Origin of the sequence: Mesorhizobium sp. M0340 (assembly GCF_040321535.1) — a bacterium.
Classification (GTDB): domain Bacteria; phylum Pseudomonadota; class Alphaproteobacteria; order Rhizobiales; family Rhizobiaceae; genus Mesorhizobium.
On the sequence record NZ_JAMYRR010000030.1, the window covers coordinates 1 to 54,125 of the forward strand.

Consider the following 54,125-nt stretch of genomic DNA (forward strand, 5'->3'; position numbering starts at 1 on the left):
CCGCCGCCGAAACCCCAAACATGGGGGCGGAGCTCACAAAGACGAGCGAAATCCCTGCGATCCCGCCCCATCCAAACATCCCCGGTTACTGCGCAACAGGCCCTTGAGGGGGAGATGTCGCCGAAGGCGACAGAGGGGGTCGGAACGTCCAGACACGACCCTTATCGCAGACGGAGGAGACTGGCGCCTCACGTATCGCAGACAGAGGAGGCTGGCGTCTCACGCTCGGCGACCCCCTCTGGCCTGCCGGCCATCTCCTCCTCAAGGGGGGAGATTAGCAGCTTCACCCAAACATTTGGAATGTCGTCACGATTGCTGCACTATATCAGTGCATAAGCGACGCTATGGGCCAGGGAGAATTGGGCGCTTGAAGGAAGTCAGGATACAGAAGCCGGAGCGGCAGCAGCGCCTGTTTGGCCTGTCGACGCCGCTCAGGGCCGCTGTCATTCCGCCGCTGTCGGCGGCGCGCTGGCTCCTGGTGCTGATCGTTGCCGCTGGCGTTTACTTTTTCCACGGCTTCCTGTTTCCGGTCCTTGCCGCCCTGGTGATCGCCTTCGCCAGCTGGCCGCTCTACCGACGGCTGCTCGCCGGCGTCGGCGGCAACCGCACGATCGCGGCGACGCTTGCGATCTTGTTCATCCTAACCTTTCTGGTGGTGCCGATCGCGCTTGCCGGCACCTACGCCATCAATGAGGTGCGCGAATGGGTCAACTGGTCGATCGAGACCAACCGCTACGGTGCGCCGACGCCGCACTGGATTGCCACCATGCCGGTGGTGGGCGAATGGCTCAATGAACAATGGACGGTCAACGTTGGCCACCCTGGCGGTATCGGCGAACTGATCCAGCTGATCAGCGGCGCCAATATCGGCAGCATCTACCGCGGCGTGCTTGCCGCGGGCGGCAGCGCCTTCGGCCTTTTGCTGACGCTGCTGTTCATGATGATCGCGCTGTTCTTCGCCTATCGTGACGGCGAGCATTTCGCCGGACAGGTCGATCGCCTCGGCGAACGCATCCTGCCGGCCAGATGGGAACGGATCTCACGCGTGGTGCCGGCGACGATCTCCTCGACGGTGACCGGCATGACCGTTATCGCCATCGGCGAAGGGCTGGTGCTGGGTATCGCTTACTGGTTGGCCGGCGTGCCGTCGCCGGTGACGCTCGGCGCGCTGACCGGCATCATGGCGCTGATCCCCGGCGGCGCGCCCCTGTCCTTCACGCTGGTCTCGATCTATCTCGCTGCCAGCGGCTCGCCGATGGCCGGGCTGGCACTGTTCATCTGGGGCGCGGTCGAACTCTTCATCGTCGACAAGACATTGCGCCCGAAGCTGGTCGGCGGGCCGATAAAGCTGCCCTTCCTGCCAACCTTTTTCGGCCTGATCGGCGGCGTCAAGACGATGGGTTTTCTCGGACTGTTCATAGGCCCGGTGCTGATGGCCCTGCTGGTCGCAATCTGGCGCGAATGGCTGCGCGAAGTGGAACTGACCGATGAACTCGCTGCCGCCGAACCGGCGGAGCACGATGACGCGCCGCCGCAGATCGAAATTGTTGCCGAGCGCGCGGCCGCGAAAAAGAATCAGGCCGGGTGACTGACGGCGAACGTGGCGCGGCGTTTGCGCCCCTCGTGCAACTGCCAGAGCGAATGGCCGATCAAAGTCATGATTAGGATCGCGCCGCCGATCAGGCTGTTGCGCGACGGCGCTTCGGCGAAGATCATCCACACCCAGACCGGTGCCAGCACGGTTTCAAGCAGGTAGAACATCGCCACCTCCGGCCCGGAGATGTATTTCGGGCCGTTGGCGAGGCAGAAGAACGAGATCGGCATGATGACGGCACCGTTGAAAACGATCCACCATGGCGCGTTGACGTGAAAACCCACCTTGGAAACCATCAGGGCGGCGACGGCCAGCGGCAGGACCACTCCGATCAGCGCCGTGAAACCCATATCCTTGCCGCTTGCGCGCGAGATAGTAATGGCCGCTGCGATCATGAAAGCCGAGCATAGCGCCATCAGGTCGCCGAAGAGATGTCCGGTTCCAACGGAATCGCCGACAATGATCGTCACGCCGACGATCATCAGTGCCAGCGCTGCAAGCGTCAGGGGCCGTGGCCTCTCCTTCAGGAACAGCCATGACAAAAGGGCCGCGAACATGGTTGTGAAGGCCAGGATGAAAACGAGGTTGGCGGTCGAGGTGTTGTAGACGCCGGTGATGAAGGCGATCGAGCCGAGCCCGTAGAGGGCGGCAACGATGAGCCCTGACCAGCCCGGGATAAGCTGCGGCGCCTTTGCGCTCAGCGAGCGCCAGACGGCCCAGATGATGAGCGTGGCGACCAAGGTCGTACCGGTGCGCAACAGCAGGATCGTCCATGCCTCGCCATCGGCGAGCCGGATCAGCGGAATGTCGACCGTCAGCGTCAGCCCGCCGATGGCGGTGATCAGAAGGCCTCTCTGGTGGTCGTTGTGGGAAGACATGCGGCAATTCTCGCGTAGGCTTGGAGGCGCAAAATTGACCCGGCCGGTTTTCCAGCCGATCGGCCGGAAGCCCAGCGGCATCCTCCTCGAAACAATTAAGAGTGAATACCGAAAGCGAAGATCAGCGCGAAACCGCTTCGTGATTGTAGCGTTCCCAACCTTTCGGGCCGAGATGCTCCTGCGGCTGGAAGCGCATCTTATAATTCATCTTGCGCGAGCCGTTGACCCAGTAACCCAGGTAGACATGGGGCAGGCCCATCGCCCTGGCGCGGGCGATGTGGTCGAGGATCATGAAGGTGCCGAGCGAGCGGTCCTCGAAGTCCGGGTTGAAGTAGGAATAGACCATCGACAGGCCATCGGCCATCTTGTCGGTGAGCGCTACGGCGATCAGCTCGCCCTGGCCCTTGCCGGTGATGAAGCTGTCGGGTCCGCGGCGACGGTATTCGATGACCTTGGTGTCGACATGGGTATCCTCGACCATCATGGCGTAGTCGAGTACGGTCATGTCGGACATGCCGCCACGGCGGTGGCGGGCGTCGAGATAGCTGCGGAACAGCGAATATTGCTCGGTGGAGGGCTCGGCGTCGTGCATGGCGCCGACCAGATCCGAATTATGCTGTATGACGCGTTTCATGTTTCGGCTGGCGGTGAATTCCTGCGCCAGGATGCGCACCGACACACAGGCGCGGCAGGTCTCGCAAGCCGGCCTGTAAGCGATGTTCTGCGACCGCCTGAATCCACCCTGCGTCAACAGATCGTTCATCTCCGGGGCCTTGTCGCCGACCAGGTGTGTGAACACCTTGCGCTCGAACTGGCCCTCGAGATAGGGACATGGCGAGGGCGCGGTCAGAAAGAACTGCGGCGACTGGGTCGGGTGCTGCGTCATCGAGCCTTGGAAACACTCCTGCGAATCGCTCTACCTTTGGCGCGGACGCCGAAAAATTCAACAGGATTGTGAAAGCCTGGTTGATTGGACGTCTTCACATTTGTGCGCAAAGGCTGCGCCCGCGCTCAGCGGCCGCTGCGGCTGACGACGGTGCCGAGCAGCAGGTCGTGCAGCGTGCGCTTGCGATCGGAAAACAGGCTCACCAGCAGGACTAGCGGCGAAAGGATGACATTGCCGGCCCAAAACAGCACCGAATGCACGACGGCGGTCAGCCCGTCGATGGGGCCGCCGTCGAGTCGGTCGAGCCGGATGCCCATTATCTTCATGCCGGTGGTGGCCTGGTCTTTACTGCCGAGCGTGTTCCAGATGTAGAGGATGGCGACGGCCGGCACGAGAATGGAAAACAGCATCCAGCCAAGGCCGAGCGTCAACAGCCCGAACAGGAACACCAGGATCGCGAATGGAATGGTGAGCAGCGCCACGATGAAATAATCGATGACGAAGGCGAGAATGCGCCGCGTGCGCACGCCCTCATAGGCGCTGATATCTTCGAGCCTGTTGGTGATGATTTCGCCGTCGAGAACGCGAGCGTTCATGTCATTTCCTCGTAATCGAACCCGGGTTAATGCACGGGGGCGCTTGTTGATGAAATGGTGAAGGTTCGCGGCGGAATCAAGATCGAGCCGTCCACCATGTAGATGGTGACGGAGCACTTGGCGCCGTCTGTGACTTGTTGAATTTGTGGCGCGGATAGCGTTAGCTTGCTGCGGCGCAACAAAAAGCGCCAAGCCGAGGGGACGGGGCGACATGGACTATGACATGCTGGTCATCGGCAGCGGCCCATCCGGGCGCCGCGCCGCGGTGCAGTCGGCCAAGCTCGGCAAGTCGGTGCTGGTGGTCGACAGAGGCCGGCGCCTCGGCGGCGTGTCGGTGCATACCGGCACCATCCCGTCGAAGACGTTGCGCGAGACGGTGCTCAACCTCTCAGGCTGGCGCGAGCGCGGCTTTTACGGTCGCGGCTACCGGGTCAAGCAGGACATTTCGGTCGGCGATCTGGTCGAGCGCCTGCATAAGACGCTCGACCATGAGGTCGAGGTACTGCAGCACCAGTTCATGCGCAACACGGTCAAGAGCGCACGTGCCGCGGCAAAATTCCTCGGCCCCAACAAGGTCAGCCTGACCACCGACACCGGCGACTACAGCGAGGTTGGCTTCGCCCATGCGCTGATCGCGGTCGGCACCCGGCCGCACCGGCCGCGCGACGTGCCGTTCGACAAGACACGCATCTTCGACAGCGACGAGATGCTGGAGCTCGACCGCCTGCCACGCACGCTGACGGTGATCGGCGCCGGCGTCATCGGCGTCGAATATGCAACGATCTTTTCGGCGCTCGACGTGCCGGTGACGCTGGTCGAGCCGCGCAATACCATGTTGGATTTCGTCGACCGCGAGATCGTCGACGACTTCATCCATCAGATGCGCGACCGCGGCATGACAATCCGATTGGGCAGTGCCGTCAAGGAGATCGCCTCGAAACCCGACTATGCTGAGGTGAAGCTGGCCGACGGCCGCACCATACGTTCCGAGATCGTGCTTTATGCCGCGGGACGCACCGGCAATGTCGGCAATTTAGGGCTCGGCGCCGTCGGCATCGAGGCTGATTCGCGAGGCCGCATCAGGGTCGATCCGCAGACCTTCCAGACAAGCGCGCCCAACATCTATGCCGCCGGCGACGTCATTGGTTTTCCGAGCCTGGCCTCGACTTCGATGGAGCAGGGCAGGGTGGCCGCCTGCCATGCCTTCGGCGTGCCCTTGCCGCCGCCGCCTGAAACCTTTCCCTATGGCATATATGCCGTGCCGGAAATCTCCACAGTCGGCCAGTCCGAGGAGCAGGTGCGCGAGGGTGGTGCAGCCTATGAGGTCGGCGTGGCGCGGTTTCGCGAGACCTCGCGCGGCCACATCATGGGGGTCAATACCGGCTTCCTGAAGCTTCTGTTTTCGATCGAAACACGCCGACTGCTCGGCGCCCATATTGTCGGCGAGGGCGCGACCGAACTCATCCACATTGGCCAGGCGGTGATCAATCTCGGCGGCACCGTCGACTTCTTCGCCAACAACACCTTCAACTATCCGACGCTGGCCGAAGCCTACAAGATCGCCGGGCTGGACGCCTGGAACCGCATGGGGCGAGGCTAGCTTCGAGGCTTATCGATCTGACGCTGCAACGGCGACTGCAGGATCCGCCAGCCATCGCCTGACGATCTCGGCGTCCGGATTGCCGATTTCATGGCCGGAGGCGACGGTGTGGGCCTCGACTTTGGCGCCATGCCGGCTGAGCAGTCCGACCAGCGCGAGTGCGAAGGGCCGGTAAGTCAGGTCGTCGGCGCCGGATAAGATTACCACCCGTGCGTTGCTGAGATCCGCCGGCGGCACCTCGTCCAGAACCGGCATCGGGCGCAGCAAAGCCGCTTGGACGATGAGCCGCGGATGCAGCAGCATCACGCTTGAAACCAGGTTGGCGCCGTTGGAGTAGCCGATAAAGGAGGCTCGGGCGAGATCGAGGTCGTGGCGTTTCGCGGCCTTGGGGATGAAGTCAGCGAAAGCGTCCGCCTCTTTGCGGATGCTGTCCTGCTCGAATCGTATCGGCGAAATCCGCCTGAACCAGCGGAAACCGTCTTCCTGGGCGATCCGGCCACGCACCGCCACCAAGGTGGCGTGCGGCGAGACTTGGCGCCCCAGCGGCACCAGAGTCGTCTCGTCGACACCCGATCCATGCAGCAGAAAGAGGCACTCTCCGGTTGGTGCTGCGGGCCTGTAAACGCGGTAGAAAAATGGCAGGTCACGCCGCAAAAAGTCATCTTCCGGAGGTTTTTCGGACATAGTTGCATCCTTTTGTTTTCACGATGTTTTCGTTCATTTGCCGGCTTCAAAACGAAATATTTTCAAGCTCCGCCAAAGTTGATTGAACCGGGCGCATTTCAGTCCGTTTCTTCGCCGATATAATCCCCGCGGGAGGGATTCGAAGCAGTGTGCGCCGGGTGGTCGCCCGGGTGGTCGCATACCGCGCATGAACAACCAGCTTTAAGGCCTTTTATCGATGACCATGCCAGTTTCGCCGGAACGCGATACGCGTATTGACGTGTTCCGGGCACTCGCCCTCCTGACCATATTCATCGACCACGTGCCGGGCACAGTTTTCGAAACCCTGACCTACAAGAATTTCGGGTTTTCGGATGCGGCCGAGGCCTTCGTGCTGATCTCCGGCATGTCCGTCGCTCTTGCCTACGGCACCAAATTCCAGCCGGGAAACCGGCTGGTCGCAACGCTGAAAATGTGGCGCCGCGCCGGCGTGCTCTATGTCACCCACATCGTCACGACGATGGTGGTCATGGCCATCTTCTGCGCAGCGGCGGTGTTTGCGAAACGGCCGGACCTTCTGACGCTGATCAACATCGAGCCGCTCGTCAGGAACCCGCCGCAAGTCCTGGTCGGTATCGTCACGCTCGGCCATCAGCTCGGTTACAACAACATACTACCGGTCTATGCGGCGCTGCTGTTGATGGCGCCGGCCTTCCTGCTGTTCATCAGCTACAGGCCACTGGCGGCGCTTGCCGTGTCCGCAGCTCTTTGGCTGGTTGCCGGAATCTACCAGATCGCGCCGCCGAACTACCCGGAGCCCGGGTTCTGGTTCCTCAATCCGCTGTCATGGCAATTGCTGTTCAATATCGGCATGGCCAGCGTGTTGCATGTGCGGCGCGGCGGCACCATCCCGGTCAATCGGTGGCTGGTCGGCGCGGCGGCCGCCTATGTGCTGACGGCGCTCGTCTGGGTGCATAGCCCGCTGTGGGGGCATGTGTCATGGCTCGACCTGCCGGTGGTGCTGACCGGTTTCGACAAGACGTTCCTGTCGTTGCCGCGGCTGCTGCACATCCTGGCGATGAGCTATCTGGTCGTCGCCTTGCCTTTCGTCTCGAACCTGTTCCGCACCGGCCGCGACAATCCGCTCGCCATATTGGGCAAACGCTCGCTGCCGGTTTTCATTGCCGGCACGGTGATTGCCATGGCGGCGCAGGTGATGAAGCTGATCAACCCGGGCGGCATTGCCTATGACAGTCTGCTGCTCGCCGCCGGCATCGCCATGCAGTTCGCGCTCGCCTTTTATCTGGAGTGGCTGTCCGCAATCGGCTGGTCCGGCAAAGGCAAGCCGGTCCGCAACGAGGCGCTGCCTGTTCGTCCATCCTTTGGCATCGGTCCCATGGCGGCAAATAGATAAGATTTGGTGCCGATCTGCCCCAGTCAGCCTGTACTTGGCGGCGGTCCGGACGATGCCCTGACGACAAGTTCGACGTCGAGCGTTTCTCGCCGCACCGTGCCGTCGAAGTCGAGGATTCTTCGCGCTGCCCGGCGGCCGATCTCGGCGATCGGCTGGGCGATGGTGGTGAGCGGAGGCTCGCAAGTTGCGGCTTCAGGCACGCCGTCGAAGCCGACGACGGAAACATCGCGGGGAACCGCGATGCCCCGTGCGGTGAGCCATTCCAATGCCACCATCGCGATCCGGTCCGACATCGCCAGGACGGCGGTCGGCGGCTCCGCCGAGGCGAAGATGGTTTCAAGGCCAGCCCTTGTGCTCGCCTTGTCGTTTTCGGTCTCGTAGACCGGCACCTTGGCGGTGTCGACACCAAACCGGGAAAGCTCTTCGAAATAGCCGATGAGGCGGTCACGGGTCCCGGTATAGGACGCCGTCCGGACCTGCTCGGGCGAGACAAGACCGGTGCTGTCGTCGGCGAAGGCCAGCGACAACACGGCGAAGCGGCGATGTCCAAGTTCCGCCAGATGGCGCGCCGCGAGCCGGCCGCCGGCAACATTGTCGATACTGATCGCGGAGACCGTGTCGTCCTGCGAGCCGAGCTCGAGCGCGACGAAGGGGAGCTTTCGTTCGCGCGTCAGCTCAACGAGACGCGGACCGCCCTCGATGCAGAACAGGATGAAGCCGTCCACGAGAGCGCTCTGGATATTCCAGGCAAGTTTTTCCTCGTTGCCAGCCGACACGAGGGCTATCCCCGCGCCGGTGGCGTCGCAAGCTTCCGAGATGCCGGCCATCATCACGCGGGCAAACGGGTCGTCGAAGAAGTAAGACAGCGGCTCGGTTGTGGCGACGCCGATCGCATTGACCTTGCCGGCGCGCAGCAGGCGGCCCTTGGGATCCGGGCCGGCGTAGCCCAGGGCGTCGGCCGCCGCCTTGACCCGCTCGCGGACTTCCTCGCGCACGATTTCGGGACGGCTGAAGACATTGGAGGCAGTGCCGTGCGATACGCCCGCGGCTTTGGCGATGTCCGCCAGCCGGATGGGTCTCCTGCCGCTTTCGGTGAGTGATGCCATTGTTTGTCTCCAGGACTCCTGTCCAGCAGTATCGCAATTAACTAACATCTTCCTTGGATCGATTCAAATTTTTGCTTGACATTTGTGGTGTGACGCGTATTATTGAATCGATCCAAGACCAGTTTTTGTCCGCAGATTGGATCGATACAAGAGGAGAGCGCCATGCACCCCGTCAATTATCTGTTCGAGGACATTTACCGGAACGACTGGAGCATCCGCTCGGGCGCGGAGGCCCGTAAGGGGCGCGACAGGACCGGTCCGTGGATTCGCGACCTGCGTTTCCTCGTAGGGCGCAAGCGGAGCTGATCGGCGGCCTGTTTTTGTGCCCGCGGATTGGATCGATTCAAAAAGCTAGAGGACATTAAGCCATGCATCCGATCAAGCATCTGTTCGAAGACATCTATCGCAATTATTGGGGCATCTCGCCGGCCACCGAACGGCTGGAGCGACGGCGTATAGTCAAGACGCCCAAGCGCGACGGCCAAGTTCGGCCCGAACGTCCGCGAGACTGAGCTGGCAAGACGGAGCTCGTGGATCGAGCGCGGCTGGCGAAGAGCAGCGGCCGCCATTGGTTGCCGCATCAATGGCGGCGCGGGTGTACCAGCGCCGAGGCGGCCATCACGAGCCAGCCGCCGATGAGCAACGTGCCGCCGATCGGCGCCGACATCGGGAACAGCCGCGAGCCAAGGAAGTCGCGGGCCAAAAGATCTCCCGAGAAAAGCAGAAGCCCGACGAGAAGGATGAGGCTTCCGGTTCGCAGGATTCTATTACCACCGAGCAGCCCGACGGTAAGAAAGACCGGCGCATGCATGAGCAGGAAGGATGCGGCCGTACCGACGAAAGCGCCGCCGAGATGTGCCGCCGCCGCCGAAAGAGCCACGCCTGTTCCGCCGCATAGGCCGCCGGCAAAAATCAGAATGCGACTGCCCGCCGTCTGTTCAGCCATGCTCATTTCCACGCCTCCGCGATTCCTGGCGACCGCCTGAGATAGTGCGGCGAACCGTGTCAGGATTCGCCGGCTTCCGCCAGCATGGCGCGTTCGCGGCGCGACTGGACTAGCCGGTTATAAGCCGCTCCGCCCGCCATCAGCACGGATGTGCCGAGAAACACCGAGCGCATACCGAAATGGCCGCCGACGAAGCCGCCGAGCAACGGTCCGGCAACCTGCCCGACATATTGCGCCGAGATCGACAAGCCCAGCACATTGCCGCCGACGCCGTCGGGCACATTGTGGCGGATGACGCTCGTGATGCAGGGCAAAAGACCGCCAAGCGCCAGGCCCATCAGGAAGCGAAGGCCGACGAGTTGCCAGCCCTGCGTAACGAAGGCCTGCGGGATCAGGAGCAGCGCCGAGACGGCGAGTGCGGCAACGATTACGTTCCAGTGGCCGATACGGTCGGCGAGCTTGCCGAGCCGCGACGCCGACAGGATGGCGCCGAGCGCCGCCGCGGACATGACGATGCCGGAGACCAGCGTGACCTGGCTCTGATCTTCGATGAGCTGTTGGACATAGACGGTGATGATCGGCTCGATCGACATGGTGGCAAAACTCAACAGCATTCCGGTCGCCAGCATGGCGACGACGGGGCGCTTGTCGGGAATCTGCGACCAGCCGCCTCTCGCTTTTTCTTGTGACGCCGCCTTGACGGCAACCGGGCGAGGGGCCTCCTTGATCAGCAAGGTGGTTGCCAGAAACGCCAGGAAAATGACGCCGCCTGCGAGCAGGAAGGTGGCGCGGATTCCAATCAGCGGCGGCAGCGCGCCGCCGAGCAGCGGACCGACCAGAGCACCGGCGGTTATGCCGGCCGACAGCACGCCCAGCGCCCAGCCGGAGCGATCCTTCGGCGTCTGCATGGCAACCAGGATGGTCGAGCCCGAAGAATAGCCGCCGGCAAAGCCGATCAGCAGGCGCAGGAGCACCAATTGCCAGACGGTCTGCACCATGCCGGTCAGCGACATGCACAGCGCCATGCCGAAACTTGCACGCACCAGCATCAGTTTGCGGCCGTAGCGGTCGCCTAGCCGCCCCCACAAGGGCGCAACCAGCGCGGCAGCAAGGAAGGTGGCGCCGTAGGCAATGCCCGACCACTGGACGATCGCCGCGTGACCCTCTGCGCCTAACTGCTCGACGTAAAGCGGCAGGAAGGGCAACAGCAGCGTCATCGCTACAAGCGTGCTGAACGAGCCGGCAAAACACACGGCGAGATTGCGACGCCAGTGGACGTTATGCGTGCCTTGCGTGGCGAGGGTGGCGTCTTGCGGCATGTCCTGTCCTGTCCGGCCAGTTTGCATGAAAACTTGCTGCGGATCCCATTCTGGGATACCAAATTGGTATCCGTCATGGACGCAAGGCTGGTCGCTGTCAATGCGGCCCCTGCAAAGTGATCGGCAACAAATGGTCGGTGAACAGAGAGCCAATGAACCGGCTCCAACAAACGGAACGCCAATGTCGCAGATGCAAAACGTCGAAAGGCAGCTTCGCGAGATGATCCTCGGGCTCGAGATCGGTCCGGGCGAGCGGCTGACGGAGCGCTGGGTCGAAAGCCGTTTCGGAGCCTCGCGCACGCCGGTCAGGGCGGCATTGCTGCGGCTCGAGACCGAAGGACTGATTTGCCGCGACGGCCGCGGCTGGACGGTCTCGCCCATCAATCTTGCTGAGCTGGAGCAGATCGCGGTCTACCGCGAGGCGGTCGAGGTCGCGGCGCTCAGGCTGACTTGCACCTTGCAGGACAGGAGTGCCGTCGAAATCATTGAGGGGATGCTCGATTCTTGCGACGACAAGACGCCGCGCGAGGAATGGCATCGCGTCGGCATGGATTTTCATATCGAGTTGGCGCGTCTGTCCGGCAACGAGTTCCTGTTCAGAGCGGTTCGCGACGCGATGACACGCCTGTCGCGCGCCCGCTGGCTCGAGGTTCGCGACGAGGCAGCACTTGGCCGTGCCTGGGCCGAACACCATGCCATTCTGTCGGCGGTGCGGGCCGGCGATGCCGATAGCGCCGCCCGCCTGCTTTCAGCCCACATCATTGGCAGCCGCGACCGGCTGGTGACCTCGCTGCGCAACGACCGGCGTGGCCTCCGCGCCAGGGGATTTGCCGTCGTCGCTTGAGTGAGGATCGGCTGCCATTGATCACGAAAAGGGCAGATGAGCGAAGAATGCTACTTTCGGTCTCGCTTCGCAAATGCCGATGGCGTAAGAGCGGCGATGGAAAACAACCGATTTGACACACCCGTGACCGTCAAGGGCGCGGCGGGAAGCAATCAGCTCTTGCGTACGGCCCGCGAGGCTTCCGACTACCTCCTCAACAATTGGCCCGGCAAGCGCAGTCCCAAGCACCGCGAAGCGCTGCAGGCCTGTCATGATGCGCTGGCCGGCGACAAGCCGGCCATGAACGCAAGACGGGCCTTCATTGCCGCCGCTCGTGAAGTGAACGTCTTCGTCAGCGACAAGGCGCCCGCCTGAGGCATAGCGGGATTTGACCGAGGCCCGGACCGCCTGACAGGCCCGGCGTCATCACTTGGTCGTTTCGGTTTTGGTTTGGGACTCGCTCTCGCCCTCGGGCTTCGATCGCTCCTTGGCTGCGACCTTGGCAGCCTGCTTTTCCGCCTTCTTGGCAGCCTTCTGCCGGTCGCGTTCCTTGCGCTCCTGACCATAGTTCGGTGCTCGTGCCATATTGTTTCCTTTCGTTGTGGTTGGCCTTTGCCTAGGAGCATTGGACCGCAAACACAACACCGCAAGGCACGATCGGCCCCATATCTCGGCGCAGTCCGGGAGCCTGGCTTCAGGCTGTTTTCAGGCGCCGTCGCGGTCGAGGACGAGATCGGCCGGCCCGAACCGGTCCTTTGCCGTGAATTGCTGGTGCCAGTAGGGATAGAGCACGGGCGGCCTGCTGACTGCATCGAGGCGTGTGCGCTCCTCATCGCCAAGCACAAGGCTTGCAGCGGCGATATTGTCTTTGAAATGCGCTTCGGTTCGTCCGCCGATCACCAGCGAGCTGACGGCGGGCCGACCGAGCAGCCAGGCAAGCGCAACCTGCGCCGCCGACACACCGTGGTTGTTGCCGATGTCGATCAGCGCGTCGACGATCCGCCACAGCCGGTCCTCGTCGCGGATCGGCGGTTCCGACCATCCGCTGAGCTGGCGGGCGGTCGGCTGGTCACGGTGGTATTTGCCGGACAGCAACCCGCCGGCAAGCGGGCTCCAGACCAGCACGCCGAGCCCTTGGTCGACCGAGATCGGCAACAATTCATACTCGGCCTCGCGCGCTTCCAACGTGTAATGGATCTGCTGGGTGACGAAGCGCGGCTGGTGATGACGGTCACTGATCCCCAGCCCCTTCATCACTTGCCAGCCGGAATAATTGGAGCAGCCGACATAACGGACCTTGCCCTGCGCGACCAGAGTGTCGAGCGCGGCGATGGTTTCCTCGAGCGGTGTCAGGCCATCCCACTCGTGCAGGAAATAGATGTCGATGACATCGGTCCTGAGGCGCTTCAGGCTCCTCTCGCATTCGCGGATCAGATGGTAGCGCGACAAGCCTTCATCGTTGGGGCCTTTGCCGATCCGCATGCGCGCCTTGGAGGCGATCAGCACGTCGCCCTTGCGCTTGCCTCCGAGCGCCTCGCCGATGATCTCTTCCGACACGCCGTTCGAATAGACGTTGGCGGTGTCGATGACATTGACGCCGGCATCGATGCAAAGGTCGATCATCCGGCGCGCCTCGTCGAGGTCGGTCTTGCCGACCGCCGAAAACGCGCCGCCGCCGCCGAACGTCATGGTGCCCGTGGTCAGCGTCGAAACCTTCAGCCCGGAACGGCCGAGAGTGCGGTATTCCATGTCGTATCCTCACGATTTATCGGGAAAGGGCGTTGCAAACGACAGCCCTCAATGAACCGGGCATTTGTAGGATAATTCGTTCCGCTTGTCGCCAGTTCCGCAGCGCAAGCTCGATCACATCTTGCGGATTGAACGCACAGCCAGCGCAGCAGTGGCTGCAATAAAACCGTCATTGCCGGCCTATACTAACATCGGTTCAGCGCTTCGATTTCCGGCCGCCGGGCCGGGCGGCGGAGCGCCTGACAGCGGCCGGCAAGGACTGTAAGCGGAGCAGCGCAAATAACCGAGATAAAACAGAATTCCCCGGCCAGGGACTGGCTGGAAGCGGAACTCGCCGACACGCTCGACGAAGATTATGAGCTGGAAATCTCGGAGCCGGCGCTGTCGATGGAGATCGCCAAGATCTACAAGAATGCGCATCCGCCATCGATCGACCGCCTGCAGTATTTTCGCGATCTCATCACGCTGCAATCCGAATTGATCAAGCTGCAGTCCTGGGTCGCCTATCACAAGAAGAAGCTCGTCGTGGTCTTCGAGGGCCGCGACTCGGCGGGCAAGGGTGGCGCCCCGTGGTTCATCGTCGAGGGCAACGACAAGAAACGGGGACGGCTGAACTGCATCGACCAACTCCTCAAGCAGATGCCTAATGAGGAGGTGCCGCACGAAGAGATCACACTGCCGGAGCGCGTCTTTAATCCCGAATACGAGCGCCAGGTACTGCCGCACGAAACTGTATGTGCCGGAGAAGTACTGACTAAAGCGGCGAGGAGGGCGCTGCTCTGTGGCGCCCTGCGACAAGCTAGGTACGCTCGATGATGACGTGCGTGGCTTTCGGCGTCGCGACCTGCTCGCTGCAGCGATAGCCGAGCTTGGGCATGTCGATGCCGGCAAAAAGGTTCTCGCCGGCGCCCAGCAGGACCGGTGAGATCGCCAGATGCATTTCGTCGATGAGCTTTTCCTTGAGATATTGCCGGATCGTAGAAACGCCACCGCCCAGCCGTATATCCTTGCCATCAGCCACTGCTTTCGCCTTCTGCAGCGCTGAGTGGATGCCGTCGGTCACGAAATAGAAGGTCGTGCCGCCCTCCATGACGATGGGATCACGCGAATGGTGCGTGAGCACGAAGACCGGCACATGGTAGGGCGGGTTGTCACCCCACCAGCCTTTCCAGCTGTCATCCGGCCATTCGCCGCGGATCGGCCCGAACATGTTGCGGCCGAGGATCCATGCGCCGACATTTTCGAAGCTGCGTGCGGCGAACGCCTCGTCAGTGTCCGTGGTCCCGCCATCCTTGCCGAGGACCATCTTGCGGAAAGTGCGGGTGCCGAACATCCATCCGTGCAGGGCTTCCCCGCCAACACCCAGCGGGTTCTTCAGGTCTTGGTCGGGACCGGCGCCGAAGCCGTCGATCGACAGGGTGAAAGCGCTGACGCGAAGTTTGGACATGAGAGCCTCCTCGATAACCAATTGTGACATGCAAGCAGTTATCGGGTTAGCCTAACTGATTGCATTTTGCAAGCGGTGTTTTTGGATCGCCGGCTAGCGATGAACGGCTGGGCCACAATCGCCAATCTCCCAACGCTGGCGATTGGCCATAACCAACCATCCCGTCGTCATCCTGGGGCGAAGCAAGGAGCGAAGCGACGCGGCGCAGACCCTAGGATCCATGCCGTGACATCGGCCGAAGAATACAGCGGCCCAGAACGACGAACCACGCGAATGGAGATCAAGAAGACCAATCCGGGATGGTCCGAACTTTTTCGGAGAACCGGATGGGTGCGTTCGTTTTCGATCCGCCGGAGCACTGCCGCCAGGTCACGGCATGGATCCTGGGGTCTCCGCGACGGAGCTTCGCTCCTGCTCGCCCCAGGATGACGAGGGGGGAGGGAGGATTCGGCCAATCCCGAAGGTTTACCACAGGCCCCCATCCCATGCACCAAAGTCCCAAAACGATGCGATCACCTATCCCTTCAGCATCGCCGCTACTTCGGGGGCAAAGTAGGTGAGAATCCCGTCGCAGCCGGCGCGCTTGAACGCGAGCAGCGATTCCAGCATCGCCTTTTCGCCGTCGATCCAGCCATTGGCGGCGGCGGCCTTGATCATCGAATATTCGCCCGAGACCTGATAGGCGAAGGTTGGCATCTGCAACTCGTCCTTCAGCCGGCGGATGATGTCGAGATAGGGCAGGCCGGGCTTGACCATCAGCATGTCGGCGCCTTCGGCTAGATCCTGCTCGGCCTCGCGCACCGCTTCGTCGGAATTGGCGTGGTCGATGTAATAGGTCTTCTTGTCGCCCTTGAGCAGGCCGGCGGTGCCGACCGCCTCACGATAGGGGCCGTAAAAAGCGGATGCGAACTTGGTCGCATAGGACATGATCGCTATATCCTGAAATCCATTGGCGTCGAGCGCATCGCGGATGGCACCGATCCGGCCGTCCATCATGTCCGAGGGGGCAATGATGTCGGCCCCCGCCGCCGCCTGGATGACGGCCGCCGCCGTCACCTGCTCCACCGTTTCATCATTGACGATAATGCCCTCACGCAAGATGCCGTCATGGCCATGCGAGGTGAACGGGTCCAGCGCCGCGTCGGTGATGATGCCGATCTCCGGCACCGCCCGCTTGATGGCGCGGGTGGCGCGGTTGATGATGTTTTCCGGATCGAGGATATGCGAACCGGTCTGATCGCGCAGGCCGAGCTCCACATTGGGGAAAGTGGCGATCGCCGGAATGCCAAGCTTGGCCGCGCGCTCAGCCTCCTTGACGGCGAGGTCGAGCGACAGGCGGTACACGCCGGGCATGGCGGCGATCGGTTCGCGCACTTGTCTGCCGTCGACGACGAAGATCGGCCAGATCAGATCGTCGACCGAGAGCCGGTTCTCCTGGACAAGGCGGCGCGACCAATCGGCCTTGCGCATGCGCCGCAGCCGCCGGCTGCCGGTGATCTCGTCGACGCTGCGCGCGCCGGCAGGCTTTGCAGGTGTGAATTTGTTCATCGCCAAAACTCCGGACCGGGCGGCTTTTACCACGAGCCTTCGCTGCTGACCAATGCGACACGATTGTGCCAGCGGTCCTGTCGGGCGTTATTCTGGTTGACCATTGCCCGACAGAATCTGCGCAGCACCCCGCATGGCGACGCGGAATGCCTCGTCGAAGCTGACACCGCGCACTTGCCATTTATAAGCCTTGCCGTTCATGGCAAGCCGCCAATCGGCGATCCAGCCCAACTCCTTGTCGCTCCAGATCAGGCTGCCGGCGAGCGCCTGATCGGCGCCGGCCTTTCGGGCAAGCTGGTCCAGCGTCGCCATATCGGCATGGCGCAGGGCCCGGTCGTCAAGCTTCGAGGCCGACAGCAGCGACGCTTCGGGAAACACAATCCGCATGACCAGCGAACCGGTGGCATTAACGAAGGATTCGCGCATCGCCGCCCCGCGCTGGTCGTCGGCAGTCAGCGCGAAATGCCTTGTGCCTTGCTCCGCCGCCAGAAAAATCGCCAGGCGTGGCCGCTCGGCAAGCCATGGCTTGCTGCCAAGCGCGGCAAGCACCGGATCGATGACGTCGGGCTTGTACAGGCAGGTGAGATCATGCGGCCGGTCGTGAGTGCCTTGTTCGTCATGGACCGGAATGCCTTCAAGGCGGTCGTGGTAGCGGAATTCGGCAACGAAGCTGCCGGCCTTGTCGCGCAGCGCCGCCATCTCAGGTTTTTTCGCCAGCCGCTGATCACCCGAGACACGGACCAGCACCGCATCCAGACATGTCTTGAAACCGATCTGGCGATTGACCTCGCCCTGGCCGGTGACGATGGTCTGCGATTGGTAGAGACTATCCACGGTTTCGGCCGATACGGGAGGAGTGTTCGCAGCGATTAGGCCGACCACCACAACAGCAAGGCGTGGCAACCAAGGCATGGTCCAACGTTCCAGTTCAAAGCGCCAGCATTAGCACCGGCTGCGGCCACGGGCCAGCAGGCGGGATTGGCGCTGCCATTGACGTGGCTATGCGCCACGCATTAGCACTTCACTCCCGGCGGGCGCGGGAGGGATTCTCTGGCGATGGATTTTGGCGGAGGCGACGAGATTCGCTTCGAAAGGTTGGGCAGGGCCGGCGTCGTCACGCTGACGCGGCCGCAGGCGCTCAATGCCGTAACCCACCGCATGGTCAAGGCGCTGGACAAGGCGCTGCGCAGCTGGGAACGCGACGATGGTGTCGACGTCGTCGTCGTCAAGGCCGAGGGCAGGGCATTTTCGGCGGGCGGCGACATCCTCCACATCTACGAAGCCGGCCCGGCTGGAAAACCGCCGGTCGAGTTCTTCGCCGACGAGTACCGGCTGAACGCCCGCATCGCCCGTTTCAAGAAACCCTATGTCGCCCTGATCGACGGCATCGTCATGGGCGGCGGCGTCGGCATCTCCTTCCATGGCTCGCAGCGGGTGCTGACCGAGAACGCGCAATTTGCCATGCCCGAGGTCGGCATCGGCTTTTTCCCGGATGTCGGCGCCAGCCATCTGTTGCCGGATCTCGGCGGCAGCTTCGGCATGTATCTGGCGCTGACCGGCAACCGCATCCGCTATGGCGATGCTTTGTGGTCGGGCCTCGCCACCCATACGATCAAGGCGGAGGACCAGCCCGGCTTTCTCGACCGGCTGGCGGCAAGCGGCGACCCGGAATCGGTGCTGCGCGGCTGCTTCGTCCCGGCCAAACGCGAGACAGACAGGCCGACGCTGGAAGCCATCGCTCGGCATTTCGCGCAGCCGTCACTGGCCGATATGGTCGCCAGCCTGGAGCGGGCAGCCATCGCCGACGAGTTCGCGGCAAAGACGCTGGCCACCCTCCGCACACGTTCACCGACCAGCCTGCATGTCGCGTGGCGCCAGATCAGCGCCGGGCAGACGTTGTCGATGGACGAGTGCATGAAAATGGAGTTCCGTATCCTCAACCGTATGCTTGTCGGGCACGACTTCTATGAAGGTATCCGCGCCGCCATCATCGATAAAGGCTCGACGCCGCAATGGCGGCCGGCAGGCATCGATGACGTCAGCGCCGCCGACGTCGATGCCTATTTCGCATCGCTCGGCGAACGGGAACTGAAGCTGTGAGCGAGGCCACCTCGAGACGCGTGGTGCTGCAGCCCTCGACGATCGAGGTCATCTTCGCCTGGTTCCAGCGCGTTATCGCCGGCTATTGTCTGCTGTTCGGCATCTTGTACTGGATCCGGCTGATCGGCGTTTACCCCGGCCAGTTGTGGCGCTTCGATCTGATGCCGGTGCACTGGCAGGTGGCGGCGGTGGTGCTGGCGGTGTTTTTTCCATTCGCTGCCGCCGGCCTGTGGATGCTGGCGTCCTGGGGGCCGGTGATCTGGTTCATCTGCGCGGTGACCGAGTGCGTCATGTATGCTGGCTTCCCCGACTTGTTCGGCCGCCGGCCGCTGATCGTCGCCTCGCACCTTGCGGTGGCGCTGCTCTACCTAGTGTTCCGCGTGGTGATCTGGATCCAGAAGCGGCAAGCCCGGCGATAGCAATTCCGGCCAGGATCGTTGGCTAAATCTTTAGGTTAATCATCCTTGCTCGGGTGACCGTCCGTTAAGCCTCTTTCGAAACCCCTTACCGGTAAGCTCTTGTTAGCCTTGGCGTTTAAGTCGAATTTTATGAGTATTCGATAGTGTCGCGATCAAGGTGAAGAACAAAAAATCACCGGGCGACAAACGAGAGGCAAAGACAATGATCAATTCGCGTCCGGCGGCGAAGACCGCCAACGTATCCGATGACCGCCGCGAGGCGATCCGTTCGCTGTACATGGAATCGCTGCAGCTGGTCGAGCGGCTGCATCGCCGTCTGCTTGATGTGATCAAGGACGAATTCGACCGCAACGGTCGCTCCGACATCAACGCCATCCAGGCGCTGCTCCTGTTCAACATCGGCAATTCGGAGCTGACCGCCGGCGAACTGCGCTCGCGCGGCTATTATCTCGGCTCGAATGTCTCCTACAATCTAAAGAAGCTGGTCGATCTCGGCTTCATCAACCACCAGCGCTCGCGCATCGACCGCCGTTCGGTGCGGGTTTCACTGACGCCGAAGGGCAATGAGGTGGCGGAAGTCGTCGCCGGCCTTTACGAACGCCATGTCGGCTCGATCGAGCAGGTCGGCGGCATCAACACGGAAGAGTTCAAGCAGATGAACCGCGCCCTGCAGCGGCTGGATCGGTTCTGGAACGATACCATCGCCTATCGGATGTAATCGCACCCGCCGCAGCAAGATCTGAAGCTGGACCACGGAAATGCTGCCGCGGAGCAGACCAAAGGCCGGTGCCGAAAAGCACCGGTCTTTCGTTTCGTCAGGCCGGCCGATCCAAATTCGAGCAACAGCCACGTTGCCGCCATATTCCAATGGAACCGAAGATGCGGGTGATGCTGGGCCAAAGCCGTGCATTTGTCCTGTGCTCAAGTCACTTCCATGTGTTTTTACACCCATGTGTTTTTACACCGAAGTGATGCGGGCCATGTTTGGCTAATTGTTAAGAAGCCAACTCTAGAGTGCGGGCGAGACCGCCCGGTGGGTTGAATTGTAGCAAGAATGTCTGGACCATCCATGAGAACCAGCCGCCGTTTCTTCCTTTCAGGAGCCTCCGCGCTCGCAGCCGCAATGGTCGCCGGCCGCGCCAGTGCACAGGATGTGATCGGGGATATCCTGAAATCCTCCGCGCGTGGCAATTGGGACGACCAATTCGATGCGCGTGCCAGCGAAGGCGGCAAGGTTGCCTCGACGCTGCCGATCTTCAGCCTGCAGACGGTGTCCTTCACCGAGCAGGCGATCATGCAGTATCAGAATATCGTCGCGCAAGGCGGCTGGGAGCAGGTTCCAGACACCAAGAAGCTGCAGCTTGGCGTCGAGGATCCCGATGTGGTGCCGCTGCGCAGGCGCTTGATGATATCGGGCGATCTGGCACAGAGCGCCGGGCTCTCGGAAGCGTTCGATTCTTACGTCGACTCGGCGCTCAAGCGCTTCCAGTTGCGTCACGGCTTGCCGGCCGACGGAACCACGGGCAAATATACTTTCGCGGCAATGAACGTGTCGGCGCCGGTTCGGCTTGGTCAGCTGCAGACCAATCTGCAACGGCTGCGTGAGCGGGCCGGCACGCTTGGCAACCGCTATGTGCTGGTCAACATCCCGGCGGCGCAGATCGAGGCTGTCGAGAACGACCGCGTTGTGCTGCGCCACACCGCAATCGTCGGCAAGATCGATCGCCAGACGCCGATCGTCAATTCCAAGATCAACGAAATCATCGTCAATCCGTACTGGAACGCGCCGGTCTCGATCGTGCGCAAGGACATCATTCCGCTGATGCGGAAGGACCCCAACTATCTCAAGGATAGCCATATCCGCCTGTTCGCGCCGGACGGCAGCGAGGTCGACCCAATGACGGTCGACTGGTCGACCGACGATGCCGAAAAATATCGCTTCCGCCAGGATCCCGGTTCCGGCAACGCGATGGCCTCGGTCAAGATCAATTTCCCCAGCCCGGACGGCGTCTACATGCACGACACGCCGCAGCAGAGCCTGTTCGGCAAGCTGATGCGCTTCGATTCCTCTGGCTGCGTGCGCGTTCAGAACGTGCGCGACCTCGTCACCTGGATTCTGCGCGACACACCGGGCTGGGATCGCCAGCATTTCGAGGCGGCGATCAAGACCGGGGAGAACACGCCGGTGCAGGTCACCAATCCGGTGCCGGTTTATTTTCTCTACGTCTCGGCCTGGTCGACAGGGCCGGGCGTGGTCCAGTTCCGTGACGACATTTACGGCCTCGACGGAGCCAACGAGCTGCAGATCACATCCGCGCTCTAAGCGGCTGAGTTCATTTGCAAAAGGCCGCCGGAAGGGCGGCCTTTTTCGTTGCCGGGTCGTTCGCGACAGCTTCGCTGGGCCGGTCGCCGGATGGGGCTGCGCTTCCTGTGGATCTGGGTCGGCGACATCGCGACGCGCGTCTCGGCGCGATTACATAAGCGCAGGCCGAGCCGTTCGGGCTGCGCGTCCGGATCGCCGGCTCTGTTGCCGGCGTGTGCGGCGCCATCACGCCGGCCAGATCAACGACCATACGATGCAGGCGCTGTTCCCCGAGATCACGCTCACCGAAGCCTGCCGGCCTTTCAGCAGGGCAAGGAAATAGAGGCCGCCAGTCTCTCTGGCGCAATCCGGCCAGCAAATTTCGCGCAGCAAACGTGGCGGGCCGAAAGCAACTGTGTTAATGGCGCGACAGACCCCGAACCTTGAGGATTTCAGCCCATGGCAACAGCAGCGGCAGTGTCGAACAAATTCGAATCCTTCTTCGAAACCACGCTTGCCGATGCCGATCCCGAGATTTTCGGCGCGATCCGAAACGAACTCGGCCGCCAGCGCCATGAGATCGAGCTGATTGCCTCGGAAAACATCGTCTCGCGCGCCGTGCTCGAGGCGCAGGGGTCGATCATGACCAACAAATATGCCGAGGGCTATCCAGGCAAACGCTACTATGGCGGCTGCCAGTTTGTCGATGTCGCCGAGGAACTGGCCATCGAACGCGCGAAAAAGCTGTTCGGCTGCAACTTCGCCAACGTCCAGCCGAATTCCGGCAGCCAGATGAACCAGGCGGTGTTCCTGGCGCTGCTGCAGCCCGGCGACACCTTCATGGGTCTCGACCTCAATTCCGGCGGGCACCTGACGCATGGCTCGCCGGTCAATATGAGCGGCAAATGGTTCAAGGTCGTCTCCTATGGCGTGCGCCGGGACGATCATCTGCTCGATATGGACGCGATCGAGAAGACCGCCCATGAGACCAGGCCGAAGCTGATCCTGGCCGGCGGCACAGCCTATTCACGTGTCTGGGACTGGAAGCGTTTTCGCGAGATCGCCGATTCGATCGGTGCCTATCTGATGGTCGATATGGCTCATATCGCCGGACTGGTCGCCGGTGGCATGCATCCGTCGCCGCTGCCGCATGCCCATGTGGTCACCACCACGACGCACAAGTCGCTGCGCGGCCCGCGTGGCGGCATGATCCTGTGCAATGACGAGGACATTGCCAAGAAGATGAATTCGGCCGTCTTCCCCGGCCTGCAGGGCGGACCGCTGATGCATGTCATCGCCGCCAAGGCGGTGGCCCTGGGCGAGGCGCTGAAGCCAAGCTTCAAGGTCTATGCGGAGAGCGTCGTTGCCAATGCCAAGGCACTGGCCTCCAGCCTGCAGGAAACCGGTCTCGACATCGTCTCCGGCGGCACTGACAACCATCTGATGTTGGTCGACCTGCGCCCCAAGAACGCCACCGGGAAGCGCGCCGAGGCTGCCCTTGGCCGCGCCAACATCACCTGCAACAAGAACGGCATCCCCTTCGACCCGGAAAAGCCTTTCGTCACCTCGGGCGTTCGGCTTGGCACGCCGGCTGGCACCACGCGCGGCTTCGGCCAGGCTGAGTTCCGCGAGATTGGCAAGCTGATCGCCGAGGTGCTGGATGGACTGAAAGTCGCCAATTCCGACGATGGCAATGCGGCCGTCGAGGCAGTTGTGAAGACCAAGGTGGCGGCATTGACGGATCGTTTTCCGCTTTACCCGTATCTTGGTTGACCGACGCCGAGTGTCCTCCATGTGCGCGACAATCCCGGTGCGACAGCAAGGCACCTGCGGAGAAGCTCAATGATGCAAACTTTCCGTTTCGCCGGCTTTGGTACCTTGCTGGCATCGGCCATTTTGCAGCTGTCCGACCTCGCTTTGGCGCAGACCGAGCCGACGCCGGCAACGCCCAAGACAGAGACCTTCGGCAGGTGGTCCACCACGATGGACGAGGTCAACACCGGTGAGGATGTGCGCAAGACCTGCGCCGCCTCGACCGTCTTTTTCGACGCTAACGGGACCAGCGGTACCCTTACGCTGGCCATCTCGAATGGCGACGTACTGCCACCCGGAGGCTATCCGAGCATCATCATCGCCGTGAGAAACAGTGACTTGCCCAAAGGTGACAACATCCCGGCGGTGTTCCGCGACGTTAACGACAAGATCAAGGCTGGTTTTCATCTTATCGCCGACGGACAGTGGATGATGGACAACAAGCCCGAGACCACGCTTGCCATACTGCGTGCCATGCGCCGTACGAGCGCCCTCGATGTCAGCTTCGCCGACAAGCCGGTCGCGACCATATCGATGGACGGCTTCACCAAAGCCTATCGCTATATCGGCACGTCCTGCGGCTTCCCGACCGGCGACGTCGCTCCCTGATTGGCGTATTGCCGTTCAACTGATTGCCACTCTCGCAATTTTCCTCGTGCCTCGCTATCTCTGAGGCGCGATCGGTCATCGGCCATACTTTGCCATCGTGGCAAAAACCTCTAAGCCTTTCGCTCCACGAGAATCGCGAACCGAAGGCCCTCCATGCGCTGTCCCTATTGTCAGTCCGAAGATACGCAGGTGAAGGATTCACGCCCCGCCGAAGACGGCGCGGCGATCCGCAGGCGGCGCGTCTGCCCCGATTGCGGCGGCCGTTTTACCACGTTCGAGCGGGTACAGCTGCGCGACCTTGTCGTCGTGAAGAAGTCTGGACGCAAGGTGCCGTTCGACCGCGACAAGCTGCTGCGCTCGGTCGAGATCGCGGTACGCAAGCGCAATGTCGATCCCGAGCGCATCGACCGGGCCGTGACCGGCATCGTGCGCCAGCTCGAAAGCTCGGGCGAGACCGAAGTGGCTTCTGGCGAAGTCGGCCGGCTGGTCATGGAGGCGCTTAAGTCGCTCGATGATGTCGCCTATGTGCGCTTTGCCTCCGTCTACCGCAATTTCCGCGAGGCCAAGGATTTCCACGACGTGTTGGGCGAACTCAAAGGCGATGAGCTCAAAACCGACGAGCCCAGGGGCGAAGATCTGAAGAGCGAAGAGGACGCCAGCTGAGCATGGCAGGGTCCGAACGCAGCACGGCTGAGCAAGAGCTCCTCGATCGCCGCTATATGGCGGCAGCCCTCAGGCTGTCGCGCAAGAATGCCGGCCGGACCTCGACCAATCCTTCCGTCGGCACGCTGATCGTGCGTGATGACGGCAACGGGCCGATGATCGTCGGCAGTGGCGTCACCGCCGTCGGCGGCCGGCCGCATGCCGAGACCGAGGCTTTGGCAGAGGCCGGCGAACTGGCGCGCGGCGCCACCGCCTATGTAACGCTGGAGCCCTGCGCCCATCACGGCCGCACGCCGCCTTGCGCCAATGCGCTGGTCAGTGCCGGCGTGGCGCGTGTGGTCGGCGCTGCCAGCGATCCAGACCCGCGTGTTTCCGGCAAGGGCTATGCAATCTTGCGTGCCGCTGGGGTCGAGGTGGTGGAAAAAGTGCTGGCGGCCGACGCCGCGGAGCAGATGGCCGGCTATTTGATTCGATCTCTGAAAAAACGCCCGGAAGTGATTCTGAAGCTTGCGCTTTCAAGCGACAACAAGATCGGCGTGAGAGGCGAGGGACAGGTCTCCATCACCGGCGATATCGCCCGGCGCGAAGTCTATCTGATGCGGGCCGAAGCCGATGGTATATTGATCGGCATCGGCACGGCACTGGAGGACGATCCGGCGCTGACGGTTAGGCTTCCGGGACTGGAGAGCCGTTCGCCGGCGCGCATCGTGCTCGACCGTCAGATCAGGCTAGCCGAGACTTCGAAACTGGTCGCCGGCGTCGACCGTGTGCCGCTCTATCTCGCTGCCTGCGCCGAGGCCGATCCGCACCGGCGCGCCGCGCTCGAACGCGTCGGCGTTCGCTTCATCGGCACTGAGACGTATGAAGGCGATATTGCGCTGCCGGAACTGCTCGAGGATCTGGCGGCGCTCGGCATGGCCAGCCTCCTGGTCGAGGGCGGCGCCAGGGTGGCCAAGGCGTTCCTCGATGAAAAACTGGTTGATCGTATCGTGCTGTTCCAGGGGCCGGACGCGATCGGCGAAGGCGGCATTGTATCGCCAATCGATGCCAACAATATCCCGCCGGGATTTCGCAAATTGCGCAGCATGCGTTTCGGCGAAGACACATATGCGGAATGGATAAGAGACATCTAGGACCGAACTGATGTTCATGGGGCCAAACTAATGTTCACCGGAATCGTCACCGATGTCGGCACCGTCGCTGCCGTGAAGCCGCTCAGGGAAGGCGTCGGTTTGCGTATCGACACCGCCTACGATCCGCAGACCATTGCCATCGGCGCTTCGATTTCCTGTGGCGGCGTCTGTCTGACGGTAACGGGACTGCCGGAAGACGGCGCCAACGCACGGTGGTTCGAGGTCGAGGCCTGGGAAGAAGCACTCAGACTGACGACAGCTATGGCCTGGAAATCCGGCACGAGGATCAATCTGGAGCGGGCGCTGAAGATCGGCGACGAACTCGGTGGCCACATTGTATCAGGCCATGTCGATGGCATGGCCGAGATCGTGGCCCGCAAGGAGGAGGGTGACGCCGTGCGCTTTACCCTGGAAGCACCGCGCGGGCTTGCCAAATTCATCGCCCCCAAGGGTTCCGTCGCACTCGACGGCACTTCGCTCACCGTCAACAAGGTCGAAGGCACCCGCTTCGACGTGCTGTTGATCCATCATTCGCTGACCGTCACCACCTGGGGCGAACGCCAGGTCGGCGACTGGGTCAATCTCGAGATCGACACCATGGCCCGCTACGCCGCGCGGCTGATGGAGGCGGCGAAGGAGGGGCTTTGAGGCGGTCGTCCATAAAGCCCATTCCCTGATGCGACCGCCACCGGGTTGGCCTTGAAAGTTCCTTCGGCAATCTTCCGCTTGCGATCAAACCGGCTTCGGCCTAAGTCACCGGCGATCCCCGGAGACATCTATGGCAGGCACATCCCAACACGGCAAAGCGTTCATCCGTCCGAAGAAGAAGGCACACCTTCTTGTCATCGAGGCGCGCTTTCACGACGACCTTGCCGACGCGCTGCTCGAAGGCGCGACCAGCGCGCTCGACGAAGCGGGCGCGACATACGATGTCGTCACCGTTCCTGGCTCGCTCGAAATCCCCGCCGTGATTTCCTTCGCGCTCGACGGTGCCTCCGAAGGCGGGACGAACTATGACGGTTTCGTCGCCCTCGGCACAGTCATCCGCGGCGACACCTATCATTTCGAGATCGTCGCCAATGAATCCAGCCGTGCCCTGATGGACCTGTCCGTGCAGGATTCGGTCTGTATCGGCAACGGCATCCTGACCACCGAAAACGACGAACAGGCGTGGACACGGGCCAGGCGTTCGGAAGGCGACAAGGGCGGCTTTGCGGCGCGCGCGGCGCTGACCATGATCGCTCTAAAGGAACAGCTGGGAGAGCGAACGTGAGCGAACCCGCTTCGCCCGGCCAGCCTGCGGTTCGCCATGCGAACAAGCGCGGCGCAGCCCGTCTGGCCGCTGTACAGGCGCTCTATCAGATGGACGTCGCCGGCAGCGGCGTGTTTGAGATCACCGCCGAATACGAGGCGTTCAGGCTCGGAAAGGAAGTCGACGGCGCGCTCTATCGCGAAGCCGATGCGCAATGGTTTCGCGCTATTCTTGCAGGCGTCGTCGAGCACCAGAAGACCATCGATCCGATCATCCGACAAGCACTGACCGAGGACTGGCCTCTATCGAGGCTCGATTCCACATTGCGCGCCATATTGCGCGCCGGCGTCTACGAGCTGATGCAGCGCGAGGACGTGCCGGTGGCGGTCATCGTCTCCGAGTATGTCGACATCGCCAAGGCATTTTACGAGGACGACGAGCCGAAACTGGTCAATGCCGTGCTTGATCGCGTGTCGCGCCGGGTGCGCGGCGAGGGCCGCGGCAAGGACGCCTCATGACTGCCGTCGTCGCCGTTGAGGCGGGCAAGGAAGCGCGTCGCACCGCCTTCATCCTCGCAGCCTCGCAGGCGATCATCGGCTCGGCCGCACCCATCGCCATTTCCATGGGCGGATTGGCCGGGCAGTATCTGCTCGACGCTGACAAGTCGCTGGCAACCGCGCCGATCACCGGCTTCAATGTCGGCGTGGCGCTCGGTTCCCTGCCGGCCGCGGCGATCATCCGCCGGCTCGGCCAGCGCGACGGCTTCATGACCGGAACGGCGGTGACAGCGCTTGGCGGCCTGATCGCCACGCTGGCGCTGTTTCATCCCAGCTTCTGGCTGTTCGCTTTCGGCTTGGCCGTGATCGGGATCGGGGGCGCCTTCGTCCAGCAATTCCGCTTTGCCGCCGCCGACAATGCTCCGCCTGAATTCAAGGCGCGTGCCATCTCCTTCGTGCTGGCCGGCGGCATCGTCACCGCCATACTCGGGCCGCAGATCGTCATCTTCACCGGCGATCTGTTCTCGCCGGTGAAGTTTGCCGGCTCGTTTGCGTCCATCCTGGTGCTGGCGGCGGTCGGCGCCGCCATTCTCTCTTTGTTGCGTATCCCAGCCAAGGCAACCGAGAAGGTGGAAATTTCCGACAGCGACGCCAGGCCGCTCTCAGAAATCGTCACTAGGCCACGCTTCGTCGCGGCGTTGTTTTGCGCCATCGGCAGCTACGCACTGATGAGCTTCGTGATGACCGGCGCGCCGCTGGCCATGGTCGGCTGCGGCCTTTCGACCGACGACGCCACGCTCGGCATTTCTTGGCACGTCATGGCGATGTTCGCGCCGAGCTTCTTCACGGGGTCGCTGATCCATCGTTTTGGCGCTGAACGGATCGTGGCCATCGGCCTGGTACTGCTCATTGGCTGCGGCATAGTCGCGCTGTCGGGGTTGGCACTGTGGCAGTTCTGGACGACGCTGATCCTGCTCGGCCTTGGCTGGAACTTCAGCTTCATCGGTGCCACCGCCATGGTGGCCGACAGCTACCAGCCATCCGAAAAAGGCAAGGTCCAGGGGTTCCACGATTTCGTCCTGTTCGGCTCCGTCGCCTTCGCCTCGCTGATGTCGGGCGCGGTCTACAATGCCTGGGGCTGGGAGATGCTGAACTGGATGATTTTCCCGGTCGTCGCGCTGTGCTTCGCGGCACTGGGCGTGTTGACGATGACGGGCTTGCGGGCGGCCAACTGACGTCACGCTGTCGGGACGTCGCGGCAGCGGATTCACTCTCGGAACAAAATTATTGCGCCCATCCCCCCTCTTATGAAACCGTGTACCCCGACGGGGCATCGAAGCCATGCTCATATGCGGCAGCCGTATTCCGGTTCACAGCAAGGGATTTGTGAGATGTTTTCAATCAAGGTTCTGGCCGGCGCTGTACTAGCGCTCGGAATCACGTTTGCCTCGGCGAGTGCCCAGGTGGTGGTGTCGTCGAAGATCGACACCGAGGGCGGCGTGCTCGGCAATATCATCCAACTGGTGCTAAACGCCAATAATATCCAGACCACCGACCGTATCCAGCTCGGCGGCACGCCCGTGGTCCGCAAGGCGATTACAGCCGGCGAGATCGACATCTATCCGGAATACACCGGCAACGCCGCCTTCTTCTTCGAGAAGGCCGACGATCCGGTGTGGAAAGACGCCGCCAAGGCCTACGAGACTGCCAAGAAGCTCGACTACGACGCCAACAAGATCGTCTGGCTGTCACCGTCACCGGCCAATAACACCTGGGCGATCGCCCTGCGCAAGGAGGTCGCCGATACCAATAAGCTCGTCACCCTTTCCGACTTCGGCAAATATGTCTCGGGCGGCGGCAAGGTGGTGCTGGCGGCCTCAGCCGAGTTCGTCAATTCGGCGGCCGCGCTGCCCGCTTTCCAGAAGACCTATGGCTTCACGCTGAAGCCGGACCAGTTGATCACGTTGTCGGGCGGCGACACCGCGGCGACCATTGCCGCTGCGGCCAACCAGACCAACGGCGCCAACGCCGCCATGGTCTACGGCACAGACGGCGGCATCGCGCCCTCCGGCCTCGTCGTGCTTGAAGACGACAAGGGTGTGCAGCCGGTCTACCAGCCAGCGCCGATCATCCGCGAGGCGGTGCTGAAGGAGCATCCCGAAATCGAGACGCTGCTGAAGCCGGTCTTCGCCAAGCTCGATCTCGTCACGCTGCAGGAGTTGAATGGCCGCGTGCAGGTTGGCGGCGAGCCAGTCAAGGGCGTCGCTGAGGACTTTTTGAAAAAGAACGGCTTCCTGAAGTAAGGCGATTCCGGCGCTCCGCTTCAAGGTGCGCCGGATCGGCCGATGGGGGAGGGCGTGCGCATCCGGTTCGACAAGCTTGGCGTGGTCATCACGGCGATATCGGCCTATGCGGCTTTCGCGGCGCCATTCGCCACCTTCCGCGCCAATCGCATCGTACCCGGCGAGGCGCGCTCGATCCTCGAATCTTTGCCCGCGGCGGTCGGTCCGCTATTGATGGCGATTGTTGTCGCAGCGGCGCTCATTGCGCTGCTGAAAACGCCGCTTGCTCTGCGCCTCGCCGCCAGTGTGGCCGCACTTGCGGCGCTGGCGCTGCTGATCGGCGTTGCCGGCAGCTTCCTGACGCCCGCCGGCAACACCTTCGCCCGTATCTCGCCGGCTTCGGGCTTCTGGCTGCTTATCTTCGCCTTCACCCTCCTGCTCGCCGACGTGCTTACAAGACTGAACTTGTCGCCGCAGGCACGGGTCGGCGTGCTTGTTGTCGCCGCAGCGGCGATCGGCCTGCTGCTCGTCTCGGGAAGCTGGAACAGCCTGTCGATCCTCAAGGAATATTTCAATCGCTCCGATAGTTTTTGGGCGGAAGGCTCCAAGCACATTACGTTGGCGCTGGGTTCACTGGCGGCTGCGGTGATTATCGGCCTGCCGCTCGGCATCCTCTGCCATCGCGTCGAGAAATTGCGGGCCGGCGTGCTCAACGTGCTGAACATCATCCAGACCATTCCTTCGATCGCGCTGTTCGGCCTCTTGATCGCGCCGCTCGGCTGGGTCGCTTCGCATGTGCCGGGTGTTGCTGCGCTCGGCATTCGCGGCATCGGCACAGCGCCGGCTTTCGTCGCCCTGTTCCTCTATTCGCTGCTGCCGGTGGTGGCCAATACCGTGGCCGGCCTTGCCGGTGTGCCGCGTGCCGCCAACGACGCAGCGCGCGGCATGGGCATGACCGACCGCGAGCGGCTGTTCGGCGTCGAGTTTCCGCTCGCCTTCCCGGTGATCCTCACCGGCATCCGCATCGTGCTGGTGCAGAATATCGGCCTCGCCACGATTGCCGCGTTGATCGGCGGCGGCGGCTTTGGCGTGTTCGTGTTCCAGGGCGTCGGTCAGACGGCGATGGACCTGGTGCTGCTCGGCGCCGTGCCGACGGTGGCGCTGGCCTTCGCCGCCGCCATCATCCTCGATGCAGTGATCGAAATGAGCGCCACCAAGCGCAGGGTTGAAACGGCATGATCGAGATCGAAGGCATCACCAAGCGCTACGGCGAGACGACAGTCGTCAACGACGTGTCGATGGTAATCGAGCCGCGCAGCATCGCCGTCATCGTCGGCACCTCCGGCTCCGGCAAGACGACGCTGCTTCGCATGATAAACCGGCTGGTCGAGCCGACATCGGGCGTGATCAAGCTCGACGGCGTCGACAACCGCTCGGTGCCGGATTATGAGCTGCGCCGCAGCATAGGCTATGCCATCCAGGGCCACGGCCTGTTTCCGCATCGCACGGTGGCGCAGAACATCGCCACTGTGCCGGTATTGCTCGGCTGGGACGCCAACCGCATCAAGGCCCGCGTCGACGAACTGATGACGCTATACCAGCTCGACCCGCAAGACTACGGGCCACGCTATCCGCACGAGCTTTCCGGCGGCCAGCAGCAGCGCGTCGGCGTCGCTCGGGCGCTTGCCGCGGAACCCAACGTGCTGTTGATGGATGAGCCGTTCGGGGCGCTCGATCCGATCATCCGCAACAAGGCGCAGGAGGATCTGCTGGCAATCCAGAAGCGCTTCGGCACCACCATCATCCTAGTCACCCATGACATGGAAGAGGCCGTTCACATGGGCGACAAGATCGCCGTGATGGACGGCGGCAAAGTGGTGCAATATGCCGAGCCGGCCGAAATACTGGCGAGACCCGCCAGCGCGTTTGTCGAAACCTTGGTAGGTGCCAGCGAAAAACCGTTCCGGCTGTTGTCGCTTGGCCGGGTCCGCGACGCGGTGGAAAACGGCACCGCCGAAGGCGAGGCGATCCCCGGTGACGCCAGCCAGCGCGACGCGCTCGCCGAACTCCTGTGGTCGGGCCGCCCTGCGCTGCCGGTGACAGATACCGACGGCAAGCCGCTTGGCCGCGTCACGGTGGACGGACTGGTTAAGCGCGCGGCGAGACCGGCATGAAAGAGGCTGGCTTAAAGGCTTGGCTTCCATCACTGCTCAGGCTTGCCCTGGTGGTGCTGCTTATCGCCTTCGTCACCAATCCCGGCTGGTTCGAACCGCTGCTGAAGCCGCTGACAGAGAACAATGCGCCGGTAATCTACAATCAGGGCAGCCTGTTGACGCTGACGCTGCTGCATCTGCGGACCGTGCTGATCGCGACGGTTGCCGCGACGATCGTTGCGGTCGCGCTCGCCATTCTGGTCACCAGGCCAGCCGGCGCCGAATTCCTGCCGCTGTCGCGCAGCCTGGTCAATATAGGCCAGACCTTTCCACCGGTAGCGGTGCTGGCGCTTGCCGTGCCGGCGGTCGGCTTCGGCGAAAAGCCGACGCTGATTGCGCTGTTTCTCTATGGCCTGCTGCCGATCTTCGAGAACGCGCTGACCGGCCTGACCACGCTGCCGGCCAACGTCGTCGAGGCGGCGCGTGGCGCCGGCATGACTGGCTGGCAAAGGCTGGTCAAGGTCGAGCTGCCGCTCAGCGCGCCGATCATTCTCGGCGGTATCCGGCTATCGGTGGTGATCAGCCTTGCCACCGCGACCATCGGCTCGACAGTCGCGGCGAGGACATTGGGCGAGGTGATCATCGCCGGCCTACTGTCGAACAACCTCGCCTTCATCCTGCAGGGCGGCCTGATCGTCGCCGCCCTTGCCGTACTGATCTATGACGGGCTGTCGGCGATCGAGCGCTACACAGCGCGGCGCATGGGACGCGAGGCGGAGTAAGCCTCCGAGCGAGCTTCGTTCCGTTCAGCGGCCGATCGAACGCGCCGGATGATCAAGCGTCAGTTCGAGCGCCATACCCGTCCCGCTGGCGATCCAGCGGCGGCGGGTGACGGCGAAATCATGCTGTGTACCGGCTCTAACCACAGAGACCAAGTCGCCCACAGCGCAATCACTATCGAGATCGAGGGCTTCGACAGTCTCGGCAATGTCTTGCTTGCCGGCATAATGTCTTGCAATGGCTGTGAGTACGATGATCACTGGGCCACCCGTTGCGCGATCTTCGGGACTCGGCGATTGATGAGTGCGATGCCCCGATCTTTCAGCAGGAGTTCTTGCCATGACCGCGCGTTTCTCCAAGATCGTCATGTGTTTGTGTCTGGCGGCTGTCGCCTTCCTCGTCGCCTTTGGCAACATCACCGATTACGGCTCAAACTTCGCCTTTGTCCAGCATGTGCTGAGCATGGACACGACCTTTCCCGGCAACGCACTGATGTACCGCTCGATCACCAACCCGGCCTTGTGGACGGCAGGCTACTGGCTGATCATCCTTGGCGAGGCGCTGACCTGCCTGCTCTACCTGATCGCCGCCTGGCAACTTTGGCAGGCGCGCAACGCCAGCGGACAGGCTTTCAACGATGCCAAGAAGTTCGCCATCATTGCCGCCACAATGGGCTTTCTCGTTTGGTGTTTCGGTTTCATGGTCGTTGGCGGCGAGTGGTTTGCCATGTGGCAGTCTTCGACATGGAACGGTCAGGAGGCGGCGTTCAAATTCTACATGACCATGCTGGTGGTGCTGGTCTTCGTCGTCCAGCCGGATGGCGACCCGCGCAAAGCTTGACGGCCCTTCGTCGATTTCAATCGATCTAACCGGATGGCGGTGTCGACAGGCGCACTGCCGTCCAGCCTTTTGGACGAAACCCGGGATCTTTTGGGCGAAAGCCGGACAAGAACCGAACAATATCTTGACGTTCCGAGCCCTGTTTCGCATAAGCCGCTGCGAAGGGACGGATTCCGGTTGCGGAAAATTCGTCCCCTGTCTCAACGGCCCGGGGAGGGGTTCTTTTGGGCCACCAATCGAGGAAAATTCGGCAATGACCATAATTTCAGCTGTCATCGCCTGCGGTCTGCTTTCAGTCCTTTACGCCATCTGGGCGACACGTTCGGTTCTCGCGGCCGATCAGGGCAATGCACGCATGCAGGAAATTTCCGCGGCCATCCGCGAAGGCGCGCAGGCTTATCTGGCGCGCCAGTACACCACCATCGCCATCGTCGGCGTCGTGGTCCTGCTGCTCGCCTGGTGGCTGCTTTCGATTACCGCCGCCATCGGCTTCCTGATCGGCGCCGTTCTGTCGGGTGCCGCTGGCTTCATCGGCATGCACGTCTCGGTGCGGGCCAATGTGCGCACCGCGCAGGCGGCTTCCAACAGCCTCGCTGCCGGCCTCGAGATCGCCTTCAAGTCGGGCGCCATCACTGGCATGCTGGTTGCTGGCCTGGCCCTTCTCGGCGTCTCCATCTACTACCTGATCCTGACCCAGTTCATGGGTCTGCAGCCAAACGATCGCGTCGTCATCGACTCGCTTGTTTCGCTCGGCTTCGGCGCCTCGCTTATCTCGATCTTCGCCCGTCTCGGCGGCGGCATCTTCACTAAAGGCGCCGACGTCGGCGGGGATCTCGTCGGCAAGGTTGAAGCCGGCATTCCCGAAGACGATCCACGCAATCCGGCCACCATTGCCGACAATGTCGGCGACAATGTCGGCGATTGCGCCGGCATGGCGGCCGACCTGTTCGAGACCTATGCAGTGACTGTGGTCGCCACGATGGTCCTGGCCGCCATCTTCTTCGGTGGCACCGCCGTTCTCGGCGCGGCCATGCTCTATCCGCTGGCCATCTGCGGCGCCTGCATCCTCACCTCGATCGTCGGCACCTTCTTCGTCAAGCTTGGTTCCAGCGGCTCGATCATGGGCGCGCTCTACAAGGGCCTGATCGTCACCGGGCTGCTGTCAATTGTCGGCCTTGCCGTAGCCACTTCGGCATGTATCGGCTGGGGGGAGATCGGCACCGTCGCCGGCATGGCTATTACCGGCACGAACCTGTTCATCTGCGGTCTTGTCGGCCTTGCGGTGACCGGCCTCATCGTGGTGATCACCGAATATTATACCGGCACCAACAAGCGTCCGGTGAACTCCATCGCCCAGGCCTCGGTCACCGGTCACGGCACCAACGTCATCCAGGGCCTCGCGGTCTCGCTGGAAGCGACGGCGTTGCCGGCGATCGTCATCGTCGGCGGCATCATCTCGACGTACCAGCTTGCCGGCCTCTACGGCACGGCGATCGCGGTGACGACGATGCTCGGCCTCGCCGGCATGATCGTCGCGCTCGATGCCTTCGGCCCGGTTACAGACAATGCCGGTGGCATTGCCGAAATGGCCGGCCTGCCCAAGGAAGTGCGCCAGTCAACCGACGCGCTCGACGCGGTCGGCAACACCACCAAGGCGGTAACCAAGGGCTACGCTATCGGCTCGGCCGGCCTCGGCGCGCTGGTGCTGTTCGCGGCCTACTCCAACGACCTGAAGTTCTTTGCCGCCAGTGGCGACAAATACCCCTACTTCCAGGGTATGGGCGACGTCTCCTTCGACCTCTCCAATCCTTACGTCGTCGCCGGCCTGATCTTCGGCGGCCTGATCCCGTATCTGTTCGGCGGCATCGCCATGACCGCCGTCGGCCGCGCCGCGGGCGCTATCGTCCAGGAGGTGCGCAAGCAGTTCCGCGAGGATCCGGGCATCATGGCCGGCACCTCGAAGCCGAACTATGCGCGCGCCGTCGACCTTCTGACCAAGGCAGCGATCCGGGAGATGATCGTTCCGTCATTGTTGCCGGTGCTGGCGCCGCTGGTCGTCTATTTCGGCGTCCTCCTGATCTCCGGTTCGAAGGCATCCGCCTTTGCCGCCCTCGGTGCCTCGCTGCTCGGTGTCATCGTCAACGGCCTTTTCGTTGCCATTTCGATGACCTCCGGCGGTGGTGCCTGGGACAACGCCAAGAAGTCGTTCGAAGATGGTTTTGTCGACAAGGACGGCGTCAAGCATATGAAGGGCTCCGAAGCGCACAAGGCTTCGGTGACCGGCGATACGGTCGGCGACCCCTACAAGGATACTGCCGGCCCGGCGGTCAACCCGGCGATCAAGATCACCAACATCGTCGCGCTGCTGTTGCTGGCCGTTCTCGCGCACGGCTAAGCTCGGTCGCTACGACCTTAAGACAAAAACCCGCGGGATCGCTCCCGCGGGTTTTTCATTGCCTGAGATGTGCCGCTTCCGGGGAGGGAAGTAAAAGGAAAGAAGGAGCCGACCTCCGCCGGAATGGATCAGGTGCCGCCGAGCGTGCTGCCGCCGCCGCCGCCGGGAATACCGGGCGCCAGCTTGCTGGCGCCATTTATGATCTGGCTGAGGAAGTTCTGGTCCTTGCCGCCGGTCGGCGTGGTGCGCGAGATGAAGTCGAACACTTTGCCGTCCTTCAACCCGTAATTGGCTATCTGCGTGACGCGCCCGTCATCGCCGAAATAGACTGCCAGTACATGCTGGTCGACCAGCCGCGGCTTGTCGAAGGCGACGTAGCGCTTGCGCGTCTGCGAAATGTAATAAAAGGCCTCGTTGTCGAAGGTCGCTTTCGTCGAGGGAGTGCCGAGCGCCAGCAGCACCTGTTCGCGGCTTGAGCCGACCGGCACCAGGTCGATCGCCTGCTGGTCGATGACGTAGCCTTGCGTCAGCGTCTCGCTCGGATTGAGATCGCCGATCATCTTGGACGAATTGCAGGCGGAAAGCGCCGCAGCGATCACCAGTAGCGAAACCGCACCGGCGGGCCTGGGCAGGAAAGTCGACTTGAATTTCAGCGCGCGCAACTACAACTCCATAAGCTGGCCGCAACTTGCGCTGGGCCGCAAAACCGGTAAACCAGCTTGCTTGCCGATGCAACAAGGCCACTTCAACAAACGGTCCCGGGAGACCACCCTCAAATGTTCCAGCGCCTCTTTGGCCGCGAACGACATGCCAACCGCGCCATCACCGAGGCGCTTTACGCACAAATCGTGGCGGCGGCGCGGCAAACGGTGTTTTATTCCGCCTGGAACGTGCCGGACACGCCGCTCGGCCGCTTCGAGATGCTGTCGTTGCACATGTTCCTGTTCCAGCACCGGTTGCGCGGCGAGGGTGGTGCGGCGGCAGAGGTTGCGCAGGTGCTGATCGACGAGTTCTTCATGGATGTCGAACATTCGTTGCGGGAATTGGGCATTGGCGACGTCGGCGTGCCGAAGCGCATGCGGAAACTGGCGAAGATGTTCTACGGCCGCACCGCCGCCTATGACGATGCACTGCAACGAAATGACCATGATGCACTTACCGGCGCCCTTGCCCGCAATGTCAGGCCCGATGCCGGCGCCTGGCCGCAAGCGTCGCAACTGGCACTCTATGCCGCCGATGCATCCAGGCAACTCACGGAACAGCCGACCGAATCGATCGTTTCCGGCACGGTGGTATTTCCCGTGGCCAACGCTTGAGCGGCGGCAGGCCGAATGAAGATGGCGAAGTGGAGGCGAACATGAAACGTCCTGATATCCACAGCCCAGTGTCATTCCGGGCAAATGTCGCTCGGCTGCCGCAAAAGGGGCTGCCGGTGGTGATCGATGCTGACGCCGGGCAGCGCGCCCTGCTGGCCGCCGAGCACGAACTGCTTTCGGTAGAAAACTATCGCGCCGAACTCCTGGTCGAGCCCTGGAAGCGCAACGGGGTGAAAGTCAGCGGCCATGTCGAGGCCGATGTAACGCAGGCCTGCATCGTCACCCTCGACCCGGTCAAGGCGCATATCGACGAGCCGGTCGAAGCGCTGTTCCTGCCGGAGCAATCCAAGCTCGGCCGGCAAGGTTTCGACGGCGGCGGTGAGATCCTACTCGACGCCGAAGGGCCGGACAGCCCGGAGACCTTTTCCGGCGACGCCATCGACGTCGGAGCGCTTGCCGAACAGTTCTTTGGCTTGGCGATCGATCCCTATCCGCGCAAGCCCGGTGTGTCGCTGGAGGCCGCCGGCGATGCCGAGCCTGTGGAGAATGAGTTCCAGCAAAAGCTCAGATCACTGTTGGGAAAATCCTGATAGCTGATCCAATTTGAGAAAAGTTGGTTGTGCGGCAGCCCAAAACCGTTATTTTCGCCGAACCTTCGCGAGCCCCGTACCTTGGCAAGCCCGCTGGCCAAGCAACCGTGAGATGAACACCGCGTGATCAGGATTTCCATCGATGCCATGGGCGGCGATCACGGGCCAAGCGTGGTCATCCCGGCGCTCATGACTGTCGCCACCCGCCGTCCGGACATACGCTTCGTCATTTATGGGCGCGAAGAAGTGGTACGGCCCGAACTCGCCAAATTCCCCAAGCTGGCGGACGTGAGCGAGTTCATCCACTGCGAGATCGCAGTCCGGATGGACGACAAGCCGAGCCAGGCGCTGCGCCATGGTCGCTGGAAATCATCGATGTGGAAGGCCGTCGAGGCGGTCAAGGCAGGCACTGCCGACGCCTGCATCTCAGCCGGCAATACCGGCGCGCTGATGGCAATGGCCAGGTTCTGCCTTCGCACCATGGCGACCATCGATCGCCCGGCAATCGCGGCGCTCTGGCCGACATTGCGCGGCGAAAGCGTGGTGCTGGACGTCGGCGCCACTATCGGCGCAGATGCGCATCAACTGGTTGATTTTGCCATTCTGGGCACCGGCATGGCGCGCTCGGTTTTCGGCATTGAACGGCCTAGCGTCGGCCTGCTCAATGTCGGCGTCGAGGAGATCAAGGGTCAGGAGGAGGTCAAGGAGGCGGGACGCATGCTTCGCGAGGCCAACATGGCCTCGATGAACTACCATGGCTTTGTCGAGGGTGACGATATCGGCAAGGGCAGTGTCGACGTCGTCGTTACCGAAGGATTTGCCGGCAACATCGCGCTGAAGACGGCGGAAGGCACGGTCAGGCAGATCGCCGGGTATCTGCGCGCGGCGATGAACCGCACGCTGATGGCCAGGATCGGCTATATCTTCGCGAAGACCGCCTTCAATCGCCTGCGCGAGAAGATGGATGTCGGCCGCTCCAATGGCGGCGTCTTCCTCGGGTTGAACGGCATCGTGGTGAAAAGCCATGGCGGGGCTGATTCGGATGGCTTTGCGGCGGCGATCGAGCTTGGCTACGACATGGTACGCAACAATCTGCTTGACCGCATCGAAGCCGATCTCGACCTGTTCCATGCCCGCAATCCGAATGCCCAGACAATCCGGAAATCCGACGTCGTCATCGACGCAAAGGAATAGGAAAGAGCATTGATCAGATCAGTCGTGCGCGGCACGGGCGCCGCGCTGCCCCGCCGCATTATGAAGAATGCCGATTTCGAAGGCATGGTCGAGACGTCGGACGAGTGGATCGTCCAGCGCACCGGTATTCGCCAGCGCCACATCGCGGCCGATGACGAGACGACGGCCTCGCTGGGCGAGGCGGCGGCGCGCGCAGCCCTCGACAGCGCCGGCCTGATGGCGGACGACATCGACCTGATCGTGCTGGCGACCTCGACGCCCAACAACACCTTTCCCGCGACCGCGGTCGAGATCCAGAACCGCCTCGGCATGCACCACGGTTTTGCCTTCGACCTGCAGGCGGTTTGCTCCGGCTTCGTCTATGCAGTGACGACCGCCGACCTCTATATCCGCGGCGGCTTGGCCAGACGGGTGCTGGTGATCGGCTCGGAAACATTTTCGCGCATTCTCGACTGGAACGACCGCTCGACCTGCGTTTTGTTCGGCGACGGCGCCGGCGCGATGGTGCTGGAAGCAGGCACGGGAGCAGGCGGCATCGCCGACCGAGGCGTTCTGGCGGCCAGCCTGCGCTCCGACGGCATCCACAAGGACAAGCTTTTTGTCGACGGTGGGCCGTCGACCACCGGAACGGTCGGGCACCTCAGGATGGAAGGCCGCGAAGTGTTCAAGCATGCGGTCGGCATGATCACCGACGTTATCGAGGCGACGTTCGCACAGGCCGGCATCAGCGCCGCCGATCTCGACTGGTTCGTGCCGCATCAAGCCAATAAACGAATTATTGACGCTTCGGCCAAAAAGCTCGGGATAGAGGAGCGGAAGGTGGTCGTGACCGTCGATCTGCACGGTAATACCTCCGCTGCTTCGGTGCCGCTGGCACTGTCCGCGGCCGTCGCCGACGGTCGCATCAAAAAGGGTGACCTGGTACTGCTTGAGGCGATGGGCGGCGGCTTCACCTGGGGCGCCGTCCTGCTCCGCTGGTAAGTGCCGAACTATCGGGTTCGGGTCCTTGACCTTGACGGATCAATTACTTAGGTTCTGCCGTTGCTTGTATCGATTTATGTTTTTGAGCTGATGGGACGGTTCGTATGGGGGGAAAGACACTTACGCGCGCCGACCTCGCCGAAGCCGTTTACCGCAAGGTTGGGCTGTCGCGTACTGAATCGGCCGAGCTTGTCGAGGCGGTGCTGAATGAGATCTGCGAGGCGATCGTTCGCGGCGAGACGGTGAAGCTGTCGTCCTTCGCGACCTTCCACGTGCGCTCCAAAAACGAGCGCATCGGGCGCAATCCCAAGACCGGTGAGGAAGTACCGATCCTGCCGCGCCGGGTGATGACCTTCAAGTCGTCGAATGTGCTGAAGAACCGTATCCTGCGCTCCCATCAAAACAGCAAAGCCAAGGGCAGCAAGTAGACGCCCGATCCACTTTGCCGAGAATCATGCTCCAGGCTTCGGTTGAAAAACGAGCCCTGCTTTTGCGCCGGGCTTGAATATTGTTTCATAAACCGCTGAAATAAGATGCGATTCGGTAGGCCGGATCGGTATTTGGGTGTGATCCGTTCCGGCGGGACGGAAAGCTGCTTTCTTTGTTAAGCGTGATGTCCCCCGAACCCGGTTCCCGCCTTTCGCGATCATGCTCTAGCGTGAGGATTCGTCCATGGACAAGAGCCCTGATGCTTTCCGCACCATCAGCGAGGTCGCGGAGGATCTGGATTTGCCGCAGCACGTGCTGCGCTTCTGGGAGACGCGTTTCAACCAGATCAAGCCGATGAAGCGCGGCGGCGGCCGCCGCTACTACCGTCCGCAGGACGTCGAACTGATCAAGGGTATTCGCCATATGCTCTACGATCAGGGCTATACGATCAAGGGCGTGCAGAAGCTGTTGCGCGAGAACGGCAACCAGTTTCTGATCGCCGTCGGCAATGGCGACATGGCGGCGGTCGAGGCGATCTCGCAGCGCCGACAGGCCGACACGGTACCGCTGACGCAAGCGGCGCAGCCGCGCGGCCCGGACGACGAAATGCTGGTCGGCCAGCCGAGGGTGAAACCCAGCCGTCGTTTTTTCGGCATCGGCAAGACCGACGAGGAAGGTCCGGTTCCGCCGGACACGTCAAAACTTTCCCGTGACAATCGCGCATTGCTGCAGGAGGCGCTGTTCGACCTCCTGGAATGCAAGCGCCTGCTCGATCAAGTTCGCTAGACCGGAACGGTCTTCAGGGTCATGCGTTAGGCTTCCTTCTGCAGAGAAGGAAGCACGTCATGACATCGCTTTCGAGCATCTCCGACACCGATCTGAACAAGCAGGTCGCGGCCCTGACCAGGGAACTGGCCACCTTGAAGAAAGCCGTGTTAAAGCGGGGCGGCGCCTTTTACGATGACGGGCGCGATACCGCATCGGATTATTATTCGGATATCACTGAGCGCCTCGGCGACGCCTTGCCGGCAATCAGAAGGCAAGGCCGGGCGATCGAGAAGACCGCCCGAGATCACCCGGCGACGGCGGCCGCTGTCGGACTGGTTGTGGTCGGGCTCGTCGCCAGTCTGTTCCTCGGCGGCCGGCAGCAACAAGCACCGCGGGCGCGTTCAAGATCGGCACGTTGAGATAAGCAAATGGCGGCGGTCAGCGGACCGCCGCCATTTTTCGCCGACACGGCAAACCCGGCAAGCGAGCCGCCCTTGATCCAGGACCAGAACGCCTGCTTGCGGGTTGTTCGCCCGAGGGTGTTTTCAGTACTTCCTCGCCACAACCTTCTTGTGATGGTGGCGGTAGTGGTGGTGGACGCGGTGATGGTAGTGATGGCGGTGATGCTTCTTGACGGTGGTGTGCATCGTCGTTGCATTCGCGCTGGTTGCGCCGATGATCGGCATCGAGAGAGCAAGTGCGATTGCAAGTCCAAGGGCGGAGAGAAGAGGCTTCTTCATGACATCGTTTCCTTTTTGCGCAGGCGGAATTTAAGCGTCACCGATTCAGGTCGGTGACCCGATCGGTGCGGTTGGGACTATCGCCTTGAAGTTTTTCGGCAGTTTTTCCGGCCTGTAGAATTTTGTTTCCGAACCGTGTCTGCCGATGATCCGGCCAGATGTCGGCGCACCGGCATCCGCCATTGATTTCGGCGTCGGTTCACGATGCCGTGACGCTATCTTTGATGCTTGGCAAATCACCGACGAGCGGGCATTCTCCCGATCGTCTCAGGCAACAACATGATTTGATCTAACTCTTTCATCCCACGGAGTTGCCAATGCCCCAAATAGCAAAACGCGAACCTTACTCCGAACTGGCGGCGAGCGCGGTTACGCCTGAACGCAGCGCCGTCCGAACCGCCCGGGAAGCCCGTGGATACAGCATCGAAGAGCTGTCCCTGGCGTGCGGGCTGGCAGCCTATGAGATTGCCGACATTGAAAGCGGCAAGGACGCCGATCCCTCGAAACGTCGGCGTATTGCCTCCGCGCTTCAACTTCCGGAAAGCGCTCTGTTTGACGAAGCCGTGTTGCCTGCCAAAAGGCGATCCGTGTCGTAGCGACGTGTCATGCTTTTATTCCACGAGCTCGCCATGGGTCGCCCTGGCGGGCTTCGTTTTTTCGGCCACTTAGTGGACTTGCCGGCCGCTACGGCGACGCCAGACGGAAATTGTCGGAGATGAGCCTCGAATCCGTTCGCGCCTTTTTCGCCGCACACGCGCCCGACATCGACGTTATCGTCACGGAGGCAAGCTCGGCGACAGTGCCTCTGGCCGCCGAAGCGCATGGCGTAGCGCCAGCGCAGATCGCCAAGACGATCTGCTTGCGCGCCGGCGACCAGACGATGCTGATCGTGGCCAGCGGGATCTCCAGGCTGGACAATCGCAAATTCAAGGACCGGTTCGGCGGCAAGGCGCGAATGCTGGATGCCGAACAGGTGCTCGCCGCAACCGATCATCCCGTCGGCGGGGTGTGCCCGTTCGGCCTACCGGCGCCGCTCCCGGTCTACTGCGACATCTCGCTACGCGCCTTTGACGAGGTCGTCCCGGCGGCAGGCGCGACGAATGCCGCCGTACGGCTCAGCCCACAACGCCTGGCCGAACTCGTCGACGCCGAGTGGGTGGATGTGTGCCAGTAGCCGTTTATCCGGGTCGTGGGATCCGCTGAGCGTTACCGCTACTCGGTCTTCTGTGGCTCTTCTTTCTTGATCGTCTGAGCGTCCGTGGCAGTCGACATATCGGCCTTCTCGACGCTCGCTGTCGTCTGCGTGTCGACCGATGCCTGGACCTTTGAATGCGCGGGGCAATCCGCAGAGGCAACTGATATGGACATGGTCAGTGCCGCGGCTATTGCGAGGAATGTCTTCATGATCATTCTCCTCGTTCGTTCGATGGACAAAGTTAGCCCGTCTGGCACCAGCGGCCAAATCACATTTGTTCACACGCTGGCCCAGTAATTCAAACGGCTGCCCGGATAGCCGCTTGCCGTATCAAAGCCCACTGGCTCCGGCCGGAGGATTTTTGGCGTTAAAGATCTCGCCGCTCAGAGCCAGTCTCAGGTCTTCGGCGCTGAGCTGACCACTTTCGAACAAATCCATCACCCTGCGGCCGAGCACTTCTCTGCCTGGATCGCCGTCAGCGAGGCCTAGTTCACGGCATCGGGCATCAAGTGCCTTGGTCAACATGGTCAGCTCGGCAGGACAGGCAACCCCTTGAAGCGACATTGCATCTCTCCCCTAAGGGCGAAAGCGCGTGGCATCTTCGTAGCGTCCGCTCGCCCTTACAACTGCGGACGACGGCAATTCAAATAAAGCCAACCTTTTTCGAACTCAACATTCAAACGTACCAAAACGCCGCGCGCTCCAATGCCAGGATCCTGCTACAATACGGCATGGCCGTCCGAATAGCGGTTATCCTCGCGCTTCTCTTCGCCTTCGCCTACGGTTTCGCAAAACTCGCGGAACATTATGGCAGAGTTGGCCACAGGCCCTCTCCGTGTGAAGAATTGCCCTATCCTGATTGTCCTGATCAAAAAGCTCTTCCCCGGGAAGAGACTGAGCCTTGAGCGCGCCTGTTCAGGCCAGGCCAGGCCAGCCATCGGGGTTGAATTAGTTCTTTCCAACCGACGGTTGGTGGACGCATTGCAGCTGATGGGCCTAGGGTTCACTACGATCCGCGCGCACCGGGTATGCCCAAACCCCCGAGTCACCCCTGCCTGATGCAAGGCGCCTGATCGAGTCCCGCCGTTCTGGCATGTGCGGCGGGACCTTTTCTTATTGAAGCTGGAATACGGCTCACGGTTGGCGTACGCAGCAAAGCTTATCTACCTATTACCGCTCGGTTCTCGGTGGGCTTCTGGCTAGACGCCCTCTGTGCCTCACGCACGAGTGATGCGTGATCGATTCTTCGATGAGATCACGCGCCTGCGTACGTTGCGCTGGCTGCAGTGCGGCTATTGTCTGTACAGCCAGTTTGGGGGAAAACTGGCTAAGCCTTTGGATTTTAATGGTCGGAGTGGCCGGATTCGAACCGACGACCCCTTGACCCCCAGTCAAGTGCGCTACCGGGCTGCGCTACACTCCGGACCGGTCGCGATGTATCGTGATAGACCGGCTCCGGTCAACCGAATTCGGTTGCTGTCCTGCCTGAAGCAACGGCAACGGGCATTGCCGGTCGCTGCGCCGCCCGCAGCTGCCACTGGTGGCGGTATTCGAGCGCGATGGCACCCCAGATCAAGCCAAGCAGCAGGTAGACATGGCGCCAGTGGTCGATGTCGATGAAGGTGCCGAGCCCGATATTGCCGATGAAGGCGACGTAGGCGCATAGAAGATAAGGCTGCCACGGCCGGTCGCGCAGCAGAATGCGGAAGCCGGCGGCGATCGTCCAGCACGTCAGCGTCAGGAACGACACGAAGCCGAGCCAGCCGTAATCCATCAGCATCTTCAGCCAGATGTCGTGCGTGTCCTCGCCGAACATCTTGCCGAAGACGAGCGGGCCGATGCCGAACGGATGCTCCAGTGCCATCTGAAAGCCGATCGTGTAGCGGGCGAAGCGGCCGAGGCGGGCGGTGTCGTAGCTTTGTTCAAGCTGTGCGCGGTTCGAGAACATCTCGGCGACGCCCGGCAGTTGCAGGATGACGATCATTGCGATGACCAGCAGTCCGACGGCGGCGATGGTCATGACGACCACGCGCAGCCGGAACTTGCCGCTGGCGCTCTGCAGGAACAAGGCACCGGTTAGCAGGATCGCCGAAACGGCGAACATGCCCCAGGCGCCGCGCGAAAAGGAAAAGAAGATGCCGGCGGTGATGATCAGCAGCGGCACAGCCAATAGAGGCATGCGCGCGACCGAGCCGGTAAGCAGCAGATAGAGCAGGTAGATGCCCGGCAGCACCAGGAAAGGCCCGAACACGTTCGGGTCCTGGAAGGCGCCGGCGGCGCGGTCGTATTTGGTGAAGATCTCGGCTCCCGGAAAGGCATGGAAATAGCCGGCTATGCCGACCAGCGAAGTCAGCACCGCCGACACCACATAAGCGACGAAGATCACCCGATAGAGACTGGGCCGGACCGCCGTTACCGAAGCGAAGAAAACCGCGGTTAAGGCCAGGAACAGCGAGACGGCGAGATAGAGCGGCGTGCCGGCGAGGTCCGACATCTGCGTCATCGAGATCATGCCGCCGACGTTCATGATCAACAGCAGCACCAGAAGCGGCACCCCCGCGCGCTGTATGCGCATTCCGAACAAGGGCCACACCACGATCAGCCCGATCATATAGACGTCGTACGGCGCGGGCTCGGCAATGACGAAGCCGGACAGGAAGACGCCGAGGAAAACCGCCCCTGACGCAATCAGTGCGATCAGCTTGGCGTTGACCGCCGCCGCCGGCAATTCATAGGCCGTCGCGCTCAATATGCGTTTTCCGTGTTGAGCAGGCGGATCGGCGTCAGGAACAGGATTTTGAGGTCGAACAGGAGCGACCAGTTCTCGATGTAATAGAGGTCGTATTCCGTCCGCATGCGAATCTTCTCGTTGGTGTCCATCTCGCCGCGCCAGCCATTGATCTGCGCCCAGCCGGTTACACCGGGCTTGACCTTGTGACGGGCGAAATAGCCGTCGACCACCTCATTGTAGAGGAGGTTGTGCGACTGCGCGGCAATGGCGTGCGGGCGCGGACCGACCAGCGACAGCGACCCGAACAGCGAATTGAAGAACTGTGGCAATTCGTCGATCGAGGTCTTGCGGATGAAGCGGCCGACGCGGGTGACGCGTGGATCGTTCTTTGTCACGGTCTGCTTCGCCGTCGGGTCCGCCTTGTCGGTGTACATCGACCGGAACTTATAGACCTCGATGATCTCGTTGTTGAAGCCGTGGCGCTTCTGGTGAAAAAGCACCGGCCCCTTGCTGTCGAGTTTGATCGCGATCGCGGTCGCCAGCATCACCGGCGAGAACACGATGATGCCGATGATCGAAAAGACGATGTCGAAGGCGCGCTTGGCGACCGAATCCCAGTCGTTGATCGGCTTGTCGAAGATATCAAGCATCGGCACCGAGCCGATGTAGGAATAGGCGCGGGGCCTGAACTGCAGCGCGTTCGAATGCGCCGACAGCCGGATGTCGACCGGCAGCACCCACAGCTTCTTCAATAACTGCAGCACGCGCGATTCGGCGGTCAGCGGCAGTGATACGATCAGCATGTCGATGCGCGCGATGCGGGCAAATTCGATGAGTTCGGAAATTGTGCCGAGCTTGGGATAACCGGCGACAACCGGCGGCGACCGCTTGTCGCCGCGGTCGTCGAAGATGCCGCAGATGCGGATGTCGTTGTAGGGCTGCCTTTCGACCGAGCGGATCAGTACCTCCGCCGCCTTGCCGCCACCGACGATGACGGCGCGGCGCTCCATCCGCCCATCGCGCGCCCAGCGCCGGATCAGCTTCGACATCACCAGGCGGAGACCCAGGATCAGCACGAAGCCAACAACAAACCACGTGCCGAAGAGCAGGCGCGAATAGTCTTCCGACATTTTCATGGTGAAGGCGGTGAGCGCCATCAAGGCGAACGTTCCGGCCCAGACCAGCAGGAGCCGGCCGAAATTGGCGATCGGCCGCATTAGCGCGACGATCTGGTAGCAGTCGGTGACGTCGAGCAGAACGACCGCGAGGAACGAGGTGGCGGCGATCGTCAGGGAGTATTGCCAGGCAAGATAGTTGAAAAAGCCGACGTAGTAGAAATAGACGGCAAGACCTGACACCAACAGCAGCGCGAATTCCACCATGCGCAGGACGCCGCTCACCATGATCGGCGACATCGTATCGCGCCGGTATTGCGAGGCGACCTGGCGGGCGACGTCGTTCATGCCGCCGGCCGTGTTGTTCTCGGCAGGGGCGTTGAATTTGCGCACCGCGTCTAGCGAAAAACGGCGCGCGGGGTCGATTTCGTTCATGGGGCGTCCGCAGGTTTCCCTCAGGTGAATAGCAAAAGAGAGCTAAGAAACCCTTGAAACAACAGATGGCTTTGGAGACGCTTTCACCAGGAGTAGCCCGGTGGAACCCGTTGCCCTATTTTTTTTGCGCGGCGAAATAAGCCTTTTCGATTTCAGCGGCCATTACATCGGCGCCGAATCGTGCCTTGAGGTCGGCGATGCCGGGCATCAGGCCCTTGTAGGCGTCGAGATCGGCCAATGCGGCGCTTATCTTGTCGCCAAGTTCGCGCGGGTCGGGCCGGATCAGGGCAGGCGAGCTGGTGTCGAAGATTTCCGGTATGCCGCCGACCGACGTCGCGATGATCGGCTTGCCGGCGGCGAGCGCTTCCAGAACAATATAGGGCATGGCTTCCGCGCGCGAGGGAACGACGACCAGCTTGGCCAGCGTGAAGGCTAGCCTGGCCGGCATCGGCGCCAGGAAGCCGACGTCCAGGCCGCGCTGACTCACTTGGGCGCGATAGCGCGGCAGGTCGTCGCCGTCGCCGACCATCAGCGCCTTCAATGGGTGGCCGAGCCGTGTTGCGGCAAGCCCCAGCGCATCGATGAAGATGTCCGGGCCTTTGAGGTCTCGCATCATGCCGATGTAGAGGAGGTCAACCGCATTGTGCTCGGTCCGCACCGGCTCGAACTCGGCGGCGCGCAGGCCGTTGTGGACGAGAGCGTTCGGAATAGGCGGCTCGCCGACCTTCCTGCGATAAGTCCGTCGCTCATAATCGGAAACGAACAGCAGGCAATCGGTGAAGCGAGCCATGAAGCGCTCGAGCGCGAAGAACAGCTTCCCCATGGCAGTGGTCTCGTCATAGTGAAGCGAGCCGCCATGCGGCGAATAAAGGCGGGCCACGCGAGACCTGGATACCCGCAACAATGAGCCGAACAGACGGGCATAGGCGCCACCTTTGGCGCCATGCCCGTGCAGCACGTCCGGCCGCAATTCTTTTATGATCCTATAGGTGCGCCGGGCCGAGGCGAGATCGCCTGGCCCGACATGCCGCTGCATCGGCGTGCGGTGAATGCCGAGCGCCAGGCTGCCCTTCATCTGTTCGAACAGCCGTTCCTCGAAATCGCCGCCCGTCGTCGAATCGCAGACGATGCCGACGGCATGGCCGGCGGCGACCTGAGCCTCGGTCAGGTCGCGCACATGCCGGAAGATGCCTCCGACCGGTGAGCGAAAGCAGTGGACGATCCTGAGTGTGTCCGCCACTTGGTCAGCACATCAAAACAGGCGTTCGCGAACATAGACTGTATCGCCGGGCAGTAGCGGGTCGGAGGTCACCACGCGTCCGGTTATCACCTTGCCGTTGATGTCGCGGGTAATGTCGACGCTTTCCTGGTTGGCGCGTGGCGTGAACCCGCCGGCGATGGCGACGGCCTTCTGCACGGTCAGGCCCGGAACATAGGAGTACTGGCCCGCCGCACCCACTTCACCCATGACGAAGATCGGTCGGTAGCGATCGATTTCGACAGAAACGTCAGGATCCCGCAAATAGCCCTGGCGCAGTTTCTCGGCGATCTCGCCCTCGAGCTGCTGGGCGGTGTGGCCGCGCGCCGGCACGTTGCCGACGAGCGGCAGCGAGAGATAGCCGGATTGGTCGACACTGTAGGTGTTGGTCAATCCTTCCTGCTCGAACACTGTGACGCGGACGCGGTCGCCGGCGCCGAGGCGATAGGGCTGGTCGAGAACTTCATGGAATGCGGCCGGCGTCGGCCGGTAGCTGGAGCAGCCCGAAAGCATCGATACGGCAAGCAGCGCGCGGAAAAGGGGAGCAGTGCTTTTCATGAGCGGACACGTACCTTTGAATAGCCGGCGACTCTGCGGCAAACCTTAACGATCGAGCTCGGTTATCATCCTGTTAGGGTTAATGGCCGGTAAAGGCGCACGGCCGATACGGGCCGGATCGACAAATGCAGATCGTTTTCAGCCTCTTGTTTGCGGCTTGTTAGTAGAGCCTAACAGGTTCTTACCGCGATATTAACGGCTGAGTTACCATAGTTGTTTACGGTGCATGCTGACTCAGTACCGGAGCAGGGATGCATGTCCGTTCAATCCGCGGCCGCAGATGTCGACATCGATCTCAGGCAGCTTTTCGCCAGCCTGGCGCGAAACTGGTTGCGCATCCTTGTCGTCGCGCTGGTTGTAACCGGCCTGGCCTTTGCGCTCGCCTGGCTTGCAACGCCCGAATACAAGGCGGCAGCCAAGCTGGAGATCGGGCCTCGAGAATCGGAGTTCACGCGGCCAGCCGGGGCCAACGGCAACGAGCGGTCGATTCCCGACGAAGAGGCTGTGGCCACCGAGGTCCAGATCATCTCGTCCCCCGACATCCTCAAACAGGTAGCGGCGAAGCTCAACCTGGCGAAATTGCCCGAATTCGACGAGGCGCTGAAGATGTCGGCGCTGAGCCGCACCCTTGTCCTCGTTGGCTTGAAAAGCGATCCCTTCGAGATCCCGCTGGAAGAGCGCGTGCTGGACGCAATGCATGAGAAGCTCAACGTCTATGGCGTCGAAAAAACCCGTGCGATAGCAATCGAGTTCTCGTCGGAGGATCCACAGCTTGCCGCCGCGATCCCGAACGCGATTGCAAAGGCCTATATCGCCTCCAAGGGCAACGCCAAGCTCGAATCGAATTCCGCCGCCACCGACTTTCTGGCGCCGGAAATCGCGGATCTGCAGAATCGGGTGAAGGAGGCGGAAGCCAAGGTTGCCGCATTCCGTGCCCAGTCCGATCTTTTGATGGGCGGCAACAACTCGGTGCTTGCCACCCAGCAGCTGTCCGAATTGTCGAGCGAACTGTCACGCGTGCGCGCCAACCGCGCTTCAGCGGAAGCGACCGCCGACAGCGTGCGCAGGGCATTGCGTAGTGGCGGCTCACTGGATGCCGTTCCGGAGGTGTTGTCGTCCGAACTGATCCAGCGTCTGCGCGAGCGCCAAGTCGAACTCAAGAACAACATCGCCGACCTTTCCACCACCTTGCTCGACAACCATCCGCGCATCCGGGCGCTGAGGTCGCAACTCGCCGATCTCGACCGCCAGATCCGTAACGAAGCAGAAAAGATCATGAAGGGTCTGATGGCGCAGGCCGAGACGGCGAAGGCGCGGGAGGCTCAACTCGTGGCCGACGTCAACACGCTGAAGGCGGCGTCCGCCCGCGCCGGCGAAGAGCAGGTGGAACTCGATGCGCTGCAGCGCGATGCCGCGACCAAGCGCCAGCAACTCGATCTCTACTCGTCCAGCTATCTCCAGGCGGCCGCACGCAAGGATCGCAACTACCTGCCTGTCGACGCTCGCCTATTTTCGGAGGCCCGGGCGCCGACCGAACCCTATTTCCCCAAAATTGGTCCGATTGTCGGCGCGGCCTTTGTCGGCTCGTTGCTCATCATGGCGATCGTCACGTTGCTGCAGGAACTGTTTTCCGGCCGCGCCATGCGTCCGGCCGCCGGTGCCCATTTCGAACACATCGAGCAGGTTGCGATGCCGGCTGTCCAGGCCGACCGCGCATTGGCCGAGCCCGACCCGCCGGTTGCCCAGTCCCAACCGGCAGTCGCCGAGATCGATGAGACCGACGACGACAGTATCATTGAAACCAAAGTGGAGCCGGAACCCGTCGCGGTGGCGGAAGCGGCTGCCGAGAAAATCGAACCGGAGTACTCTGAAATGGCTGCTGGAGACATTGAACCGGCACGTTCTATCCTCGGCGAGATCGACATCGACAAGGCCGCGGAAAAACTGATCGCCACCGGTGCAGCCCGGGCCATATTCGTGTCACCGGAAGGCGACGAGGCGGCTGCCTCGGCGGTGCTGGTGGCGCGCGCAGTCTCCGACGCTGGGCTACGCGTGCTGCTGCTTGATCTCACCGCTTCGGGTGCTGCCTCGCGGCCGATGCTGGACAGCGGGCTGTTTCCGGGCATCACCGATCTGCTCGCCTCGCAAGCGCAGTTCAGCGATGTGATCCACCCCGATCTCTATTCGGATTGCCACGTGATTCCCGTCGGCACAGCCGATCCGGTCCGTGCCATGCGCGCCGCCGACCGGCTGCCGATCATCATGCAGTCGCTAACCACGGCCTATGATCTGGTTGTGGTCGAATGCGGGCCGGCCGACGCGCAAGGCATCAGCCGCCTGGTGGGCGAGGGCACCGAGGTGCTGCTCTCCATGCTGGAGCCGGACGACCAGGTGACGCAAGCCGCAGTCGCGCTCATCGAGAGCGGTTATCCCGACCTAACGCTGGTCACGCCAATCGGCCATGTGGCGCCGGGGCCAATGCCGGGACGGCGCTCGGCGGCCTGAGGCATTTTTCTCAAATCGAAATCAGCTGTCGTCTTCGCCTGCGGCCGGTGCTGTCTGGCCCACGGCCTTGCGGCGCAGCAGCTTGGTCAGCTTCCAGACCATTGGGCTGTGCTTGATGAATGCTTTCAGGCTTGCGCCGTGCCTGAGCGCAAGCGCCAGCGCGCGACCTTTCAGCGTCAGCGGAACCAGCGCCTCGAAATGTTGCGTTTCGACATCGCACCACAATCGCTTGTAGGGTTCGTCACCGACCGAGAAATCATAGATTTCAAAACCCGCCTCGCAGGCTTCCTGGATGTTCTCGAAGAACAGGAAGTCGCCGGGGCTGGTGTGTGCGAGCTCGTCCTCGGCGATCGCCCCGAATTCGCAGATCAGCCGCTTGCCCGAGCGGCTCGATCCGGTGACCGCACGAAGCTTGCCGGCGACTTCCAGCCCATGCAGCACGAAGGACGGATCTTCCTCTTGGAGCGCGTCGGTAAACAGCGAGCGAAAAAAAGCACGCACCTCCGCTTCACCGAAAACATTGGCGATGCCCATCTTGCGGAAGCGGAATTCCTTCATCTCGAAAAAGGCGTCGAGCAGCCTGTTCACCTCGTCCGCAGTCCTCGCCTCGATGCGGCAATGGCTGCCGACGGCCCCGAATTTGCGCGCCTGCGAGCGATGCTTCTTGCGCCTGCGCTTGCCGCTCACGCGGGTGAGCAATGCATCAAACCCTCCTACAAGACCGGCGGCCAGAGACAGATTGGGGCTCGAAAAATGCGGCAAGGCGGAGAGCGGGTTGGCAACGCCGTCGAGATCGGGCAGCAGCCGCTCTAGCGCAACAAGATCGATATCACGCCGCACCTTGGCAATCGCAGCCAGCATAGCGCGGATCGCCGCGTTATCGGCATTCGCCAGCCATTGCGGGTCGGCGGCGGCAAAATTGCCGTTGGCATGGCGGCCGCCCATGAACCGGGCGACGCGGAACGCTCCACTGCGAGTGACCTCCAGCGCCAACGAGAAAACCGGCCTGTTGTCGGCGCGCAGCGTCGCAACGACAACGTCGGCACCGGTATGTGCGGCCCAGTTCAGGATCCAGCCTGCGCTCTGCGCCGGGGCAAAAAGCGCCGAACGGCAGAATTCGGCGTACGCCGCCAGCGCCGCACTATCGGCAACCGAGATCGACAAGCCGGCTTTGCCGGCCGGCAAGGTATACGGCGACGCCTCGCTGCTTGCCAGCCGATTGCCGTCAAATGACGCGGTGGCGTCAACCATACCTCAATCCTTAGGGCGTATTCGTCGCGATTGGGGGTCCGCGCAGGCGCATTCCATGCTTGATGAGCTTAGGCGCAAAAGGTGAATGAATGATCGACGGGGGCGAGGCAATTCGCAAACTGGCGCTCAATCTCGCCCGCTATTCCGGTCTCGCGCCGCTGGCCAAGCCGTTTATCGGCGGCCTTGGCGTCATCCTGATGCTGCATCGGGTCACCGCGACGCCGGAAAAGCCGAACGGCGTCAACCGACACTTGAACATCGCGCCTGGGTTCCTCGATATCGTGATCGCCGACATGAAGGCGAACGGCTACAGGTTCATCACGCTGGACGAGGCGATCGAGCGCATCAAGGCCGGCGACAAGGACGGCCAGTTCGCGACGATCACCGCCGACGACGCCTATCGAGACAACATGACCGAGGCGCTGCCGGTGCTGGAGAAGCACGGCGCGCCGATCACCATCTACGTCGCACCGGGACTGATCGACGGCGCTGCCGACCTGTGGTGGGACCTGGTTGAGGATATCGTCAATGCGCGCGATCGCCTGACGCTGACGACGCCGGACGGCCCGGTGACGATCGACTGCTCGAATCGGGGAAAAAAGGTCCAGGCCAATGCGCGCCTGCACGCCTATCTGACGCTGAAGGTGCGCGAGCGGGACCAGCGTGCGGTGTTGCGCGATCTGGCGCGCTCGAACGGCATCGAGTTGGGCGGTCCGCGCCCGAGCACGCTGATGAACTGGGACGAGATCCGCACCATGGCCGGGCACCCGCTGGTGACGATCGGCGCGCATAGCGTCAATCATTGCAATCTGAAGCGGCTTTCCGAGAGCGACGCGCGGCATGAGATCGGCGACGTCAAGCGCATATTGCAGGCCAAACTCGGCGAGGAGCCGCGCCATTTCGCCTATCCCTACGGTCATGCCAGCGCAGTCGGCCGCCGCGAAGTGGGCCTTGTCCGCGATGCCGGCTATGCGTCGGCGGTGACGACCCGCCACGGCGTACTGCGCGCCGAGCATGCCGGGTTCCTGCATGCCCTGCCGCGCATTTCAGTCAACGGCCGCTATCAGAGCATCGCCCACATCCGAACCATGTTGTCGGGCGTGACGACGCCGCTGGCCAATGCCGGCAAGACGGTGGTGACGATTTAACTGTTGCCTCGGCCCTTCGGCCGCGGCTCCAGGATCAGCCACTTGATGATGCCCATCGCCGGCAGCACCCACAAAAGCCCGCTCAGCAGGAAGAAGATGAAGTGC

59 protein-coding genes, 1 tRNA gene and 1 pseudogene (1 of these 61 running past the window's edge) are annotated in these 54,125 nt (G+C 62.2%); 37 read left to right on the top strand and 24 right to left on the bottom strand.

Annotated features, from left to right (window positions below; all coding sequences use genetic code 11):
• The first annotated feature begins 367 nt into the window (after positions 1-367).
• Positions 368-1,588, top strand: coding sequence for an AI-2E family transporter (locus NKI79_RS28670; protein ID WP_254817528.1), 1,221 nt, complete (start codon positions 368-370; stop codon positions 1,586-1,588).
• Here the strand turns inward: NKI79_RS28670 and NKI79_RS28675 are convergent.
• The 3 genes from NKI79_RS28675 to NKI79_RS28685 form a co-directional block, all read right to left on the bottom strand.
• Entirely contained in the window at positions 1,576-2,472 is an 897-nt protein-coding gene (locus NKI79_RS28675) for a DMT family transporter (RefSeq protein ID WP_352806119.1), read from the bottom strand. The two genes, NKI79_RS28670 and NKI79_RS28675, sit on opposite strands and share 13 nt — an antisense overlap.
• Before the next feature lie 121 nt (positions 2,473-2,593).
• On the bottom strand, positions 2,594-3,358 hold the full coding sequence (locus tag NKI79_RS28680; protein WP_023717252.1) for an arginyltransferase: 765 nt from the start codon (positions 3,356-3,358) through the stop codon (positions 2,594-2,596).
• Positions 3,359-3,483: 125 nt separating this feature from the next.
• Entirely contained in the window at positions 3,484-3,954 is a 471-nt protein-coding gene (locus NKI79_RS28685) for an RDD family protein (RefSeq protein WP_254817529.1), read from the bottom strand.
• 211 nt (positions 3,955-4,165) lie between these two features.
• On the opposite strand from NKI79_RS28685, the gene sthA reads away from it, so the two are divergent.
• On the top strand, positions 4,166-5,554 hold the full coding sequence (gene sthA / locus NKI79_RS28690) for a Si-specific NAD(P)(+) transhydrogenase (protein ID WP_352806400.1): 1,389 nt from the start codon (positions 4,166-4,168) through the stop codon (positions 5,552-5,554).
• Between the two features lie 9 nt (positions 5,555-5,563).
• Here the strand turns inward: sthA and NKI79_RS28695 are convergent, their stop codons facing one another.
• A complete protein-coding gene (locus NKI79_RS28695) occupies positions 5,564-6,238 on the bottom strand; it encodes an alpha/beta hydrolase (protein ID WP_254817531.1) in 675 nt (224 codons plus the stop codon).
• Between the two features lie 217 nt (positions 6,239-6,455).
• Between NKI79_RS28695 and NKI79_RS28700 the strand changes: the two genes are divergently transcribed.
• Positions 6,456-7,631 (top strand): OpgC family protein, encoded by a 1,176-nt coding sequence (locus NKI79_RS28700; protein WP_352649950.1) that lies wholly within the window; start codon positions 6,456-6,458, stop codon positions 7,629-7,631.
• Positions 7,632-7,654: 23 nt separating this feature from the next.
• Here NKI79_RS28700 and NKI79_RS28705 read toward each other — a convergent pair whose 3' ends face one another.
• The gene (locus NKI79_RS28705; protein WP_352649951.1) at positions 7,655-8,737 is read right to left on the bottom strand and encodes a LacI family DNA-binding transcriptional regulator; all 1,083 of its coding nucleotides are present in this window, start codon (positions 8,735-8,737) and stop codon (positions 7,655-7,657) included.
• A gap of 162 nt (positions 8,738-8,899) precedes the next feature.
• On the opposite strand from NKI79_RS28705, the gene NKI79_RS28710 reads away from it, so the two are divergent.
• Both NKI79_RS28710 and NKI79_RS28715 read left to right on the top strand, forming a co-directional pair.
• Positions 8,900-9,043 carry a hypothetical protein gene (locus NKI79_RS28710; protein WP_352806404.1) on the top strand — a complete coding sequence of 48 codons (144 nt, stop codon included), beginning with the start codon at positions 8,900-8,902 and terminating at the stop codon, positions 9,041-9,043.
• A 62-nt stretch (positions 9,044-9,105) separates the two neighbouring features.
• Positions 9,106-9,249, top strand: coding sequence for a hypothetical protein (locus NKI79_RS28715; protein ID WP_352649953.1), 144 nt, complete (start codon positions 9,106-9,108; stop codon positions 9,247-9,249).
• A 68-nt stretch (positions 9,250-9,317) separates the two neighbouring features.
• On the opposite strand, the gene NKI79_RS28720 is transcribed toward NKI79_RS28715, so the two are convergent.
• Together NKI79_RS28720 and NKI79_RS28725 are read right to left on the bottom strand one after the other, a co-directional pair.
• Positions 9,318-9,689, bottom strand: coding sequence for a DUF423 domain-containing protein (locus tag NKI79_RS28720; protein ID WP_352806407.1), 372 nt, complete (start codon positions 9,687-9,689; stop codon positions 9,318-9,320).
• 53 nt (positions 9,690-9,742) lie between these two features.
• Positions 9,743-11,002 (bottom strand): multidrug efflux MFS transporter, encoded by a 1,260-nt coding sequence (locus NKI79_RS28725; RefSeq protein WP_352806410.1) that lies wholly within the window; start codon positions 11,000-11,002, stop codon positions 9,743-9,745.
• A 181-nt stretch (positions 11,003-11,183) separates the two neighbouring features.
• On the opposite strand from NKI79_RS28725, the gene NKI79_RS28730 reads away from it, so the two are divergent.
• Both NKI79_RS28730 and NKI79_RS28735 read left to right on the top strand, forming a co-directional pair.
• Positions 11,184-11,846: a GntR family transcriptional regulator gene (locus NKI79_RS28730; protein ID WP_254817538.1), complete on the top strand. Its 663-nt coding sequence runs from the start codon at positions 11,184-11,186 to the stop codon at positions 11,844-11,846.
• Positions 11,847-11,942: 96 nt separating this feature from the next.
• Positions 11,943-12,200 (top strand): DUF982 domain-containing protein, encoded by a 258-nt coding sequence (locus NKI79_RS28735; RefSeq protein ID WP_023674477.1) that lies wholly within the window; start codon positions 11,943-11,945, stop codon positions 12,198-12,200.
• Between the two features lie 51 nt (positions 12,201-12,251).
• Here the strand turns inward: NKI79_RS28735 and NKI79_RS28740 are convergent, their stop codons facing one another.
• Positions 12,252-12,410: a hypothetical protein gene (locus NKI79_RS28740; protein WP_352477150.1), complete on the bottom strand. Its 159-nt coding sequence runs from the start codon at positions 12,408-12,410 to the stop codon at positions 12,252-12,254.
• 120 nt (positions 12,411-12,530) lie between these two features.
• Complete coding sequence (locus tag NKI79_RS28745) at positions 12,531-13,574, bottom strand: aldo/keto reductase (protein WP_352806413.1); 1,044 nt, start codon at positions 13,572-13,574, stop codon at positions 12,531-12,533.
• A gap of 279 nt (positions 13,575-13,853) precedes the next feature.
• Here NKI79_RS28745 and NKI79_RS28750 point away from each other — a divergent pair.
• Positions 13,854-14,328 (top strand): annotated as a pseudogene (locus NKI79_RS28750) (hypothetical protein).
• A gap of 45 nt (positions 14,329-14,373) precedes the next feature.
• On the opposite strand, the gene NKI79_RS28755 reads toward NKI79_RS28750, so the two are convergent.
• The 3 genes from NKI79_RS28755 to NKI79_RS28765 form a co-directional block, all read right to left on the bottom strand.
• Complete coding sequence (locus tag NKI79_RS28755; RefSeq protein WP_352806415.1) at positions 14,374-15,021, bottom strand: dihydrofolate reductase family protein; 648 nt, start codon at positions 15,019-15,021, stop codon at positions 14,374-14,376.
• A gap of 516 nt (positions 15,022-15,537) precedes the next feature.
• Complete coding sequence (gene hemB / locus NKI79_RS28760) at positions 15,538-16,569, bottom strand: porphobilinogen synthase (RefSeq protein WP_352806417.1); 1,032 nt, start codon at positions 16,567-16,569, stop codon at positions 15,538-15,540.
• 87 nt (positions 16,570-16,656) lie between these two features.
• Positions 16,657-17,481: a DUF8605 domain-containing protein gene (locus NKI79_RS28765; protein ID WP_352806419.1), complete on the bottom strand. Its 825-nt coding sequence runs from the start codon at positions 17,479-17,481 to the stop codon at positions 16,657-16,659.
• Positions 17,482-17,625: 144 nt separating this feature from the next.
• Here NKI79_RS28765 and NKI79_RS28770 point away from each other — a divergent pair, with 144 nt between their 5' ends.
• The 16 genes from NKI79_RS28770 to NKI79_RS28845 all read left to right on the top strand — a co-directional run bounded on the left by NKI79_RS28770 (position 17,626) and on the right by NKI79_RS28845 (position 32,573).
• Entirely contained in the window at positions 17,626-18,669 is a 1,044-nt protein-coding gene (locus NKI79_RS28770; protein WP_352806421.1) for an enoyl-CoA hydratase/isomerase family protein, read from the top strand.
• Positions 18,666-19,088, top strand: a complete 423-nt coding sequence (locus NKI79_RS28775) for a DUF6163 family protein (RefSeq protein WP_352806424.1) — start codon at positions 18,666-18,668, stop codon at positions 19,086-19,088. Before NKI79_RS28770 ends, NKI79_RS28775 begins: the two co-directional genes overlap by 4 nt.
• A gap of 202 nt (positions 19,089-19,290) precedes the next feature.
• Positions 19,291-19,806: a transcriptional regulator LdtR gene (gene ldtR, locus NKI79_RS28780; RefSeq protein WP_023674486.1), complete on the top strand. Its 516-nt coding sequence runs from the start codon at positions 19,291-19,293 to the stop codon at positions 19,804-19,806.
• A 351-nt stretch (positions 19,807-20,157) separates the two neighbouring features.
• Positions 20,158-21,411 carry a L,D-transpeptidase family protein gene (locus NKI79_RS28785; RefSeq protein WP_352806427.1) on the top strand — a complete coding sequence of 418 codons (1,254 nt, stop codon included), beginning with the start codon at positions 20,158-20,160 and terminating at the stop codon, positions 21,409-21,411.
• 438 nt (positions 21,412-21,849) lie between these two features.
• Complete coding sequence (gene glyA / locus NKI79_RS28790) at positions 21,850-23,163, top strand: serine hydroxymethyltransferase (protein ID WP_254817549.1); 1,314 nt, start codon at positions 21,850-21,852, stop codon at positions 23,161-23,163.
• Positions 23,164-23,232: 69 nt separating this feature from the next.
• Positions 23,233-23,811 carry a hypothetical protein gene (locus NKI79_RS28795; RefSeq protein WP_352806430.1) on the top strand — a complete coding sequence of 193 codons (579 nt, stop codon included), beginning with the start codon at positions 23,233-23,235 and terminating at the stop codon, positions 23,809-23,811.
• Between the two features lie 153 nt (positions 23,812-23,964).
• Complete coding sequence (nrdR, locus tag NKI79_RS28800) at positions 23,965-24,474, top strand: transcriptional regulator NrdR (RefSeq protein WP_352806433.1); 510 nt, start codon at positions 23,965-23,967, stop codon at positions 24,472-24,474.
• Between the two features lie 2 nt (positions 24,475-24,476).
• Positions 24,477-25,607: a bifunctional diaminohydroxyphosphoribosylaminopyrimidine deaminase/5-amino-6-(5-phosphoribosylamino)uracil reductase RibD gene (gene ribD / locus NKI79_RS28805; protein ID WP_352806436.1), complete on the top strand. Its 1,131-nt coding sequence runs from the start codon at positions 24,477-24,479 to the stop codon at positions 25,605-25,607.
• A gap of 30 nt (positions 25,608-25,637) precedes the next feature.
• Complete coding sequence (locus NKI79_RS28810; protein WP_352506507.1) at positions 25,638-26,255, top strand: riboflavin synthase; 618 nt, start codon at positions 25,638-25,640, stop codon at positions 26,253-26,255.
• Between the two features lie 130 nt (positions 26,256-26,385).
• The gene (ribH, locus tag NKI79_RS28815; RefSeq protein WP_352477165.1) at positions 26,386-26,880 is read left to right on the top strand and encodes a 6,7-dimethyl-8-ribityllumazine synthase; all 495 of its coding nucleotides are present in this window, start codon (positions 26,386-26,388) and stop codon (positions 26,878-26,880) included.
• Positions 26,877-27,377: a transcription antitermination factor NusB gene (gene nusB, locus NKI79_RS28820; protein ID WP_352506505.1), complete on the top strand. Its 501-nt coding sequence runs from the start codon at positions 26,877-26,879 to the stop codon at positions 27,375-27,377. Before ribH ends, nusB begins: the two co-directional genes overlap by 4 nt.
• The gene (locus tag NKI79_RS28825) at positions 27,374-28,591 is read left to right on the top strand and encodes an MFS transporter (protein WP_352806439.1); all 1,218 of its coding nucleotides are present in this window, start codon (positions 27,374-27,376) and stop codon (positions 28,589-28,591) included. Before nusB ends, NKI79_RS28825 begins: the two co-directional genes overlap by 4 nt.
• Before the next feature lie 156 nt (positions 28,592-28,747).
• Positions 28,748-29,659: a glycine betaine ABC transporter substrate-binding protein OsmF gene (osmF, locus tag NKI79_RS28830; protein ID WP_352477167.1), complete on the top strand. Its 912-nt coding sequence runs from the start codon at positions 28,748-28,750 to the stop codon at positions 29,657-29,659.
• Between the two features lie 42 nt (positions 29,660-29,701).
• Positions 29,702-30,877: an ABC transporter permease gene (locus tag NKI79_RS28835; RefSeq protein WP_352806441.1), complete on the top strand. Its 1,176-nt coding sequence runs from the start codon at positions 29,702-29,704 to the stop codon at positions 30,875-30,877.
• Positions 30,874-31,812, top strand: a complete 939-nt coding sequence (locus NKI79_RS28840) for an ABC transporter ATP-binding protein (RefSeq protein WP_352477168.1) — start codon at positions 30,874-30,876, stop codon at positions 31,810-31,812. The genes NKI79_RS28835 and NKI79_RS28840 overlap by 4 nt, the downstream gene beginning before the upstream one ends.
• The gene (locus NKI79_RS28845; protein WP_352477169.1) at positions 31,809-32,573 is read left to right on the top strand and encodes an ABC transporter permease; all 765 of its coding nucleotides are present in this window, start codon (positions 31,809-31,811) and stop codon (positions 32,571-32,573) included. The genes NKI79_RS28840 and NKI79_RS28845 overlap by 4 nt, the downstream gene beginning before the upstream one ends.
• A 24-nt stretch (positions 32,574-32,597) precedes the next feature.
• Here NKI79_RS28845 and NKI79_RS28850 read toward each other — a convergent pair whose 3' ends face one another.
• Positions 32,598-32,831: a hypothetical protein gene (locus NKI79_RS28850; protein WP_352806446.1), complete on the bottom strand. Its 234-nt coding sequence runs from the start codon at positions 32,829-32,831 to the stop codon at positions 32,598-32,600.
• 79 nt (positions 32,832-32,910) lie between these two features.
• Between NKI79_RS28850 and NKI79_RS28855 the strand changes: the two genes are divergently transcribed.
• Positions 32,911-33,411 carry a DUF2165 family protein gene (locus NKI79_RS28855; RefSeq protein ID WP_352806448.1) on the top strand — a complete coding sequence of 167 codons (501 nt, stop codon included), beginning with the start codon at positions 32,911-32,913 and terminating at the stop codon, positions 33,409-33,411.
• A gap of 253 nt (positions 33,412-33,664) precedes the next feature.
• Positions 33,665-35,806, top strand: coding sequence for a sodium-translocating pyrophosphatase (locus NKI79_RS28860; protein WP_352649987.1), 2,142 nt, complete (start codon positions 33,665-33,667; stop codon positions 35,804-35,806).
• A 128-nt stretch (positions 35,807-35,934) separates the two neighbouring features.
• Here the strand turns inward: NKI79_RS28860 and NKI79_RS28865 are convergent, their stop codons facing one another.
• A complete protein-coding gene (locus NKI79_RS28865) occupies positions 35,935-36,468 on the bottom strand; it encodes an outer membrane protein assembly factor BamE (protein WP_352477172.1) in 534 nt (177 codons plus the stop codon).
• Positions 36,469-36,582: 114 nt separating this feature from the next.
• Here NKI79_RS28865 and NKI79_RS28870 point away from each other — a divergent pair, with 114 nt between their 5' ends.
• From NKI79_RS28870 to NKI79_RS28900, 7 genes are all read left to right on the top strand, one after another.
• On the top strand, positions 36,583-37,122 hold the full coding sequence (locus NKI79_RS28870; RefSeq protein ID WP_352477173.1) for a ubiquinol-cytochrome C chaperone family protein: 540 nt from the start codon (positions 36,583-36,585) through the stop codon (positions 37,120-37,122).
• A gap of 41 nt (positions 37,123-37,163) precedes the next feature.
• Positions 37,164-37,712 (top strand): YceD family protein, encoded by a 549-nt coding sequence (locus tag NKI79_RS28875; RefSeq protein ID WP_352477174.1) that lies wholly within the window; start codon positions 37,164-37,166, stop codon positions 37,710-37,712.
• Between the two features lie 123 nt (positions 37,713-37,835).
• Entirely contained in the window at positions 37,836-38,906 is a 1,071-nt protein-coding gene (gene plsX, locus NKI79_RS28880; protein WP_352806452.1) for a phosphate acyltransferase PlsX, read from the top strand.
• 9 nt (positions 38,907-38,915) lie between these two features.
• Positions 38,916-39,887, top strand: a complete 972-nt coding sequence (locus tag NKI79_RS28885; RefSeq protein ID WP_352477176.1) for a beta-ketoacyl-ACP synthase III — start codon at positions 38,916-38,918, stop codon at positions 39,885-39,887.
• Between the two features lie 104 nt (positions 39,888-39,991).
• On the top strand, positions 39,992-40,315 hold the full coding sequence (locus NKI79_RS28890) for an integration host factor subunit alpha (RefSeq protein WP_023717292.1): 324 nt from the start codon (positions 39,992-39,994) through the stop codon (positions 40,313-40,315).
• Positions 40,316-40,559: 244 nt separating this feature from the next.
• Complete coding sequence (locus tag NKI79_RS28895) at positions 40,560-41,102, top strand: MerR family transcriptional regulator (RefSeq protein ID WP_254817568.1); 543 nt, start codon at positions 40,560-40,562, stop codon at positions 41,100-41,102.
• A 59-nt stretch (positions 41,103-41,161) separates the two neighbouring features.
• On the top strand, positions 41,162-41,503 hold the full coding sequence (locus NKI79_RS28900; RefSeq protein ID WP_352806454.1) for a hypothetical protein: 342 nt from the start codon (positions 41,162-41,164) through the stop codon (positions 41,501-41,503).
• Positions 41,504-41,629: 126 nt separating this feature from the next.
• Here the strand turns inward: NKI79_RS28900 and NKI79_RS28905 are convergent, their stop codons facing one another.
• The gene (locus NKI79_RS28905) at positions 41,630-41,824 is read right to left on the bottom strand and encodes a hypothetical protein (protein WP_352806457.1); all 195 of its coding nucleotides are present in this window, start codon (positions 41,822-41,824) and stop codon (positions 41,630-41,632) included.
• A 317-nt stretch (positions 41,825-42,141) separates the two neighbouring features.
• Between NKI79_RS28905 and NKI79_RS28910 the strand changes: the two genes are divergently transcribed.
• Both NKI79_RS28910 and NKI79_RS28915 read left to right on the top strand, forming a co-directional pair.
• Positions 42,142-42,420, top strand: a complete 279-nt coding sequence (locus NKI79_RS28910) for a helix-turn-helix domain-containing protein (RefSeq protein ID WP_023674515.1) — start codon at positions 42,142-42,144, stop codon at positions 42,418-42,420.
• Between the two features lie 119 nt (positions 42,421-42,539).
• Positions 42,540-42,998, top strand: coding sequence for a YbaK/EbsC family protein (locus tag NKI79_RS28915; RefSeq protein WP_352449319.1), 459 nt, complete (start codon positions 42,540-42,542; stop codon positions 42,996-42,998).
• Between the two features lie 38 nt (positions 42,999-43,036).
• On the opposite strand, the gene NKI79_RS28920 is transcribed toward NKI79_RS28915, so the two are convergent.
• The 7 genes from NKI79_RS28920 to NKI79_RS28950 form a co-directional block, all read right to left on the bottom strand.
• Positions 43,037-43,228: a hypothetical protein gene (locus NKI79_RS28920; RefSeq protein WP_352506491.1), complete on the bottom strand. Its 192-nt coding sequence runs from the start codon at positions 43,226-43,228 to the stop codon at positions 43,037-43,039.
• 121 nt (positions 43,229-43,349) lie between these two features.
• On the bottom strand, positions 43,350-43,544 hold the full coding sequence (locus tag NKI79_RS28925; protein WP_254817574.1) for a hypothetical protein: 195 nt from the start codon (positions 43,542-43,544) through the stop codon (positions 43,350-43,352).
• Positions 43,545-44,365: 821 nt separating this feature from the next.
• A tRNA-Pro gene (locus NKI79_RS28930) sits at positions 44,366-44,442 on the bottom strand.
• Positions 44,443-44,478: 36 nt separating this feature from the next.
• Entirely contained in the window at positions 44,479-45,768 is a 1,290-nt protein-coding gene (locus tag NKI79_RS28935; RefSeq protein WP_352806062.1) for an O-antigen ligase family protein, read from the bottom strand.
• Positions 45,765-47,300: an undecaprenyl-phosphate glucose phosphotransferase gene (locus NKI79_RS28940; RefSeq protein WP_352477292.1), complete on the bottom strand. Its 1,536-nt coding sequence runs from the start codon at positions 47,298-47,300 to the stop codon at positions 45,765-45,767. The genes NKI79_RS28935 and NKI79_RS28940 overlap by 4 nt, the downstream gene beginning before the upstream one ends.
• Before the next feature lie 115 nt (positions 47,301-47,415).
• The gene (locus tag NKI79_RS28945) at positions 47,416-48,540 is read right to left on the bottom strand and encodes a glycosyltransferase family 4 protein (protein WP_352650001.1); all 1,125 of its coding nucleotides are present in this window, start codon (positions 48,538-48,540) and stop codon (positions 47,416-47,418) included.
• 12 nt (positions 48,541-48,552) lie between these two features.
• Entirely contained in the window at positions 48,553-49,116 is a 564-nt protein-coding gene (locus tag NKI79_RS28950) for a polysaccharide biosynthesis/export family protein (RefSeq protein WP_254817578.1), read from the bottom strand.
• 255 nt (positions 49,117-49,371) lie between these two features.
• Between NKI79_RS28950 and NKI79_RS28955 the strand changes: the two genes are divergently transcribed.
• Positions 49,372-51,621 carry a GumC family protein gene (locus tag NKI79_RS28955; RefSeq protein ID WP_352806461.1) on the top strand — a complete coding sequence of 750 codons (2,250 nt, stop codon included), beginning with the start codon at positions 49,372-49,374 and terminating at the stop codon, positions 51,619-51,621.
• A 21-nt stretch (positions 51,622-51,642) separates the two neighbouring features.
• Here NKI79_RS28955 and NKI79_RS28960 read toward each other — a convergent pair whose 3' ends face one another.
• Positions 51,643-52,872 carry a GNAT family N-acetyltransferase gene (locus NKI79_RS28960; protein WP_352650006.1) on the bottom strand — a complete coding sequence of 410 codons (1,230 nt, stop codon included), beginning with the start codon at positions 52,870-52,872 and terminating at the stop codon, positions 51,643-51,645.
• Positions 52,873-52,961: 89 nt separating this feature from the next.
• Between NKI79_RS28960 and NKI79_RS28965 the strand changes: the two genes are divergently transcribed.
• Positions 52,962-54,020, top strand: coding sequence for a polysaccharide deacetylase family protein (locus NKI79_RS28965; RefSeq protein ID WP_352806464.1), 1,059 nt, complete (start codon positions 52,962-52,964; stop codon positions 54,018-54,020).
• Here the strand turns inward: NKI79_RS28965 and NKI79_RS28970 are convergent.
• Positions 54,017-54,125, bottom strand: the 3' portion of a protein-coding gene (locus tag NKI79_RS28970; RefSeq protein ID WP_254817582.1) for a DUF2842 domain-containing protein. 119 nt of this gene lie beyond the right edge of the window; only the last 109 of its 228 coding nucleotides appear in the window; its start codon lies off the right edge, out of view — the gene reads right to left on this strand; its stop codon occupies positions 54,017-54,019. The genes NKI79_RS28965 and NKI79_RS28970 overlap by 4 nt on opposite strands.

What these genes read in the sequence shown, in the direction of transcription:
- NKI79_RS28735 (WP_023674477.1), top strand. Translation starts at nt 11,943, where the DNA reads ATGGAAAACAACCGATTTGACACACCCGTGACCGTCAAGGGCGCGGCG.
- NKI79_RS28745 (WP_352806413.1), bottom strand. Translation starts at nt 13,574, where the DNA reads ATGGAATACCGCACTCTCGGCCGTTCCGGGCTGAAGGTTTCGACGCTG.
- NKI79_RS28785 (WP_352806427.1), top strand. Translation starts at nt 20,158, where the DNA reads ATGAGAACCAGCCGCCGTTTCTTCCTTTCAGGAGCCTCCGCGCTCGCA.
- glyA (WP_254817549.1), top strand. Translation starts at nt 21,850, where the DNA reads ATGGCAACAGCAGCGGCAGTGTCGAACAAATTCGAATCCTTCTTCGAA.
- NKI79_RS28765 (WP_352806419.1), bottom strand. Translation starts at nt 17,481, where the DNA reads ATGCCTTGGTTGCCACGCCTTGCTGTTGTGGTGGTCGGCCTAATCGCT.
- NKI79_RS28845 (WP_352477169.1), top strand. Translation starts at nt 31,809, where the DNA reads ATGAAAGAGGCTGGCTTAAAGGCTTGGCTTCCATCACTGCTCAGGCTT.
- NKI79_RS28915 (WP_352449319.1), top strand. Translation starts at nt 42,540, where the DNA reads ATGAGCCTCGAATCCGTTCGCGCCTTTTTCGCCGCACACGCGCCCGAC.
- NKI79_RS28950 (WP_254817578.1), bottom strand. Translation starts at nt 49,116, where the DNA reads ATGAAAAGCACTGCTCCCCTTTTCCGCGCGCTGCTTGCCGTATCGATG.
- NKI79_RS28870 (WP_352477173.1), top strand. Translation starts at nt 36,583, where the DNA reads ATGTTCCAGCGCCTCTTTGGCCGCGAACGACATGCCAACCGCGCCATC.
- ldtR (WP_023674486.1), top strand. Translation starts at nt 19,291, where the DNA reads ATGATCAATTCGCGTCCGGCGGCGAAGACCGCCAACGTATCCGATGAC.
- NKI79_RS28810 (WP_352506507.1), top strand. Translation starts at nt 25,638, where the DNA reads ATGTTCACCGGAATCGTCACCGATGTCGGCACCGTCGCTGCCGTGAAG.
- NKI79_RS28700 (WP_352649950.1), top strand. Translation starts at nt 6,456, where the DNA reads ATGACCATGCCAGTTTCGCCGGAACGCGATACGCGTATTGACGTGTTC.
- NKI79_RS28720 (WP_352806407.1), bottom strand. Translation starts at nt 9,689, where the DNA reads ATGAGCATGGCTGAACAGACGGCGGGCAGTCGCATTCTGATTTTTGCC.
- NKI79_RS28900 (WP_352806454.1), top strand. Translation starts at nt 41,162, where the DNA reads ATGACATCGCTTTCGAGCATCTCCGACACCGATCTGAACAAGCAGGTC.
- ribD (WP_352806436.1), top strand. Translation starts at nt 24,477, where the DNA reads ATGGCAGGGTCCGAACGCAGCACGGCTGAGCAAGAGCTCCTCGATCGC.
- nrdR (WP_352806433.1), top strand. Translation starts at nt 23,965, where the DNA reads ATGCGCTGTCCCTATTGTCAGTCCGAAGATACGCAGGTGAAGGATTCA.
- NKI79_RS28835 (WP_352806441.1), top strand. Translation starts at nt 29,702, where the DNA reads ATGGGGGAGGGCGTGCGCATCCGGTTCGACAAGCTTGGCGTGGTCATC.
- NKI79_RS28890 (WP_023717292.1), top strand. Translation starts at nt 39,992, where the DNA reads ATGGGGGGAAAGACACTTACGCGCGCCGACCTCGCCGAAGCCGTTTAC.
- NKI79_RS28920 (WP_352506491.1), bottom strand. Translation starts at nt 43,228, where the DNA reads ATGAAGACATTCCTCGCAATAGCCGCGGCACTGACCATGTCCATATCA.
- NKI79_RS28955 (WP_352806461.1), top strand. Translation starts at nt 49,372, where the DNA reads ATGTCCGTTCAATCCGCGGCCGCAGATGTCGACATCGATCTCAGGCAG.
- NKI79_RS28825 (WP_352806439.1), top strand. Translation starts at nt 27,374, where the DNA reads ATGACTGCCGTCGTCGCCGTTGAGGCGGGCAAGGAAGCGCGTCGCACC.
- NKI79_RS28855 (WP_352806448.1), top strand. Translation starts at nt 32,911, where the DNA reads ATGACCGCGCGTTTCTCCAAGATCGTCATGTGTTTGTGTCTGGCGGCT.
- NKI79_RS28730 (WP_254817538.1), top strand. Translation starts at nt 11,184, where the DNA reads ATGTCGCAGATGCAAAACGTCGAAAGGCAGCTTCGCGAGATGATCCTC.
- NKI79_RS28755 (WP_352806415.1), bottom strand. Translation starts at nt 15,021, where the DNA reads ATGTCCAAACTTCGCGTCAGCGCTTTCACCCTGTCGATCGACGGCTTC.
- NKI79_RS28965 (WP_352806464.1), top strand. Translation starts at nt 52,962, where the DNA reads ATGATCGACGGGGGCGAGGCAATTCGCAAACTGGCGCTCAATCTCGCC.
- NKI79_RS28860 (WP_352649987.1), top strand. Translation starts at nt 33,665, where the DNA reads ATGACCATAATTTCAGCTGTCATCGCCTGCGGTCTGCTTTCAGTCCTT.
- NKI79_RS28725 (WP_352806410.1), bottom strand. Translation starts at nt 11,002, where the DNA reads ATGCCGCAAGACGCCACCCTCGCCACGCAAGGCACGCATAACGTCCAC.
- NKI79_RS28685 (WP_254817529.1), bottom strand. Translation starts at nt 3,954, where the DNA reads ATGAACGCTCGCGTTCTCGACGGCGAAATCATCACCAACAGGCTCGAA.
- NKI79_RS28695 (WP_254817531.1), bottom strand. Translation starts at nt 6,238, where the DNA reads ATGTCCGAAAAACCTCCGGAAGATGACTTTTTGCGGCGTGACCTGCCA.
- NKI79_RS28715 (WP_352649953.1), top strand. Translation starts at nt 9,106, where the DNA reads ATGCATCCGATCAAGCATCTGTTCGAAGACATCTATCGCAATTATTGG.
- NKI79_RS28680 (WP_023717252.1), bottom strand. Translation starts at nt 3,358, where the DNA reads ATGACGCAGCACCCGACCCAGTCGCCGCAGTTCTTTCTGACCGCGCCC.
- NKI79_RS28960 (WP_352650006.1), bottom strand. Translation starts at nt 52,872, where the DNA reads ATGGTTGACGCCACCGCGTCATTTGACGGCAATCGGCTGGCAAGCAGC.
- NKI79_RS28795 (WP_352806430.1), top strand. Translation starts at nt 23,233, where the DNA reads ATGATGCAAACTTTCCGTTTCGCCGGCTTTGGTACCTTGCTGGCATCG.
- NKI79_RS28705 (WP_352649951.1), bottom strand. Translation starts at nt 8,737, where the DNA reads ATGGCATCACTCACCGAAAGCGGCAGGAGACCCATCCGGCTGGCGGAC.
- NKI79_RS28875 (WP_352477174.1), top strand. Translation starts at nt 37,164, where the DNA reads ATGAAACGTCCTGATATCCACAGCCCAGTGTCATTCCGGGCAAATGTC.
- NKI79_RS28770 (WP_352806421.1), top strand. Translation starts at nt 17,626, where the DNA reads ATGGATTTTGGCGGAGGCGACGAGATTCGCTTCGAAAGGTTGGGCAGG.
- hemB (WP_352806417.1), bottom strand. Translation starts at nt 16,569, where the DNA reads ATGAACAAATTCACACCTGCAAAGCCTGCCGGCGCGCGCAGCGTCGAC.
- NKI79_RS28925 (WP_254817574.1), bottom strand. Translation starts at nt 43,544, where the DNA reads ATGTTGACCAAGGCACTTGATGCCCGATGCCGTGAACTAGGCCTCGCT.
- NKI79_RS28675 (WP_352806119.1), bottom strand. Translation starts at nt 2,472, where the DNA reads ATGTCTTCCCACAACGACCACCAGAGAGGCCTTCTGATCACCGCCATC.
- NKI79_RS28940 (WP_352477292.1), bottom strand. Translation starts at nt 47,300, where the DNA reads ATGAACGAAATCGACCCCGCGCGCCGTTTTTCGCTAGACGCGGTGCGC.
- osmF (WP_352477167.1), top strand. Translation starts at nt 28,748, where the DNA reads ATGTTTTCAATCAAGGTTCTGGCCGGCGCTGTACTAGCGCTCGGAATC.
- NKI79_RS28710 (WP_352806404.1), top strand. Translation starts at nt 8,900, where the DNA reads ATGCACCCCGTCAATTATCTGTTCGAGGACATTTACCGGAACGACTGG.
- ribH (WP_352477165.1), top strand. Translation starts at nt 26,386, where the DNA reads ATGGCAGGCACATCCCAACACGGCAAAGCGTTCATCCGTCCGAAGAAG.
- NKI79_RS28905 (WP_352806457.1), bottom strand. Translation starts at nt 41,824, where the DNA reads ATGAAGAAGCCTCTTCTCTCCGCCCTTGGACTTGCAATCGCACTTGCT.
- NKI79_RS28840 (WP_352477168.1), top strand. Translation starts at nt 30,874, where the DNA reads ATGATCGAGATCGAAGGCATCACCAAGCGCTACGGCGAGACGACAGTC.
- NKI79_RS28895 (WP_254817568.1), top strand. Translation starts at nt 40,560, where the DNA reads ATGGACAAGAGCCCTGATGCTTTCCGCACCATCAGCGAGGTCGCGGAG.
- NKI79_RS28910 (WP_023674515.1), top strand. Translation starts at nt 42,142, where the DNA reads ATGCCCCAAATAGCAAAACGCGAACCTTACTCCGAACTGGCGGCGAGC.
- NKI79_RS28740 (WP_352477150.1), bottom strand. Translation starts at nt 12,410, where the DNA reads ATGGCACGAGCACCGAACTATGGTCAGGAGCGCAAGGAACGCGACCGG.
- sthA (WP_352806400.1), top strand. Translation starts at nt 4,166, where the DNA reads ATGGACTATGACATGCTGGTCATCGGCAGCGGCCCATCCGGGCGCCGC.